Here is a 57671-nt window from a genome sequence, read left to right as displayed (position 1 = left end):
TTTTCGGGGCATTTTTGTAAGTTGACTTATCAATAAACTTCATCTATTGAAAAAAGCCATCACTTACTTGCAAAAAAAAGACGCCAAATTTAGTACCATCATTAAAACGTATGGTGTGCCTACTATGCCACTGCGGCCACCGGGCTTTAAAACGCTTGTGCTACTTATTTTAGAACAACAAGTTTCTATTGATAGTGCTAAAGCGACTTTTCAAAAATTACAACTTTCTATTAAAAATATAACACCATCAAATATAATAGCTACAAGTGATGATGAACTGAGGAGCGTTGGTATTAGTAGGCAAAAACGAACTTATTTAAAAGCACTGGCCACCGCAATTATTAAAAAAGAGGTTGTGCTTGATGAACTACATCAATACGACCCCGTTGAAATTAGGAAACAATTAATAAAAATAAAAGGTATTGGTAACTGGACGATCGACATCTACCTTATATTTTGTTTACAACATCCTGATATTATGCCGTTAGGCGATATTGCGGTGGTGAATACTATTAAAGAGCTATGGGATATTCATGATACTGATGGTATGCAACAGCTTACACAACAATGGCAACCCTATAGAAGTGTGGCTACAGTGTTATTATGGCACCATTATTTAAGCAAACGAAACAGAAAAGTAGTGTATTAATTTACAAACCACCAACGTATTCCAAAACGAATAATTAAGCCTTGTGTTGCATAATGGGGTGCTGCAAAATTGTTGTTAATGAAACCAAACCCGTTTTCAAAACTAGCTGTGTTCAAGTTTTCAGCTCTTAAAAAACCTGTAAAACCTTTTATTCTAAAATGTAAAAAAGCTGCAATATCTGGTCTATTCTTAATGGTAAGGGTATCTTGAGGGGTAAACTGTCCAATAACGGGTGAATAATTATTGGCTTTATAGGGTGTGTAATACCTTACTTCAAGACCAGTACTCAACTTTAAATTTTTAAACAAGCTACCTTCATAAGCTATTCTACTTCTGGTAAAAACAAAAGGTACTTTTATAGGTGCTGCATTATCGGTTTGTTGCAAGGTTACATCAGCATAATAATAAAAGTTCTTTTTTAACTTTATTTTTTTGGATGCATTTATTTGTAAAATATTGATGGGCTTATTGTACTGTTCACTCTGATAATAATTTTTAAAATAGGCATAGTTCGCAATCAGATAGTTATTAAACCCAACCGTAAAATAAGGATTGGTGGCTGTGGCGCCGAACGATGTAATATTTTCTTTTTTATAATTATTGTTATTACCTAAATTGAAAGATGAACGGTTATCAAAAATAAAAGATGGTGTACGGTTTACATTATTAAAATACAATTTAACATCACCCAATTTTTTATTAAGGTACCTGCCCAAATAGGCTTGTACATTATAATCGCCGCTATTTAACCCATTTACATAATAGGCACCTTTCAACAACACATCCCACAATTTATTACGGGTACGGTTGCGGTATTCGCCGTGCAACATAATATTGTAAAAAGAATAATTACCGGTACGCAATGTTGCTTTTAAGTTTTGTAAACTTACCCCTGCTAAAAAAAACTGAGCAGCATTTTTGGTATCAGGAAATTGTAATAATGAAAAATCGTTGGTGATAGATTGCCATTTTTCTATCAACTCAAACGTATCAACCGGTGTAGGAAAAGTAATATTGTACCAATTTTTATACAAAGTTGAATCACCCAAGGCATCAACAAACTGATACGATTGGCTGTTGATGGTAAGGCTATGCTGTAACCTTAATTTTGGATAAAAAAGATACTCCGTAGTGGAATCATTTACGGCAATAGAATCTCGTTTACCAATGTCATAACTCTGTCGTAGAAAAAAAGTTTTGTCTTTATATATGTTACCCGTTTTTACCGAAGCCTGAAACGGATTTGGTTGATAAGGCAACGCCCCACCTAAATTTACAGGAATACTAAACCGTTCTTTTTTATTGGGGTCTTTTAACGATGCGTCATCTACAATACCACCATTTTCAGCCCCTTTTAAAACGTTAGAAATTACAACGATAGCACCATTATAACGTTTACGTTTACCTTGATAATTACCAAATAAACGAACGTTATTATGATTGGTATTTTGGGTTACAAAAAAACCCGGTGCACTTATTAAGCGATACTCAAAACCAAAATTCATATTTGGCCTTGGGCTTTGTGTATGCAACGCTTGTATCATTTGCTCTTTACCGCTAGCCAATTGATAGCCTAGCATGGAAAACGGACCCGTAGTTTTATAAAACTTGGTTTCTTTTAATTTAAATTTATAAATATCATATGCATGAAAACCAGCATCCCAACCTTCTTTTGCAAAAGGCTTAAATACCAACGGAAAAGCCGCTGCACCGTTATTACCTAAGTATTGATAATGGGTAGGTATAGGAAAATATGTATCAAAATTATTTACGCTTGAGTCAATACGCACATTACGAACAGAATCTAAAAAACGATAAGTAATATTGATGGAGTCTTTTAAATCATCTCTCCGCTCAAAACCTAATGTATCGAGTTTGTTGTTGTTTTTCCGTTTCGTAGTATCTGAACCTCTACTGTTATTTTGACTACGAGTAGCGCCACTGCTGCGTAAAATATCGCCAACACGGCTACCAGGCAATTGCCCAAAAGCCATTACGGTGCAAACAATCAACAAGTATGATAGCAGTATTTTTTTCATGTAGGGCTATAACTGCTCAATCAATGTTTTAAAAATATGCGTCAATTTTGGTTCAGCATCTTTAGCAGCTTGTAACACTTCTTCGTGGGTAATGGTATTTTCTTCTTCACGTATGCCAATATCTGTTATCACACTCATAGCAAATACCGGTAAGCCCATGTGTACCGCTGCAATAACTTCTTGCACCGTACTCATACCTACTGCATCGCCTCCTAAAATATGCAACATTTTATATTCGGCTCGGGTTTCAAAAGTTGGTCCGGTTACACCCACATAAACCCCCACTTTTACATCGTATGCAGCCGCTTTTGCAATAGCCAAAGCTTTATCAATTAAATCTTTTCTGTACGGCTCACTCATATCAGGAAAACGAGTACCAAACGCTGGCTCATTTTTGCCTAACAAAGGGTTAATGGTAAGCATACTAATATGATCGTTAATAATCATTAAATCGCCTACTTTAAAACCGAGGTTCATACCACCAGCAGCATTGCTAATTAATAAAGTACTGATGCCTAAATATTTCATCACCCTTATTGGGAAAACCACTTCTTCTGTTGAATAGCCTTCGTAATAATGAAACCTACCGGCCATTGCCACTACTTTTTTGCCACCCAACGTGCCAAAAATTAGCTTACCACTATGCCCTTCTACTGTACTTACCGGAAAATGAGGTATGTCGCTGTAGGCAATTTCTTTTTCCACTGATATTTCACCAGTAAAACTTCCTAAACCGCTCCCCAACACAATACCAACTGCAGGCGTTTGGCTATAAATATTTTGAATAAAAGCAACTGCTTCGTTTATTTTTTGTAGTACTTCAGCCATTTGTATGTATAGTTTTGTAAACACTCAACAATGAGTGTAATTTTTAATGGGCAAAAATACGGTCTTTACATGGCTTTATAAAATGTGACATCATCTTTTTAACATTCATTTCTACGGTTTAAGCAACAGATAAATTTCAAGATGAAGGAGGGTATTTTAGTTATAATTGATTGTTAGATATGTACTTACTTTTTAACGAATCTTCTATATCTTCGCAGCAAATTTTACAAACCATGAATCTTCACGAATACCAAGCGAAAGAATTACTAAAAAAGTACAACGTTCCAGTACAAGAAGGCATTGCATGTAACACACCTGCAGAAGCTGAAGAAGCGTATCGTTTTATTAACACACAATATGGTAGCAAGTTTGCGGTGGTAAAAGCCCAAATTCATGCTGGTGGCCGTGGTAAAGGCAGTATTGTTGGTAAAGACCAACGTGGTGTAGCCGTTGCAAAAAGTGCTGAAGATGTGTTGAAAATTGCAACGAATTTAATTGGGGGTACTTTGGTAACCATTCAAACGGGTGAAGCTGGTAAAGTAGTAAACAAAGTATTAGTAGCGCAAGATGTGTATTATGAAGGACCAAACCCTGTTAAAGAATTTTATTTATCAATTTTGTTAGATAGAACCAAAGGGCAAAATGTAATTATGTACAGTACCGAAGGTGGTATGAACATTGAAGATGTAGCACATGATACACCTGAAAAAATATTTAAAGAGTGGGTACACCCAGGTGGTGGCTTACAAGGTTTTCAAGCTCGTAAAATTGCATTCAACTTAGGTTTAAGTGGTGAGGCTTTTAAAAACTGTACCAAGTTTGTAACCAATTTGTACAATGCATATGTTGGGTTAGATTGTGGTATGTTAGAAATTAACCCATTGTTTAAAACAAGCGACGATAAAATTATTGCGGTTGATTGTAAAATGAATATTGATGATAACGCCTTAATGCGCCATGCGGATGTTGCTGCATTACGTGATTTATCAGAAGAAGACCCAACAGAAGTTGAAGCAGGTAAGTTTAACCTCAACTTTGTGAAGTTAGATGGTAATGTGGGTTGTATGGTAAATGGTGCTGGTTTAGCAATGGCTACCATGGATATGATTAAATTAAGTGGTGGTGAGCCTGCAAACTTTTTAGATGTAGGTGGTACAGCAAATGCTCAAACAGTTGAAGCTGGTTTCCGCATTATTATGAAAGACCCTAAAGTAAAAGCTATTTTAATTAATATTTTTGGTGGTATTGTGCGTTGCGACCGTGTTGCACAAGGTGTAATTGATGCTTACCAAAGTATTGGTAATATCAACATCCCTATTATTGTACGTTTACAAGGTACCAATGCTGATGTAGCTAAAAAATTAATTGATGAAAGCGGCTTAAAAGTACAAAGTGCTATTTTATTAAGCGAAGCAGCTGATTTGGTTGGTAAAGCAGTAGCTTAAAATATATTTTTATTAAGATTACATTAAAATCCCTCAAACCTATCGTTTGAGGGATTTTAATGTAATCTATTTAATGAATGATAGCATTGTACTTTACTGCTTTATCAATACAAAATCCATAGGCATGGCATTAGCGCCTGTTGGGCGGTTCCAAGGTATACTTAGGTCATTATGATCAGTTTGCTGAAACTCTTGGTGCCATTGCATAACCGTACCATTGTTACTCAACGTAACTTTAACATTGTATAATTGAATGCCGGCAAATTGATATCTCAATCTACCAAATAAATTGGACTCATTTATATTACAATTTCGAAAACGCAACCAAATAGTTTGATACATAACTGGCCATCCTTTCATAATATAAGGTATGGTAATAAAACGATTAGCATAGTCACTTACTACAATAGTATTACCATGTTTATACTCTATAAAACCCCACAAAGCATCAAAAATATAAGTAGGTTGCGTATACTTTCCTCTGTGGGCTTTTAAATAAATTTTTATAGTATCAGCGCCATTGGTGTACAACCAATCGCCTGCGTATTGTTGCAGTAAGTTGCATGTATCGTATTCAGTATAATCAATTGCAGTTTGTGCAGTAACACTATAATTTATAGTTATAAAGCTTGTTATTAGTAAGATTTTTTTCATTCATATATATTACTGCTTTATCAATATAAAATCCATAGGCATGGCATTAGCACCTGTTGGGCGGTTCCATGGTATAGTAAGATCTTGGTTATCAGTTTGCTGAAACTCTTGGTGCCATTGCATAACCGTACCATTATTACTCAATGTTACTTTCACATTGTATAATTGATCCCCCGCCAATCGATACCTTAATCTACCAAATAAATTAGTTTCGGCTGTATTACAATTTCTAAATCTAATAGATAATGTCCTATAAACCAAAGGCCAATCTTTTAAAAGAAAAGGGATGGTTATAAATCGATTAGCATAGTCACTTACTACAATAGTATTACCATGTTTATACTCTATAAAACCCCACAAAGCATCAAAAATATAAGTAGGTTGCATATACTTACCTCTGTGGGCTTTTAAATAAATTTTTATAGTATCAGCGCCATTGGTGTACAACCAATCGCCTGCGTATTGCTGCAGTAAGTTGCATGTATCATATTCAGTATAATCAATTGCAGTTTGTGCAGTAACACTATAATTTATAGTTATAAAGCTTGTTATTAGTAAGATTTTTTTCATTCATATTATATTAGAAATCTAAACTAACTTCTGTAACATCATCAAACTTCGCTAATACTTTTAATAGTTTTTTTAGTAAAGGTAAACCTGCTGAGCCAAGATCTATATTATAGTTTACTGTTGTACCGTTAATACTAGCATTGGCATTATGTGGATAACCAATTTCACCATTTAAAGCATCTGATTTTAAATTAAACTTTTCAATTGCTGTTGATAAAGCATTTGTTATTCTTTCATGGTAATTGGTAGTGTTGCAACAAATTTTAATACACATTTGTATGTATAAATTATACACTTTTAAAACATAAGGTAGTTTCATTTTTGTGAATGGATGGCTATTTTTTTCACCTCCAATATATGCCCAATATTCACTAGCGTTTAAACCTTCTATCCAACACTCCAAATCAGCTTCATCAAAATCTTCATCGGTTGTTTTTATTATTCGTCCAGATTTTGATTTCCAACAAAAGGTAATATTACCAATATACTCAGGTAATATTGAAATTGCTGTATGTATTTTTGAAACTTCACCTATTTCGTACATCTTTTCAATTTCGTATGGTTTAAAAACTGATAAACCAATTTTATTACTCGGTTTTATATTAGCTTGTAAAAGAAAAATTCTTTCAACATTATCACTGAAGTAATTACAAAATTGTTCACTAAAATAAACATCATATTTATTCCATATTTTACGGAATTCATCATTACAATACCAAAATTTAATTTGCATAATTTTTAATTTATGGTATCAAAATAGCAAATCTTATAATTCTATAAGGAGCAATAAAACCAGCGCTGTAATCAATTAAACAAAAAATTTAAATTCCAAATTTTAATCTATTTATAAAAACATTATAATTTGACTTATTTATTGATTTTTATGAAATATATTTTATCAGTTTAATTAGAAATGAATGTAATCAGATTTTTTATAAACGAAGTATAGATTGGTTGAATTAAAATAGCATCATTAAGTTTTTGTAAAATTGAATCTTTAGAAATATTTGATTTTGAAATTGAATAACAGTTATTAATGTGCTGCTTTTTATTTAAATTATCAATAAGTAAAAGTTGCTTAAAGTTTATATAATTTGTAGGGTATTGAATGATATTATCATTATTACAAATAATTTTTATTTTATGATAATTATTATTCTTTATGAAATCGAAATCAATATCAATTTTATTACCAACTAATTCATTATTATATAAATTATAGAAATTTATTGATTGTATTTTTTGGGGTTGATATTTGATATTATTAGAAAGTTTCAAATTATTTTTTTCAAATAACATATTTTTATTGTTGAAATATAAAACACCACTATTTTGATATTTTACAGTGCCACTATCAATATTTTTATAAATCAATTCAACATCTATTTGAAAGGAATCTTGATTTTTTGTATTATAAGATTCATAGAATATTATATTATGATTTGGTAAGAAGTTGCTGTCAATTGTAATATTAATTTGATTATTGTTTTTTTGTTTCCATAAACCAGTAAAAGCTTTTGAAATAATTGCTGTGTTTTCTTTAAATGATAAAAATACAAAATGACCATTACCATTAAAATACCAATACCCTGTAATGGGAGTTTCTATAACAGCAGAACCATCACTCACAATTGGGCAAACTTCACCTCCATAATAAAATGTGTTTTTGATTTCAACTTTTTGACTTTTTGCAAAAAGATGTATTGAGCACATAATTAAGATAAATATGGTTGATTTCATATTAATTACATTTTTTGCCTTTTGGAGAATTATTTTTACCTAATGGCGGATTATTTCCACCACCGTTAGGGTCTTCAATTATTGAATTTGGATCAAGTTCAACATTTATTCTATCGATTATCCTATTTTTTTCAGTAGATGATTTTGACGTGAATGATGCAGTCTGCAAGCAACCACTCCAAGCCAAATCACTACAATATTGTAATAAGTTACTTCTATTTAATCCACGTTCTATTGCAAACTCATATAAAGCTTGAGTTAAAAAAGAGTGGTAAGTATTCATCATTTCTTCGTGTTGTGTAGGATTTAATCCAACTACAATATTAAATAAAGTTGGGTTAGACTCGAAAGTCTTAGGGAAAATATAACCATATTCTTGCGCTAAGTTATTTTGAGTTGTTGTATCGTTATTTAATATTGCCAATTCATACCATTTTAATAATTGGCAATGTAATGCTTCATGCATAATAATTATTGCCCTTGCTAAATCTGTTGCGTTTGGATAGAAGTTATTAATCCAAATTGAAAAAGTATCTCTTGTAGGTATTGGAGTTGGTGTATATACATATCCAGAACCAGGCGGTACATTTAATGCTGGCCAAGCATTATTATAATATTGTTTAATTGTAATACTAAAATTGGGTTGTTCGTTAAAAAAACCTCGTATTAATTTTGGGATTTTATCATTTACAACTTTAAATGTATTTAAAACGCTTGCTGTACAAGAGTTATTAGTACTATCTTTAATATTGTTATTTACCCATATTATATCTAACAATTCTTCTTCGAAAACTTCTGATACGACATACTCCCAACTTGTATTAGCATAGCCACTACCATCATTAGGTGTACCTTCTCCAGGAAATGGAGGTGGTGGTATAAAATTGGGGTCTAAATTTCCATCCTCATCTACATATGCATAGTGATAGGTACATTGTTGTTGTTCTGTATATTGTGGACAAGGTACATCAGGTGGGCAGCCACCACTTACTTGACCTTGGTTCGCAGGTATAAAAATTGTTCTACATGTAGTCCAGTAAAATTCTTGTAATTGATTACTTGCAGCACCCAATTTTAAATACCGTACACTCCTATTATTATGTCGTAATAAATTACTATGGTTAAATATATCTTTTTCCATACCCATTATTTTAATGGCAATATTGGTTGCATTTAATAGTTGGGTACTATCGTAACCATAGTATTTATAGTTTTGTTTGTCGTAAAATTTTACACTCATTAAAGTATCATGTATTTGACAGGCTAAAAACCCATTAACATAATTACTATTAGCCAATACTGTTGGTATAAAAACAATACTATCAACACTTGTATTGCTGTTAGTAAAACTATTTGTATTTGTTTTACCTATACCAAAGCTTGCATAGTTCCATTGTGGTATGCCATGTAAATTGCTAAACTTTGTACTAAAATGAGTTTTATCATCTAAACGTAATAATTCATTGTATGTTTTTGCTAATAAAACATTGTTGTTTGTAATAGGCGAAAAAAATGATGCACTTTTAATTTTTGAGGGTTTATCATCAATTTTTTAACATGAAATAAAGGCACGTACTACAATAAATACAGTTACATATTTGCTCATAGGGTTAAAATTTAAAATGAAAATAATAAAAAAATATTGAAATAATCATATTTTATTTAAACGCAGTATGCTTGTACTTTTGGTTTAATAAAAATGAAGCATTAAAATTTAGTAGCTATAACACATGAAAAAACTGCAAGCACTTATTCATCAACTCAATAACCTTATTGCTCAACAAGCTACTATTAATAACAGTATTTCAATGACTAATGTAGGCTGGCATATTGAGCATAGTTTACTTACTATTAATGTTATTACCAATGCCATAAAAAATGCTGAACCAACTAACTTTAAAAAGCGTTTTAATTTTGCTAAATTAATGGTGTTTACCCTCAACAAAATACCCAGAGGCAGGGCTAAAGTACCCGATGTTGTAAAGCCATTACACTTTGATGCTGCTAGTTTACAACAACATGTTCAACTTACTACACAAAACATACAAACGCTTCAAACTATCGGTTCTGACCAATATTTTAAACATCCTTTTTTTGGGTATTTGAACATAAAAGAAACCATTAAATTTTTAAACATCCATACCAACCACCATCTTAAAATTATTAAGGATATTATAAAAAACTAATTTTGTAATACATTTTAAATTATCTAAAACTTTGATGACCGAGGTACGCACCAACTTGCAAACAACAACATCATCTTTACAATTTAAAGATGCTACTATGGATGATTTACCCACCATTGTAGCTATTTATAACAGTACCATTGCTAGCCGGTTGGTTACGGCAGATACGGAGCCAATATCCATTGAAGATAGAAAAGTATGGTTTGATGAACATCATGAAAAACGTCCGCTTTGGATGATTTATGATGGTGCAACTTGTGTTGGCTGGGCCAGTTTTCAAGATTTTTATGGTCGTAAAGCTTATGAAGGCACTGCTGAAATCAGTATTTATTTGGCAGAAAACTGTAGGGGTAAAGGGTATGGCAAACACATTTTAGGTTATTGTATACAGCAAGCACCTACCCTACAAATACACACTTTACTCGGCTACATTTTTGCTCATAATGAACCTAGTTTACAATTGTTTAAAAAAGCCGGTTTTGAACAATGGGCATTATTACCCAATATTGCACTAATGGATGACCAGTTTTATAGTTTATCAATATTGGGCAAAAAAATAATTTAAATCCTAAAAATATGAAGTCAGCTTTTATTAAATCGTTGGGTTGTTTATTGCTCAGCATCGCCTACATGCAATATGGTAAAAGCCAGCAACTATTGCAACCAGGCTTTAGTGTTAGTGAATACAAAGCAGCCGTTGCATGCGATGAACACCTGTATGCAGCTGATAGTGTAAAACAAAACTATCCGTTACCAAACGGTACTTATAAATTTTATGAGTCGCCAGAAGTAGGTTTGTATAATAAAATAACTTTTTGGGTATTGCCTAATAATGTGGCTTTAATTAGTATAAGAGGCACTACTGCATCAGCAGGCTCATGGATTGAGAATTTTTACAGTGCTATGATACCTGCAACGGGTAATTTACAAATTAACGATAGCACCAATTTTAATTACAAGTTAGCAAAAGATTCGTTGGCTTATGTACATGCAGGGTGGACGATTGGTTTGGCGCATTTAGCACCTATAGCCGTTAATAAAATAAATGAATTGTATCGTACCAAAGGCATTAAAAATTTTATTTTGTTTGGTCATAGCCAAGGTGGTGCTTTAAGCTTTTTAATGCGTTCCTATTTGCAGTATTGCAACCAACTACCTAAAGATATATTTATAAAAACTTATTGCAGTGCTGCACCAAAACCAGGTAATTTAAATTATGCATATGACTTTGATCACATCAACCTCAATGGTTGGGCCTTCAGGGTGGTAAACCCATTAGATTGGGTACCTGAAAGTCCGTTTACGGTACAAAAGGTTACTGATATGTACCCAATTAATCCTTTAGCCAATAGAAGTGCTTTAACAGGAAAGCAGTCATTTTTTCAACGCTTAGCAGTAAACTATGCTTTTAAAAAGATGACGAATGCTTCTAAAAAAACAGATAAACGCTATCAAAAATATTTAGGTAAATATGTATTTAAACAAGTGAAACAATATTTACCACAAATGAAAGAGCCTACTTACGCACCATCAACCAATTATATGACGGCAGGTATACCAATTGTATTACAGCCAGATGTTGACTACACCCATAAATTTAAACAAACGCCTACTGGTTTTTTTGTGAACCATACCTACAAAGCTTATTTGTATTTGATTGATAAAAATTTCAATACACAGTAAAATAGCAAGCAAAATAAAACTGCCTTCAATTGAAGGCAGTTTTATTTTGTATTAAGGGAATGTTGTAATGATTATGATTTAGGAACCAATACCGCATCTACCACATGAATTACACCATTGCTTTGGTTTACATCAGCAATAGTTACTACTGATTTACCACCTGAAGTGTCAGTAATTTCAATCGTTTTACCTTTCTTTCTTAAAGTAATATCAGCACCTGCAACTGTTTTTAATGTAGCAGTACCATTACCTTCTTTAATTTTAGCTAACAAATCTGTAGCACTTAATTTACCAGCAACTACATGGTAAGTTAATACCGTTTGTAACAACTTAATATTTTCTGGTTTTAATAAAGTTTCAACGGTACCTGCAGGTAATTTTTCAAACGCACTGTTAACTGGAGCAAACACTGTAAACGGACCTGCACTTTGTAATGTTTCAACCAAACCTGCCGCTTTTACTGCAGCAACCAAAGTGGTGTGATCTTTACTATTCACCGCATTTTCAACTATGTTTTTTGAAGGGTACATTGCAGCACCACCCACCATTACTGTTTTCTCTTTCTTATCCATCATAGCACCATCTTGCGCTGTTGCAGTTGTAGTTGCTAATACAGCAATTGTTGCCATCATGAACAAACCTTTCATTCTTTTCATAAAATTTATTTGAGTTTTAAAAATTTGATTTTCTTTATGTACGGCAAGTAGATAATATTGGTTTGCTGTTCACAAAAATTTCACATTCAATAAAAATGAAAATAAAAATAAGGTCATAAAAAAATGCAGTTTTTCAACTGCATTTTTTTATTTAATAATCTGTATTAGAGGGTGTTTTAGGCACTGGTTTTTTTATTTTCGATTTATCATCAATAATGGCAGCTGGTGCTTTATCATCTTTTTTAGGTACTTTATTTTTGTTGGTATCAACAGGTTTTGTGGGCTCTGGAGGTGCATCCATATCTAAAAAATCGCTGGCATCACCATTACCAATTTCTTCCGTTAAACTATCACCACTATTTAAAATATTTTCAAAGTTCGCATCTGCAAAAATGGGATCATTTTTTAATTCGGCTGGCGCATTAAATTCTTTTTGAGCAGTGTAATTTTCAAACTTTCTATCGCCATACACTTTTTGCATAAAAATACCCCACTCTGGCGCTGCCACTTCACCACCACCGGCACTGCTATAAATTGGAATAAAAGGATCATCACAACCAACCCAAGTACCTGCAATTAATGTAGGTGTATAACCAATAAACCAACCATCAGTATTATCATTGGTAGTACCTGTTTTACCGGCTTTTTGAGTAGGAATGTTATAGCTATTTAAACGCCTTGCTGTACCTGCTTTAATAACACCTTCCATCATTTTTACCATGGTATAATTATCAGCTTCGCCAATAACCTGCTTACTTTGTGCAATAGGAAATTCATGTAAAAGGTTGCCGTTTTTATCTTCTATTCTACTTACAAAAACAGGCTCAGTATTGAAGCCTCTGTTAGGAAACATGGTGTATGATTGTAACATTTGTAACATGGGTATTTCTGCCGAACCCAATGCTATAGAGTAGTAAGGAGGTATTGTTGCTTTAATACCACATAATTGAGCAAACTCAATTAATTTTTTTACACCTATAACTGATATTAAGCGCCATGCGCAAGCATTTTTTGATTGTGCCAAACAATATGCACAAGTACCGCCGCCGCCAGTAATGGTTTTGCCCCCTAATGTTAAGGAGCCACCTGGTATTTGTGTTTCGGGTGTGTAACCAGCTTCGGTAATTGCCAATGTGTACAACAATGGTTTAAAGGTTGACCCAACTTGACGTTTTGCAGTAACGTGGTCAAACTTAAACCACTTAAAATCAATACCGCCTACCCAAGCTTTTACTTCGCCGCTTCGTGGATCCATTGCTACAAACGAGTTTTGAATTAATTGTTTATGGTATTTAATGGAATCAATAGGCGTCATCACTGTATCTTTCTCATGCTTATCATTACCAGTCCATGAAAATATTTTCATACGTACAGGTATGTCAAATGATTTTCTGATGGTTTCAGGATCAATATCATCTTCCTTCATATTTTTCCAACGCTCTGTATATTTGATGGCGTTTTCAATAATATTTTCATGCCCCTTCCATAATTTGCTACCACGTTGCTTTAAAGTCCAATCTAGTTTACGTTGTTGTGTTGGTACGTGTGTTTGCATGGCTTCCTCAGCATACTTTTGCATACGGGAATCTATTGTAGTGTAAATTTTTAAACCATCAGTATTTAAATCATAGGGCTCACCGGTTTTAGGGTTGATGTTGTTTTTACACCAATCTTTCAACACTTCAATTAATGCCCTGCGGTAATAAGGGGCAATACCAATATTTTCATCAATTTGTTTGTAGTTTGTAATGATGGGTTTCGCTTTTAACTTAGCGGCTTCTGCTTCTGTAAGATAATGCCCTTTTGCAACTACCATTTGCCCAATAACTGTGTTGCGCCTATCAATGGCTGCTTTAGGGTGACGGATAGGTTCGTAAATAAAGCCTTTCAACATACCCACTAATACAGCGGCTTCTTCAATTTTTAAATCTTTAGGCTCTTTTTGAAAATACGTTCTACTGGCATTTCGTATACCATATACATTACCCCAAGGTGCTCTGTTGAGGTATAACGTAATAATTTCTTCCTTAGTAAAATTGCGTTCTAACTTTACGGCAATAATCCACTCTTTAAGTTTTTGAGTACCCCTTACTAAAATATTGCCCCTGCCTTGTTTTAAAATCATTTTGGCCAACTGCTGCGTAATGGTACTTCCACCGCCTTGCGTACCTAAAGTAAATACTACCCTAGCCAACGCTTGTGCATCAATACCTGAGTGGTCATAAAAACGTTCATCTTCTGTAGCTACTAAAGCATTGATAACGTTCGGCGATATTTCGTTAAACTTTACTTCACTCCTATTTTCAGAATAATATTTACCCATCAATTGCCCATCAGCACTAATGACTTCACTAGCCAAATCAGCCTCAGGATTTTCTAACTCTTGCAACGATGGCATTTTACCAAATACACCAAAATTGGCTAATAACAACATTAATATAAGTGCCCCAAAGCCAAAGAGAAAAATTTGCCAAACTATTTTTACTGAACGTTTCATGTGTATGTATTTTAACGACTACGAGTTTACGAACTTATTTACACAAGTTGAAAAAACTACAAAGCGTTATTATTTTTAGTTAGATATTGCTATTAAAATTTATTACCGTAATTGTTATTCAACAATTGCTTGTACCCAACAAAATCTTTATTTTCTTTTAATAATTTGAGGTTACTCTCAGTAATAATAATGAATGAATATTTAGATGGTTGCAACCATGACACCTCGGTACTTGCCGCTTTTTTAATACGATCGAAATACTTTAAAGCTTCAGTAGCATTTTCAAAAGGTGTAAACAACAAAAGTGCTGTTTGAGCATCAACAGCATCTTTACTTATTGCTATGTTGATGGTGGCCATGCTTTCTTTATTAAACCTTGTAAATGCATTTTTGGCTTCATTTACATATACACCGTCTATTTTATCTAAAATCATTACTACGTAATGCGCTTTTTCTGGCTGTAGCGTAAATGATTTATTTTTATAAATTTCAGGTACTTTAATAGTATCGCTTACAGCCCTTGTTACAATTGATGGCGCAATTGTTTTTGGTTCTACAGCTTTAGGTGCTACAGTTTTCACTTGTGTAGCTGGTATCACTTTATCGTCGCCTACAATTACTTTCTCCTCTTCTTCTCTTGTTACTTGAAGGTTGGTGAGGTATTGTTCAATTTCGGCCCTACGTTGCAATACACTTATTAATGTAGTAGCTTTTTCTTTTAAGGGTGATACGGCATATAATTTTTCAATATTTTGCAAAACAGCAATAGCATTACTATCTTTTTTTTCTTTGATGTAATACACTGCTTCAATGTACAGTAATTGGGGAGTCCAGTAATTTTTACCATATAAGCTATCGGCTGTTTTTTTAGCCGCAATTGCTTTTTCAAAATTACCTTCTAAAAATAAATCGTAAATAGCTGCATATTTTGCTGATATAGTAGGATTTTTTTCAGCTGATTTTAAAGAAGCAGGGTTATTAATAATAGCTGATGCCATAGTACCAGGATAATTGTTTTTTACCAAGCTGGCATAATAATCTGCCTTTACCTTATCACCAATTTTTGAATAGCAGTACGATAAGCCTACATATACATCTGCAATTTTTTCGTTTTTTTCAAACTGTGTTGCAAACCTTTCGTAGCTATTAATTGCTTCAGTGTAATCTTTAATTTCGTTTTGAAAAATTTGAGCAGCATCATATAAATTATTAGCAATTACTTTGTTACTAGCCGCTAATTTTTCAGTGGTAAGTGGTAACTCATCTAACAAACTTTCAAAAGAAAAAGCATTCTCTTTTTTCTCTGCATCTGGCTTGGTAGCACCATCAACAACCTTTGCATCAGGATCGAGGTTATTGCTAATATTCCCATTGTTTCGGCTATTTACTATACTAGCTTCTGCCGCAACTTTTCTACGCCAATTATCAACATTTGGTCGTTTGCCCCATTTACTTTTAAAACTAGTAAACCCTTTTGAACGCAGGCTTGCATTGTAAAAATACCATTCACCGCTGCTACTGCCATTGGTTTTAAATAAATCTTCAGGTGCTTTATTATTGGCAAATGTAATAGGGTTATCACCACCAAAATCTTCTTCTTTTAATCCATTTTCTTTACGGTACTTTTTTACCATCTTTTTCAAAATGGCGTTTCTTTCTGCTTCTGGTAAAGATGCTAATTTTTGTAAGCTATCTTCTTTTTGTATGGCTTTTAAAAATGGGACCAACCTGCTCAAAATATCTTTACGATCTTCAACAGGTTTTGTATCAAAATCTTTTTCGAGTGTGGCTACCGTTAAGCTATCGTAAAAGTTACCAGCATCAATGTAGCGACGTTGTACAAAAGCTATATCACCCAATTGCAAATAAGAACGATCTTTATAGTTTGATGTATTGCTGTTGTAAGCAATACTTTTAAGATAATAACCAATACCATTGGTAGTATCGGGTTTTTGCAAACTCAGTTGCCCAATGGAGTAATAAATAATATCTCTATATTCTTCAAAACGATCTTTACGGGCCATTTTTAAAAGGTTAGCAATGCTATTATCTAACTCTTTATTATTGCCGCTGTTACGCATCATTTTTGCTTCACTCAACCTAGCATAAATATCCATTACAGGGTCGGTGGTATGTTGTGCTGCTTTAAAATAGTAAGTTGAAGCCTCATTAAATTGACCAGTATTTTCATATAATTGAGCTAATAAATATTCCCACCTGCTTTTATCTTGTTTGGTATCGGCATTGGTCAAAGCTTTTTTGAGATGCACGGCTGCACTATCATAAATATTTTGATTGTAAAACCAATAGGCTGTTACTTCTGCCAAATCGTTTTGTAAACGAGCTGGTAAATTTTTATCGTTTTGTAAAATGCTAATGAGGCCGGCTGCATCGCCTAATTGGTTTTGCTCAATAAAAGTGCGTATTTGCCAAATCAACGCTTCGTTTCTACTCGGTGCAAGGGTAAGTACTTTTTTTATTACAGAGCGTTTTTCTTTGTTAGCAATGGATACTGAACCCACACCACTACCCTCTTCATTGGTGCCTACAATTTTATTATCATCATCGTTTTTACGTTTACGTGGAAATAAATTGTAGTTTATAAACTGAAACGTTAATGCAGCTGAATCAAAATCTTTTTTGTAGAAATAAGATTTACCGATGAGTAAATAAAAATTATCAACCCAATCGCTTCTTAAATCGTGTAATAAAATACCTGCTGTTGATTTGTATATAATAGAATCTAACTCCGTTTTTTGTGAGGCTGTATTATCTAAATTGTATGGATAAAAAGGTAACAACTTTGCATAGTCATCTTTATTGGCAATTTTAGCTCTTTCAATTACAGCATTCAATTTATTATTTGCGTTGAAATAAAAATTAAATCGTGATGTACCATTTTGAATAATACGCCTAACAGTACCAAAGTTTTTTTCGCCAGTTTTTTCTGATGCCAATTTTTTTTCTTCGTATTTCTCTGGCTTTTTTTCTTTCCCAAATGGGTCAAAAGTCCATGTTGGTTGTGCCACAGCAATGGTAGTACAACCAAGTAATAAACAGATTGAAAAAATAAAGCGGTGCTGTAGTTTTAACATCAAAAAAATTATTATAGAATACTTTTAAAGTTCGTGCAATTTCATGAATATCTATCAAAAATAACGGGTACAATGCTATTATTATAATAAAAAATGTATTTATTTCTGTTAAAAATATGCCCAACCATGTATAATAGTTAATTTAGCAATTCGCATTCGGTTAAAATAAATGCACACTTATATGTTAATGCCAGATGTTAATAGTACGCTTAAGCGGTTAAGGAGCCATTATAAGCTTGTTATTATGAATGAAGATACTTTTGAAGAAGTTGTAAAGTTTAAACTTACTCGTATGAGTGTGTACGTATTTTTCAGCAGCATATTTATTTTAATGATTGGCTTAACATCTGCCTTAATTGTATTTACGCCACTAAAATATTATTTGCCAGGCACAGGTGGCAGTAATGTTAAACAAGTAAGGGAGTATAGGGCCTTAAAAATTAGGACTGATTCAATGGAGCAAGCACTAAAGTTTCAAGATAACTACCTAAAAAACATACAAAAAGTTTTAGCCGGAAAAATTACAAAATTAGATACGAATACTATTGATATACCTAAACTTGAAAAGCTACCAGAATAAGGTTATACCAACGCCAATTCGCTTACTTATTTTACAAAATGCCAATTAAAAACAACAACCAGCTACTGTGGCAATATGCAGGCTTTGCTACACAACTAATATTAACATTGGGTTTGGCTATTTATGGTGGAATGAAATTAGACAAATGGCTTCAACTTACAACACCTATTGCAACTTGGGTATTACCTTTGTTGGTTATTATAATATTCATTTACAAAGCAATAAAAGATACTGCTACTAAAAATAAAAAGTAATTATGAAACTGTTTTTTAAAATGTTGTTGCCCGTAATCATCATATTCGTATTAGTAAGTATTGTTGTATTTACAGCAGGCAGCGTTTGGACAAAATACAATGTTGACGGTACTGTTTTAATGGGCGCTAACATACTTTTTTTAGCCATTAGTATTGTCGTTTTTATAATACAATATGCTGCCTTAAACAACCCTAACCCCAACGTATTTATAAGAAGTGTGATGAGTGGCATGATGATAAAAATGTTCACGACCGTATTAGCGGTATTAGCTTATGTAGTATTGGTAGGACCAACGTATAACAAAAAAGCTGTTTTCATTTCATTGTTTATTTATTTACTTTATTTAGCAGCAGAAGTTGGTGCCATTTTAAAAGAGAATCGCAGTAAAAATGTCGAAAACAAAAGTTGACTTTAGTGCATTGGCTGCCTATTTACCCAATGGTAGTTTTGAGCCAGTATTACAATATATTTACGATTACCGTATTCAACTTACCATCACCAAAACCAGGAGCAGTGTATTGGGCGATTATAGGCATGCACACAATGGCAAAGGCCACAGAATTAGTGTAAATGGCGATTTAAATAAATATGCTTTTTTAATTACCCTGTTACATGAAATTGCCCACCTTATAACTTTTATACAACATAACAATAAAGTACCCCCACACGGTAAAGAGTGGAAAGCACATTTTAGCCAACTGTTGGCAAAGTTTATTACACTTCAAATTTTTCCTACTGATGTTCAAAAAGCCTTAGCAACATCTATCAAAAACCCAGCAGCCAGTAGTTGTAGCGATGATAAACTCTTAAGGGTTTTAAAAAATTATGACCCCGTAAAAGAGGGCTATATGTTGGTAGACGATTTGCCAGTGGGAGCTCATTTTTTAATTAAAGACCATCGCATTTTTGAGAAAGGTGAAAAAATAAGAAAGCGCATCAAGTGCAAAGAAATTGCTACCAATAAATGGTACCTATTTAGCCCATTATACGAGGTTAAATATTTAAAATAATTATTATATTTTATTGATTTTTATAGATATATACTTACATTTAAACGATTGAATGGTAAATGTACTAACTTGCAATATCTACAAAAAATACACTTAACAAAATTTCTGGTTTGCAAACAACTTTAAAATATAGCGAAGAAGAATTGATATCGTTGCTCAAGCAACAAAATCAATCTGCTTTTTCCTATCTGTATGACAATTATGCTGCCGCACTCAATGGTATCATTGTGCGAATGGTTGACGATGTGCAACTAGCTGAAGATATATTGCAAGAAGCATTCGTGAAAATTTGGAACAATTTCAGCCAATACGATACCAGCAAAGGAAGGCTATTCACTTGGATGATAAATATTACTCGTAATTTAACCATCGATACATTGAGAAGCAAAGGCTATAAAAAAGCCCAAAAAATCTCACAAGATGAAAATTCCGTAACTATATATCAAGACAAGAATTATAGCACTGACAAGTACGATACTATTGGCTTGCGAAAACACCTACAAAACCTAAAACCTGATCAAAAAGTAATCATTGACCTAGCTTATTTTAATGGCTACACTCAAGAGGAAATATCCAAGGAAATGGGTATTCCCCTGGGAACCGTAAAAACTAGAATGAGAACAGGCATCATTGAATTAAGAAAATTATTGCAATTTTAACAAAGTGGAAAAACAAGAAATCATAACATCAGGTCTTTTGGAATTGTATGCTGCAGGTGCTACAACTCCCGAAGAAACAGCTCAGGTTCAACGTTGGTGTGTTGAATACCCTGAGGTGCAAGCAGAATTACATCAAATTGAACAATCGTTAGAAGCATATGCTTTTGCAAATGCAGTAACACCTTCAGTTTCGGTGAAAGATTCAATATTTGCATCAATAAACAACATAGCTGCAAACACTAATAATACAGATGCTACTTACGCAAACGAAACTGCTAAAGTGGTGAGCATAAATAATAGTCCGTTTAAAAAATATGCTGCTGCAGCAGCCGTAATATTATTGATAGGTAGTTCTATACTCAATTATAATTATTACAACAAATTAAATGATGCTAATAAAAAATTAGCTGAAGGTGAACAACAATTAGCATCACTCAACGAACAACTTACTGCTGCATCAAAAGACATGAGCATTGTTCACAGTAAATACAGTGAACCAGTAGCTTTAAATGGTTTAGAAGTTGCACCCGATGCCGCCGCAAAAGTTTTCTGGATGAAAAATACCGGAGAAGTTTATGTTGATGTAACCAATTTACCTGCTGTACCTGCTGGTAAACAATACCAGTTTTGGGGAATTGTTGATGGTAAGCCTGTAAGTGGTGGTTTAATTACTTTAGATAACGGTAAGAAGTTATCTATTATAAAAATGAAATCATTCGGTAAAGTAGAAGCATTCGCTATATCATTAGAAACAGAAGGTGGTCACGAACAGCCTGAAGGTTCAATTTATGTGATGGGTAAATTATAAACCTACAAAATACTTAAAAGCCTCCAACAAAATTGGAGGCTTTTTTTATTTCTTTAAAATGATTCTGAAAGTAGTTCCTTTACCTAATTCGCTTTGCTTAACAGTTAGTGAACCCTTGTGGTACATATCAATAATGCGCTTACTGAGCGATAAACCAAGCCCCCAACCTCTCTGCTTGGTAGTAAACCCAGGTTTAAATACATTCACCATATTTTTTTTACTGATGCCCTTGCCTGTATCTTTTACATCAATAACAATTTGAGCAATTTCGTTTTTAATAAAAATATCGATTGCACCTTTCCCATCCATAGCATCCAGTGCATTCTTCAATAAATTCTCAATAACCCAATCAAATAAAGGTGGGTTTATCATGGCAATAATAGGTTCAGTTTCGTGATGCGTAATGGTAAATTGTACTTTTTCAGTTGCCCTACGTTTTATGTATTGCACCATACTTTCAACCTGCAAAATCAAATCAGTTTCTTCAAGTTTGGGTGTACTACCAATTTTTCCGAAACGATCACTCACCAATTTTAAACGATCCACATCCTTACTCATTTCAAGGGCAATTTTTTGAGTAGCTTCATTATCCTTCAATATTTCCATCCATCCGTCTAACGAAGTTATTGGCGTGCCTAATTGATGGGCTGTTTCTTTTGCCATACCTGCCCACACTTGGTTTTGGGTACTTTTGCTTTTATTCAAAATAGCAATTACTATAATAATCAAAAATAAAATTGCTACTACTAATTGTACAATAGGAAAATATTTTATTTGTACAAGCAAATCAGATTCTCCGTAATAAGTATAATTTTTTTCAGCAGTATTTAAAGGATTATTCCAAATAATGGGTTGGTTAATTTTTTTAATTTTATTGAGTTGCGCTCTTAAATAGGTTGGGTTGTTATTAACCACAGCCGTATCATAATTTGAACTTACGATGCTATCTTTTTCATTGGTTTGAATAAGGGGAATATCCATACCATTTTCAACAATTATTTTCGTGGCAAGCCTAGTATCTTGATTATTGGTGTTGTTCAAATCATTAACAGCTTCAATGTATTGCTCTACTTTTCTTTTTTCATCAGCCGCAATTTTTGTAGCCAAATGGTTACTAAAAAAAATACTAGCCAATACAAATGCAATAGCAATTACACCTAAAATGTTTCTTAAATTAAACAAACGTTGCAGCATACTTAAAATTACTAATTATAAAATGTAACGTTGTAAAATTTTAAATAAATTAGTTTTGTAGCATGAGTGCATTACCAAACGAAGCCATAGCTTTTACTACACAAACATCACCACTTGTTGCTGTTGTAATTTTAAATTGGAATGGTCAACATTTTCTTGAAAAGATGTTGCCTTCTGTTGTAAATAGCACATACGCAAATAAAAAAGTTATAGTGGCTGATAATGCTTCGACTGATGATTCTATATCGTTTTTAAAAACGCATTATCCGCAAATTGAAATCATCATCAACCCTACCAATGAAGGTTTTGCAAAAGGGTACAACACAGCGTTACAACAAGTAACTGCAGATTATTATGTGCTTTTAAATAGCGATGTTGAAGTTACACCTAGTTGGATGGAACCTGTAATTTCATTAATGGAAAATGATAAGAGCATTGCTGCTTGTCAACCCAAAATACTCGACTACAACAACAAACAATTATTTGAATATGCAGGTGCAGCAGGTGGTTTTATAGATAAATTCGGCTATCCCTTTGCAAGAGGCAGGATAATGGAACACATTGAAAAAGATGTACAGCAATACGATGACGCCACTGCTTGTTTTTGGGCCACTGGCGCTGCTTTGTTTGTAAAAGCAAGCCTTTATCATCAACTAGGTGGGTTAGATGAATATTTTTTTGCACACCAAGAAGAAATAGATTTTTGTTGGCGTTTGCAAAACGCAGGCTATCAAATTTATGTACAACCACAATCAATAGTATACCATGTAGGTGGTGGTACATTGCCAAAAGGTAATAGCAAAAAAACTTTTTTAAACTTTCGCAATAACTTAATAATGCTGTATAAAAATTACAGCTTCAAAAAATTATGTTTTGTGTTACCTATTAGGTTTGGGTTAGATGCTGTTGCAGCTTACAAAGCACTTTTTAGTGGCGATACTGGGTTTTATTTTGCGGTAGCAAAAGCACATTTTCAGTTTTTTAAATGGGTATTATTTGTAAAAAAACAACCATCGTACAAAAAAAATACTGCTATAAAACTAGTGGGAATGTACAATGGTAGCATGTTGTGGCAGTATTATATAAAAAAGCAACAAACCTTTTCTAAAATATTTAAAAGCAAATAATTTTTTTAATAATTAACCCTTATTTTTGCAATCGAAAATTAATTGAAATGCAACAAGAAATCATCGACAACAAAGAAAAAGATTTTAGCTACAGCTGGGTATCTTCATCTCGTTTTCTTTTTTATTGCCAAGTAGCTTTGCTTGTTTCAGTAATTTTATCTGCATGCGTAGCATTGTACACACACCGTTACAAAGGCAAACCAAAAGTAGAGGTTCCAGAAAATACCCTCTACAATCCAAAATATAAATAAAAATATTTTGTAGTTAAATTTTGATTCTTTATTTTTGCAATCCGAAAAACAAAAAACGAAATTAATATTTCGAAAAAAGTTCAAGGATTTTAGTTCTTATAATAAATGCGGAAGTAGCTCATTTGGTAGAGCACGACCTTGCCAAGGTCGGGGTGGCCGGTTCGAGCCCGGTCTTCCGCTCACAGAAACTCCCGAAAATAACGGGAGTTTTTTTTTCAAAGCTTCATGCAGTTGAAAACAAACCTTTTGGGCCCCGGTGGTGAAATTGGTAGACACGCAGGACTTAAAATCCTGTTTGCAGCAATGCAAGTAACGGTTCAACTCCGTTCCGGGGCACACTAAACGTTCTTTTTTAAGAACGTTTTTTTTGTTTTATACAGAAAATGTTTTTTGCGGCGTTGGCGAAATTGGTAGACGCACTACCTTGAGGTGGTAGCGCCCATACAACGGGTGTGTCAGTTCGAATCTGATACGCCGCACTTTACCAACCTTTCCTTTACTGGAAAGGTTTTTTTATACCTTTTTATTGACACCAATTTTTAAAAACATAGTTTTTAAGCAATACTTATTTTTAATAACTTGTAAAAAAATTACCCATGACCAACGAATTGAAATGCCCTAACTGTGGGCACCTGATAGATGTAGAAAACGTATTGGCAGCGGATATTGAAAAAAAATACCAATTACAATATCAACATGAGTTACAACAATCACTCACTCAAATTGATGAAAGCAAAAAGAAATTAGAAGCTGAAAAATTATTGTTTGAAGAAAAAAAGAAAAACGAAAACGAAATCTTTATTCAAAAATTACAGCAAGAAAAAATAAAAATGGAAACGACGCTGCAAGAGCAACTTACCAAAACCATTGCAGCCGATTTTGAAAACCGTTTGATTTTATTGCAAAAAGAAAAAAATGATAACGAAGAAAAACTTAAAGAAGCTCGTAAAAAAGAATTGGCCTTTTTAGAACTACAAAACGAACTCAAAAATAAAGAGGCTGAATTTGAATTAACCATTCAAAAAAAATTGCAAGAAGAACGTTTACAAATTACCGAACTCATTCGCAAACAAGAAAACGAAAAAAATGCGCTGAAAGAAAATGAACAAAATATGCGCATGAGAGAATTGGAAAAACAATTAGAAGATCAAAAAAAATTAGCCGATGAAATGAAGCGTAAAGCAGAGCAAGGTTCTATGCAATTACAAGGCGAAGTGCAAGAACAAGCTTTGGAAGATTTATTACGAACCACTTTTCCTTTCGATATTATCAGTGAAGTAGGAAAAGGTATAAAAGGCGCTGATTGTATACAAACCGTACGAAACAATGTGGGGCAAGAGTGTGGTAAAATAATTTATGAAAGCAAACGAACAGAGGCTTTTACTGCCGAGTGGATTGACAAACTAAAAAAAGATATGTTAGCAACAAGTGCTGATATTGCAGTAATTGTAACCAAAACAATGCCTAAAGACTTACAACAGTTTGGCGAAAAAAATGGAGTTTACATATGTACTTTTGCCGAAGCTAAAAGTTTGGCTCAAGTATTACGCAATGCTATTTTAAAAATTAGTGAAACCCGTAAAAGCCAAGAAAATAAAGGCGAAAAAATGGTGGCCATGTATAACTACCTCACTAGCCACGAGTTTATTGGTAATATGAATGCCATGAGAGAAGGTTTTAGAACCTTAAGAGCTATGATGCAAAAAGAAAAAGAAGATTTTGAAAAAAATTGGAAAAAGAAAGAAAAACAAATTGAACTGATTATTCAAAACTCTTTACATATTTCAGGCTCTGTGGAAGGTATAGCCGGACAAGACATGATCAACATGCAATTAATGGATGATACAGACGTTAACGAAATTGAATAATGCCACTACAAGATACCCTTTGGTTAAACGATGAAGATTATTTTTATAACAGCAGCTATCGCATAGAAAGTGATAGTGAGTTGGTAAGCAAAGTGGTGAATTTTGCCACATCTAACCCTAGTAAAGCTATTAAATATTGCATAAAAAATACAACGCATAATGATAGTATTATTACACAAGCAAGATCATTAGTGGCATTACAGCAACAACAACAATATAATAAAGAGAAAAGTTATTATGATGGCTTGTATGAAGATTTTGTAGTGATACTTTTAATTGGCTTTGTTGCTTTGGTTTGTTATGCTTTTTATCGAAAAAATAAAAAAGCCCGTAACCCATTTGATGAAAATGATAATGATTGGATAGAACTTGGTTCACATAGTAATAATAATTATAGTAACGATGATGAAGACCCTATTTTCTTCAGAAAAAAGCCGCCACCGCCGCCACCAACAAAACCGAGTTTTTATGTATATGATGGGCTTGATTTTAAATTTACAAGTACTCAATTGCATGAAATTTTACAAAAAAGATTTCCTTATTATAGACAATTAAATACGCCTGAAAGAAAAAGATTCATTCAACGACTTCAAAAGTTTATAAAGTCAAAGTATTTTGAAATACATCAAGAAAGGGGCTTTATAGAAATGCCGGTGCTCACATCTGCAGCAGCCATACAGTTAAGTTTTGGTTTAAACGATTACTTGTTGCCGCATTACAAAGTCATTGCTATTTTTCCTAAAGAATTTTTAAAAATAGAACCACATATCCGCTTTTTAGAAGGCAACGTATCAGGCCATACGATACATGTTTCATGGAAGCATTTCATAGAAGGATATGATCATCCACATAACGGACAAAACGTAGGATTGCATGAAATGGCCCATGCCTATTATTGTCAAAATATTACAGTTGATTATAAAACTGATGATGATTTTGTATTTGGCTTTAAACAATTTGTTGATGATGGAACGGCAGCTTTTGATGCTGAAAAAAACAATGAACAAAAACTTTATTCAAATTACGCACTTCAAAACTTACATGAATTTTGGGCAGAAAGTGTAGAGCTTTTTTTTGAACGACCAGATGATTTAAAAAATTACTACCCACAATTATACGCTACTATGTGTTTAGTGCTCAACCAATATCCATTAAGTGATTACCCAACTTAGGTTATTGCCATTTATTTCCATATTATGTACATCAACTATTATAGGTGCATGTTTGGTAAAACTACAATGCGCTTTATGCAACACTCCATCTGTTGTAATTGCATTTATATGCATGTGGCGAATAAAATCAACCTGTCCGGCTCCATACCACTTAAACAAGGCTTCTTTAATACTCCAAGCCATAGTTAAAGGGTGAGGGTGTGCAATAGTGGTATTTAAAAACAAAGCTTGTTCTGCTTCACTTAAAAATTTATGTACTATACGTTCTACTTTAGCATGTGGTACTTCAATATCAACACCTACCCTATTTTGGCGGCTTACTATTGCCGCAGCATAATCACCACAATGCGATATAGAAAAATGAAATTGTTCATCAACCAAAAAAGGTTTTCGGGTATCAGCAATTTGAATAAGGCTTGTTGGAAAATCAGCAAACAAATGTTGTAACAAGTACCTACCAGCCAAATGCTGTAAGCGTTTGTGTGGGTGCGTAATGGCTCTTTGTAAAGTAACTTTGGCTAAAAAAAAATTATCAGGCTCTTGAATATGCCAAACGCCTATTTTTGTGACTAAATTTAACTGCTGCGCTGAAATTAAAGGCATTTTTACCATTGTTTGTATCAAATATACAACCATCGTATTATTGCAACATAATTTACCAATGTAGCCACAACAGCATCCTTAAAGCGCTGTAAAAACAACGCTCAAAAAAGATTATATGATTTTAAGTGATTTACGCATTTTAGAAGAAATGGAAAAAGGTACCATAAAGATTGTACCGTATAATAGAAATTGTTTGGGTAGCAATAGCTATGATGTACACTTGGGCAAAAACTTAGCAACATATGAACATGCAGAGTTAGATGCCAAAAAGCACAACACCATCAAACATTTTGAAATACCTGATGAAGGTATTTTACTATTACCTCATATGTTTTATTTGGGTGTAACAGAAGAGTATACCGAAACGCATGCACATGTTCCTTTTTTAGAAGGCAAATCATCTACAGGCCGCTTAGGCATTGATATACATGCAACCGCAGGTAAAGGTGATGTGGGCTTTTGTGGCAACTGGACCCTCGAAATTTCAGTAAAACAACCCGTAAGAGTATATAAAGGCATGCCTATTGGTCAATTGATTTATTTCCCTGTAGAAGGTGAAATTGAAGTAAAATACAACCAAAAGAAAAATGCTAAATACAGCGGACAACCAAATGTGCCGGTTGAAAGTATGATGTGGAAAAACCAATTTTAATACCAAGTTTATGAAAAAAGTATGTGTATGGTTATTCATTTGTGTAGCATGTTGTACAAGCATTAATGCACAAGTAAATAAAGCTGATTCATTGTTGTTGTTTATGAAGGCCAATCCCAAAAAAGCATCTTTATATGTAACAGTGAATGATACAGTAATGGGCCGTTTTAATGAAAACACCATGATGCCTTTAGCCAGTACAGTAAAAATTTTAGTGGCCATTGAGTTTGCCAAACAAGCTGGTAATAATGTTTTTAACAAGGATAGTCTTATTGCTTTATCAGAAACAGATAAATATTTTTTACCCCTAACAGATGGTGGTGCTCATACCGACTGGATAGTGGCTTACCAAAAAAATGGCCGCATAAAAAACGATAGTGTTTCTTTGTTAGATGTAGCTCGTGGTATGATTATTTACAGTAGTAACGCCAACACAGAGTATTTAATGGAATTGCTAGGGTTAGATAATATCAAAAATAACTTACAATTATTTGGTATAAAAAACCACACGGCTATTTACCCAATTTCAAGCGCTTTGCTAATTTATCAAAATCCTAAAAGAAAAAAAGAGCGTTATATTATTGATGGTATCAATGCATTGAATGAAGAACAATATTGCAGGTTCAGTTATGATATACACAAAGCACTTACCTACGATACGGTTTTAAAAAGCAAATTCAATGCTAATGATTTAAGTATGAAGTTTCAAAAAATGTGGAGTGATCGTTTACCAGCATCTACAACTAAAGAATATGTAAATATTTGTCGCATTTTAAACAACCGTAAATTTCTCGATACAGCATCATATGCAGTTTTAGCTAAAGTACTTGAAACCATTATGGAAAACCCTCGTAACCAATCATGGTTGCAGCATGCGGGGGCAAAAGGTGGCAGTACCACATGGGTATTAACCAAAGCATTTTATGCCACTACAAAAAAAGGAGTTAAAATTGAGCTAGCTTATTTTTTTAATAACCTTACACTCGAAGAAAACGAAAAAATAGAAGGTTGGATCAATAGTTTCGAATTAGCGGTACTATCTTCTGATAATTTTAGAAAGAAAATGAAAGCCCTATTTCCTTAACCATTTTTATATTATGTTGATAGATTCAATATTAGCTGAATGGTTTATATTTGCCGCAATTATTTAAATAGATTAAACACATTTTTATGGGATATGACGTTATAGTATTAGGTAGTGGACCAGGTGGATACCCTGCAGCTATTCGTGCTAGCCAATTAGGTAAAAAAGTAGCTATAGTTGAAAGAGAAAGTTTAGGAGGTATTTGTCTAAACTGGGGATGTATACCTACCAAAGCACTTTTAAAAAGTGCACAAGTGTATGAATATGCAAAGCATGCCGCTGATTATGGTATAAAGATAGATAACCCAATGGCGGAGTTTGAAGCCGTTATTAAACGCAGTAGAGGTGTTGCTGATAAAATGAGCAAGGGTATTGCCTTTTTAATGAAGAAAAATAAGATTGATGTTATAATGGGTACTGGTAAACTAGTAGCTGCAAATAAGTTAGAAGTAACGGCTGCAGATGGTAGTAAACAAGTTCACGAAGCTACCAACATCATAATTGCCACTGGTGGTAGGGCTCGTCAATTACCTACTTTACCTATTGATGGTGAAAAAATTGTTGAATACCGTAAAGCAATGGTATTACCAAAGCAACCAAAAAGTATGATTGTTTGCGGTAGCGGTGCTATTGGTAGTGAGTTCGCTTATTTTTACAACAGCATGGGTACTAAAGTAACCATTGTTGAATTTATGCCAAGAATTGTACCGGTTGAAGATGAAGATATTTCTAAAGAATTAGAAAAGCAATTCAAAAAACAAGGTATCGACATCATGACCAATAGTGAAGTGTTGAAAGTTGATACTTCAGGTGCTGGTGTAAAAGCAACTGTAAAAACCGCTACCGGTGAAGTAACCTTAGAAGCAGATATTTTATTGAGCGCCGTAGGTGTGGTTGCAAATATTGAAAATATTGGTTTAGAAGCATTAGGCGTTAAAACTGATAAGGGTAAAATTATTGTTGATGCATACGGACAAACCAATGTACCTGGTTTATACGCTATTGGTGATTGTACACCGGGCCAAGCCCTTGCACACGTTGCAGGTAAAGAAGGTATTAATGCAGCAGAACATATTGCTGGCCATAAAGTAACGCCGTTAGATTACAATAACATTCCGGGTTGTACGTATTGTACGCCAGAAATTGCATCAGTAGGTTATACTGAAAAAGCAGCGAAAGAAGCAGGTTACGAAATTAAAGTAGGTAAATTTCCATTTGTTGCCAGCGGTAAAGCTACTGCAGGTGGCGCAACTGAAGGTTTTGTAAAAGTTATTTTTGATGCTAAATATGGCGAATTTTTAGGTTGCCATATGATTGGTGCTAACGTAACTGAAATGGTGGCCGAAGCTGTTGTAGCTCGTAAATTAGAAACCACTGCCCACGAATTATTAAATGCGGTTCACCCTCACCCAACCATGAGTGAAGCGTTGAAAGAGGCTGTAGCAGTGGCTTACGGCGAAGCAACTGATATTTAATGAATAAGTAAATTAAAATATAAAAAAGCCTTCAACAATGTTGAAGGCTTTTTTATTAAAACATATTTTTTATTATTTACCGCCAAATACTTTCTTTAAAATATCAGTTACTTGAGCGGCTGGGTCTTTACGTATTTTAGTTTCTTCTAAACTAATTTTGTAAAACATACCTTCCAAGGCTTTACCTGTAACATAAGCGGTTAAATCAGTATTTACTTTTTGTTGTGCAAACAAATTATATTTCGAAAAAGCATCATTCCAATATTTATCAGCATTTACTTTTTTTAAAGAGCTTTCAATTACTGGTCGCATTTTTTCAGTTAATGTTGCGGTTGTAGTTCTTTTTAAAAAATCAGTAGCGGCATGGTCGCCTCCTCTTAAAATATTAATACCATCAGTTACTGTCATTTGTTTAATGGCAGTTAAAAAAATACCACCTACATCGCCAGCAGCGTTTTCAGCAGCGGTATTCATAGAGAGAATGGCCTTATCAACCAAGGCACCTGCACCAATACCACGTAATGTTTTTTCAACCTTAACAGCTTCGGCAGGCATCACAATTTTGATCGCTTCATTTTTTAAATACCCTCCTACTGCTGATAATGATTTAGTGGTACTATCAGTTGCCACCCTCAAAGCATCTTTTAAACCACTCACAATATCAGCATTACTTAAACCTGCTCCTGATGTACCTGACGACCCACCATTTTTGATGGCGCCTAACAATCCACCACCTGAAGTTGTAGTAGAATCTTTTTTGATGGCCTTATTAATTTTATTAAAAATACCTTGTGCAGTTGCGGTATAACTTACAAATGCCACCAATGCACATACAATTATTTTTTTCATAAAGATGAAATATTGAGTAATAAATAAAACACTTTTCAATTTGATTAGACTCCAAATTAGTTAAAAAACATGCAAACATCACGTTAAATAAAAAAACAAAATCAGTATAAATATTTTATTGTGAACCCAAACCACGTTAATTTACTGCACAAAAATTACACCAATGAAAATAGCTGTTTTAGGTGCTGGTATGGTGGGCAGAACAATTGCTACAGATTTATCGACCCATTTTGAAGTAACCTCATTTGATATCAATACAACCAACCTTGCTACTTTACAACAACAAGCCAATGTAAACACCATTGTTGCTGATTTGAAAGATTATGCAGCTTACCCAACCATGCTTGCTCCTTTCAACTTAGTGGTAAATGCTGTACCTGGTTTTATGGGATTTAAAACGCTGGAAACCTTGATTGAATGCGGTAAAAATGTAGCCGATATTTCATTTTTTCCGGAAGATGCTTTGCTGTTAGATGCGTTGGCAAAGCAAAAAAATGTAACCGTAATTATGGATTGTGGCGTAGCACCCGGCATGAGTAATTTAATTTTAGGCTACCATAATAGTTTAATGCAAATACAACAATTTGATTGTGTGGTAGGTGGTTTACCTAAAAAACGTACCAAACCATTTGAATACAAAGCACCCTTTTCACCCATTGATGTTATTGAAGAATATACCCGACCTGCTCGTTATGTGGAGAACCATCATATTGTTACCAAACCTGCTTTAAGCGATGCTGAATTACTGCATTTTGAGCAAGTAGGTACACTTGAATCATTTAATACAGATGGTTTAAGAAGTATTTTATATACCATGAGCCACATTCCCAATATGAAAGAAAAAACATTGCGGTACCCAGGCCATATTGCATTGATACAAGCTTTACAACAAGCTGGTTTTTTTAGTGAAAAATGCATCAACGTAAAAGGACAAACCATTACCCCTTTAGATGTTACGGCTGCTATTTTATTTGAACAATGGCAACCACAACCTGGTGATGCTGAATTTACCATTATGCAAATTGATGTAAAGGGTATTGAAAATAATGAACCAACGCACCTTTCCTATTTGTTGTATGATGAGTATGATGCAACCACCCAAACACCTTCTATGAGCAGAACAACAGGTTATGCTTGTAATGCTATGGTGCATTTAATAACCAAACAAATATTTACAGAGAAAGGTGTTTTTCCACCAGAGCTTATAGGTCACCATAAACATTGCTTTGATTTTGTGATGGAATACCTTGCTGAACGCAAAGTATATTACAAAAAAACAGTGCAGCATCTTAACAGTAATTAAGATTTTATTACAACTTATATATAACAGCATTTAAAATCAATACCTATTTTTGTTACGCTATTGAATTGATATAGCAACATCAAAATTTAAAACATACATGAAACAAATTTTATTTGCCGTAGCCTCCGTTTGTTTATTTACTGCTTGTGGTGATACTGATAATAATACTGCTCAAACAGCCGCTACTGAAACCCCTAAAGAAAGCACCACTAAAACCATTTCGTATAGTATTATTGCACAATACCCTCATGATACAAGTAGTTATACCGAAGGTTTTGAATTTTACAAAGGCAAATTATATGAAAGTGGAGGCGATTATACCAACTCACTTATACAATACGGCGATGTAAAAACCGGCAAAATTGATAAACGCCATAAAATGGGTACAGATAAAATTTTTGCAGAAGGCTTAACCATTTTAAACGGAAAAATTTACCAACTTACCTACCAAACAAATAACGTTTTTGTATATGATGTAAATGATATTACCAAAGTAATACAAACGTTTACTTGGCCATACGAAGGTTGGGGTTTAACGAACAATGGCACTGATTTATTAATAACCACAGGTGGTACAGATTTATATTTTGTTGACCCTGCTACTTTTAAAGTAAAAAATACCGTTCATATACATGATGATAACGGACCCGTTGATAGTGTAAATGAATTAGAATATGTAGATGGGTTTGTATGGGCAAATGTGTATACTACCAACGACATCGTAAAAATTGACCCTGCAACAGGTGCTATTGTAGGCAAAATGACGCTCAACAATTTATTAAACCCAAGTGAAATTATTCCACAACGAACAGATGTACTAAATGGAATTGCTTACGATAGTACCTCAAAAACATTTTTTATTACAGGTAAGCGTTGGCCAAAAACCTTTGAACTACGAATTAACTAAGCCTTTGTAATAATGTAAATAAGCGAACTACAACGCTTTGGATTAAATAACGTTTTGATATTAGAAAGTAAGCCTACAAAAAATGCTTTCATCAAATTAGATTTTCCTGTTTGATATTGCTCACTGAGCATACTCACATAAAAGCTATCGAACCACATGGGTTGGGTAGCTTTTATTTTTAAACCATGTTGGGCCATTAAATATTGCATACTATTTGGCGTAAAATGGTATAAATGTCGAGGCACATCATAAGCAGCCCAATGTTTACCATAATGTGCAGCATCATAACTTGTGCTATTAGGTACGGCAACAAACAACACCCCATCATCTTTCAACAACAATTTTAATTGCTCAATATATTCATGCAATTGGTGAACATGTTCTAACACATGCCACATAGAAATAGCATCATATTGTTGCGCTGGTAAATTAAATATTTCATGTGATGGCAAAGGTTCAATACCATATAAAGATGCTGCTTTTGCTCTTGCTGTGGCATCTGGCTCTAAACCAGTCACATGCCATTGAGCCATTTTCATGGTGTTAATAAAAGCACCTGTACCACAACCAACATCTAACAAAATACCTTGCTTTTTATTCGTTGTTTTTTGAACGAGCCTTTTTTTATTAGCTAGAGTGATGTTGCGAATGCGATGGTATAATTTGTTAATCAACCCTTCTTGTGTATCGCTATGCGACACGTATGATGCGGCGGCGTAATAAGGACCAATAGCATCTTGATCAGGAACACGTTGGGTAAATGTATGAGCACATTGTTTACACTGTACAATATCAAATGGCTGTTGCGATACGGTATAATCTGTTGCAGTTAAAAGCGTTTGCAATTGGTTGCTTTTGCAAACCAAACATTCCGAATAAACAATCATGCTATAAAATTAGGCCACAAAAATAATGATAAATTAAGGTTGAACATACGTTTGGGTAGTGGGTGTAACCTCAATGGTATTTCTATTGCCACCTAAGTTATGTTGTAAGGTATTGGTGTAATACCAAATCACCACTGCTGCACTTAACACAGTTATGATGATAGCTGCAACCCACCATTTATAGGCTTTTACAGGGGCATCCTCTAAATAAGCAGTCATGGCAGCTGTATCAGTGTTGGTATCGCCTACTAGCATTTCATGCGTATCATTTGGGTGTATTACCCTTTCTGCAAATACCGCCTTATTAAAAAAAGCTGGTGTTGTTGCTGGCGCAAAATTAATTTCTTTATAAATAGCCGTGAAAGTTCCTACCATATCAATCGTAAATGATTCGTTATTTGCCAAGCCAATGATATTACCGCAAAATTGATGTAAAGCCGCTTCAGCACAGTCAACAGCCATATTTTTATGATAAGCTATAAAGTTGACAACATCTGTATATGGATGATTGATATTGCTCGTAAAGTTAATTTGGGCAATAGGGGCGGCTATTGACTGTTCGCCAATAATAGTTGTGGCCGAATCATTGATGATTGATAAAATACCTACGTTTGGTAAAACACATTGTTTATTATTGAATAAATATTGAGCTATGAGGTGTTGCATGTTGCAATAATAAACATCCTTTTTTAAAAATTCAATAAAATTCCGCCTAGGAAGTTAGCCCCCAAAACTTGGTATTGGTTCCAACGTTGATATTTACTATTTAATACGTTATTAGCATCTGCCCAAACTGAAAATTTAGGCGTTATCTTTACTTCAACCCCCACACTCAAATCAGTACCGCCAGATAATGGTTTCGCTACATTTCCCTTGGCTAAATAATTACTACCATCAAAAATGTATAAATCTGATTTTAATAAAACTGATTTAAATGCATACCAACGTAACGAACTTCTTAACTCAACCGGTAAAGTGTGCCAAGCCCTAGCATTGGTTTTTAAAGATGTATAACCGTTAAAAGTAATACCTGCAGTTAACGAAAATTTATCTTGATTAATATAACTAAAATCGCCATGTACCCTAAAATTATTGATAGATGCTTCATTTACTACTACAAACGATTTGGCATCGGCCGTGGTAGTATCGTTTATAAACAATGGCAAGTTTTTATATTTCACTAAACCTGCTTTGGCACTAAAATTAAAATGTTTGGCAATGCTGGTTTTTATGCCTCCATAGTACTCTGTTTCTTTGGTATTAATTTGCGAAAACAGCGGTGATAAATATGGGTTGATGGTAGATAGGTTACGGTAATTATTTTTCACCATTCTTCCAATCCATCCGGCTTGTACAGAAAAGGTGCGGTCTTTCACTTGTGCCTCAGCATATATATCTGGCAATAACGCATATTTATTATTATCCCAAACAGGTGTGGCACCAATGTTTAATTTCAATTGCTCATCATGGTACAAAACTGATGGCGTAATTTGGATGATATTGTTAGAAAATTTGATATTGTTCGGTATAATATTTTGTGTGGTATACCTCGTTAAATCAGCCTTCAACGCCACTTTTGCAACAAACGATTCGTTAATAATTTTTTCAACTGGTAAATTAATAATGGCATTGGTTTCATTTAACTTATCCTTACTGGTAAATAAATTTACATCAATATTAGGGTCGTAACTAATACCCGTTTCAGTATTCACTGTGTTCTTAAAACCAAGTTTAATGTTTAGGTTTTGAAATTGCTGTTGTACATCATTCTTTTTAAAATTATACAAAGCATGGTCGTACCCATATAAATAATAGGTATTGCTGCTCACTCCTACCGCACCATATACTTCACTCCTAGGCGTAAAATAACTACCAGCTGCTTTTACATTTAATTGTGCGTAACGTTGGTTTTCAATATTACCGTTCGATTCAATGTAATTACCCGTAAAATTGAGCAACGATTTTTTACCATCACCCAAACTAATACCAGCATTTACATAAGGGGTTGAAAAATTACCATAGCCCAATTTTATATATTTTCTATTACCTAAATACAGGTTACTATCTTGCTCCAAAGCCAACGGACGCAACGATATAGGTGCATACGCATAAAATAAATTTTGACTTGGTATATTATAATTTAAATTAGGCTTTGAAGTATCAGCCGGCAGTTGCGTACCTGCAAAATTTATTTTTACGGCATTACGTAAAACAGGCTTATAGCTTGAGTTGATATCGATAGATTGACTTTTAGTAGGCTCTTGTGCCAACAAGGTTTTTGCTGAAAAAAATGCAACAAAAAACAAAATTATTTTATACATACTTTTTTATTAAAAGTGTAAATGATGTAGTGAATTAGTTACTAATTTTTGATTGGGCTTTTTCTGCTGCAATGGCAGCTTCAAGCTTTTGTGCCGCCTGTGCTTTTAAAGCAGGAATAGCTGCATTTTTAGCTACACTTTCATACGTAGCTTTTGCATTGAAATAATCTTTTTGTTGCATAAAAATATCGCCCAATAAAATGTATGATGAGGTAACCCATTCATCGTACGAACCAGTTTCTTTAATAGTTGCCAACGCTGCTTTTTCAGCAGCCGCCAAGTTATTTTGTTTAAAGTAAACACTAGCTAACTCGTAACGAGCCTCTGCACCCCATGCTGAACGATTAATAGCAATCACCGCTTTAAATGCTGTTATAGCACCAGCTGCATCATTATTAATTTGCAACGATTTACCCAACACTAAATTAGCAATAGATTTATCATCAGTACTAATGCCTTTACGAGTTAACAACTCTTTTGATGCGGTATTTGCTTGTGCATAATCTTTTAACTGATAATAGCTACGTACCAAGCCACGTAAGGCTTCTAACTGATTATCTTGATTTACGGAATTGGTTCTTAATACCTCAAAATACTTTTTAGCATCAGCATAATTTTTTATTTCAAAGTATGCCAAACGAGCAGCTTCTAAAGTTGCTTTTTCAAAATATTTGCTATTACCTTTATCACTTACTGCTGCATAGCCAGCAAATGCATTGGTAATATCTTTATTACGTTGGTAACAATCAGCCCTCAAATACAAAGCATCTAACACAAAAGCACCAGCAGGATATTTATTTAAATAGTTAGTGAATGAGGTAGTAGCAACATTGCAATCACCCAATTCATATTTATTAAAAGCCGCAGCATAACTTAATGAATCAGCTTCACTCATGGCTACCGATTTACCATTAGCCTTCATAATAGCAATGTACTCTTCAGGTTTACCCTCGTCAACATAAATGCTTTTTACTATATCCAATGCTTCATCAGCCTCGGCAGATGCTGGGTATAGTTTAATCAATTGTGTATAAGCCTTTAAAGCTTCACTGTTGTTTTTATTATTGTAATTAGCTAAACCAAGTTTTAAATAGGCTTTGGGTTTTAAACCACCATCAGCACTATTAATGATAGTATTCAAATAAGGAATTGCATCTGCAAATTTTTCATCAGCAATGTAAGTCAATGCAATTTCCATATTAATATCTTGCTTCAAAGTACTCTTCGGATACTGTTTGTTCACAGTATTTAAAAGTGCAATTTTATCGTTGCTATTTTTTATGCCAGCAATCATAGCTCGTTGGTAAAGGGCATAATCACTTTGGGTTGATGATGCCTTAATAGCCGCCTCATACATAGCGTTGGCTTTACTATATTCTTTCTGCATATAATAAGCATCCGCACAACGCAAATAGGCATCTTGCTCCAATGCAGTTGAATTGATTGTGATGTTTTGCGCCACTTGTTCAAAAGCAGTAGCAGCTTGTTTATAATTTTCTTTTTGAAAATAACTATACGCTACATTGTACCTTGCAGTGGTAGTATTTGCTTCGCCTTGGGCCGGTACGTTACCTTGTATAAAAATGGTTAAAAAGCGAATAGCAGCATCGTATTGTTGTTGCCTGTATGCAATTTCACCCCTCCAAAAATTGGCATATAAAGCAGTTTTGCCAGCATTTGCATCAGCAATAACTTTTGCAAATAATTCATCGGCCCTTATAATTTGTTGATCGTTTACCAACTCAATGGCTTTACCATACAAAAGTGTAGGATAATTTTTTTGCATAGCCAATGTTGGCTTACCCAATGATTGATACACCGCTAAAGCATCGGTAAAATTATTAGTACGAGCCAGTAACGCAACTAAAATTTCTTTCGCTTCAATATCGTAATTAGAGTTAGGATAATTTTTGAGATAATTTTTTATTTCATTCAGCGCCACATCTTGATACCCCAATTCGTACGATAATTTTGCATAATTAAATGCTGAAACCCTCTGTTGCAAATCATTACTGCTATTAAAAGCACTGTACTGAAAAGCCGTTCTAGCATTGGCTTTTTCACCTGTTTTTAAATATAAATCGCCCAACAAATACATACTATTTTGGCCCATTGAATCTCTTTCGTTGCTCAACTGTTTAAAACCGTCAATAGCTTTTCGGGTATTACCAGCAACATAGTAACAAAAACTCAGCTCATACAGTACTTCTTTTGATACTTTGCTATTGTTGTTTACGTAATTTTCTAACAACGGCAAAGCTTTATCATACTCCTTTTTTTCAAAATAAATTTGCCCAATCAACAAACGCAATTGTGCATCATAATACAATGGCGCTTTGCGTTGTAGTACACTTTCACCGTAGCGCAGGGCATCATCTTTTTTACCTTGAAAATAATAAATCTCAGCAATGTAATAAGGTACTACACCCTTGTATTCATCAAAGGTTTCAACCAATTTAAACGACTTTAAAGCTTCGTTATATTGTCGATCGTAATAACTTATAAACCCATAATAATAGTTTGCCGGTATATAATATTTGTTAGCAGGTAATTGATGTATTTCATCAAACAAAGGTTTAGCAGCTGCAAATTGTTTTAAATTAAAATAAGCGTATGCTTTTTCAAATTTAGCATCTGCAATTTGCTCATTACTCAAATTATTATAGCCAGCTGCATCAAAATTATCAATAGCTTTTTGGTATTCATTTTTCAAAAAATAATAATGAGCCAAATTAAAACTCATCAGTTGCCTACGAGGTTCATTGTTTACGGCATTGATGTATTCTTCGGCATCAACCCTACCAATATCTTGTAATAGTTTTAATTCACACAAAGCATAATAGTAATCAATATCATCATTTATGTAAGCATGGTCACTTTTTCTATTAGCAGGATAGTCAGCTTTTAATTGTTTTATTAAAGGGTAAGCAAAAGCATATTGTTCCTTTGCAATAAATTCCTTCGCTGTTTTATAATCTTTTTCTTCATCGGTAATTACATGTGTACCTTGTGCAAACGTTGTACTAACAAGTATTACAGCGAAAAAAGATGATACTATTTTTTTAACCATAGTAGTTTATATGTAAATGATGTGGTTATTTAAGTTGTTTTTAACTTGCAAATATTGTACCGCTAAAATTGTATAATAAAAACGATATTGCAGTTGCAATGTAAACAAATTAAAAGATTGCTATGTTGCTGTTAAAGAGATGATAAAACGTAATCATAAACATCATCTTTTTAAACCATTTAAAAACCAAAAATACAACAATGAAAAAGTTTTTATCTACACATTACTCAGCAGGTGCATTCAATACAGCTACCTTATTATTAAGGGTTTGTATAGGCGGTATGATGATGATGCATGGCTACGACAAAATGGTGCATTTTAATGCTACGGCACAACACATGATGAACTTTATGGGTATTGGCTCCACCGCTACCACGGCGCTTGTAATATTTGCCGAATTTTTCTGTAGCCTCTTATTAATTTTAGGTTTATTTACCCGTTTGGCTTGTATTCCTTTAATTATTTGCATGGGCGTAGCACTTATAAAAGCACACCACAACGATTTTTTAGGCGAAGGACAACCAGCCGCCATGTACTTAGTTTGCTTTATTGCATTGTTATTAACAGGTGCAGGTAAAGTAAGTGTTGATAGTATGATCAGCAAGTAAACTCAACAATACCTACAATTTCTTTTAAGATAATACAAAGTCTATAACTTTTTAAGTTTATAGACTTTTTTTATGTACAAACACGAACTTCAGCATAATATATTGGGGGGGGCTTTCAGCAGTAGTACAGTAGCAGCAGTTGTTCCGGCTATTCGCTGTACTGCATCCGCTAAGGCGGTTGCAGTGCCGCTGCTATCCGGCAGCCTTTCAGCATTTCAATAAAAATGTAGCCTTAGTCAATAAAAATGTTTTTGTTACAAAAAAGTTGATACTAAACTAAATCAATAAAATTTCGGGTTTCAACAAAAAGTAATATCAGTTCAATAAAAACTTACACATAAATTAATAAAAATTATTGTGTATAAAAGTACAAGCAATAAAAATAATATGTATTTTCAAACTACGGAATTGCCCCCGTACAAAACATAGTTTAATCTGTCATTGCCTTCAATGAAAACTTGCCATTATGTGAGTGAGGAAGACGAAGTCATAAAAAAACCACACTTACATGGTTTGCTTAAACTTTAAAAAAACAAAAGGCAATTAATAGATTTACCAAAAAAGCATTGCTTAAATACATACTCAAAATAGGATAACATAGCAATGCTCTTCGCAAAATCAACAATTTTTTTTAACAAAAAGTAACAATCACCAAAAATGTATTGCCGCAACTACAATGTAAAATTGCGAATACCAAAACATTGGTTTTCAACGCAACTATTTTACAAACAAATTGAGATAGTGGCGTATATTTAAGTGTTGTGCAACATTAATCAAAACTCTATTTAAATGAAAAAGACAATTTACATGTTAGTTTTTGCGACTATCGCATTTTCTAATTTTTCAAAAGCACAGACAAATAAAAACTCCGAATTTAATCTTATTGCTTCTGGAGGTATTGGATTTGCAAATATCATTAACGAAAAAGAACCAAATTATAATCTTAATTGTAATTCAGGAGAAATTTTAATTAATTATTATTCAAGAAAAAAGAATATTGGAATTGCCACTGGATTTGGATTAACCACATTTACTGGAACAGGATTTAATCAAATCGGGAATTTTTATCAAGAAAGATCAGTTATAAAGATACCTTTATTAGTCACGTGTAATTATGGAATTAATGAAAAATTTAAACTGTATTCTTCTTTTGGTGTTTATACACAAACTATAATAAAAGACAAGTTTCAGTATATTAATCTAATAAAAAATAAATTATACGATGGCTGGAATTTCGGAACGCAGATTCAAATTGCTCCATATTATTTGTTAGGCAAAAATATAAGTTTAGGTATTATTTTCAATCAGCAATCAGATTTCAGTAAATTTAAATCTAATTCCAATCAATTAATTAATGACAAACAAAGAATTAAAAATTTAAACTCATTCGGAGTCTCAATTGCAATGTTACTTTAAAACGCCGCACAACAAAGCTATTGCTGGCATTGGGGCTGGATGGAATAACAATCATCAATCGTACAAATCCTAGCAGCAGTTCGGGCGGACGGATTTCTACTGAGCTACTCTCCTAATCTTAAACTTTATTTTATAAATTTAAATTTAGCACCGGGCTGGACGTCGGCAAACCCAACGACCAGCAATACCCGGCCGTTAGCGGTAATTTTAGAACGACATCGTACAATTAACAAAAAAATTCACAATGCAAGTAGACCATATTTTCATATTCACAAACGACAATGGTAAAGTTGCTGACGAACTTGTACAATTCGGTTTGACAGAAGGAAGTAGCAGAGTTCACATTGGACAAGGTACGACTAACAGAAAATTCTACTTTGAGAATTTTTTTTTGGAAATTCTTTGGGTTCACAATGAAGAAGAATTGAAAAGTGACAAAACAAAACCGACAGGATTGTGGCAACGAGCAGACTTTAATTCAAATAATTCGCCATTTGGGCTTTGTATCGTGAACACAGACGAAATAGAAAATCTTTTTAAAAATTCTTTTAAATATCAACCTGAATATTTTCCCATTGGACTGAACATAGACATTATAAAAAACGAGCAAAATCTTAATTTACCCTGGACTTTCAGACTTCCATTTAAAGGACAAAAGAAAAATGAAACTGAACCAATAGAACACAAATATGGGTTAAAAAAATTGACAAGCATAGAGTTCGGAGTTTCAAATTTTGACAAAGCAGACGAATTTATTCAACAATTTTCAGGACAGAAAAATATTACATTCTCTTTGTCCTCAACAAACAATCTAACATTAACATTTGACGAAAATAAAAATGGGCAGACTAAAGAGTTTGAAAAAATAAATTTAAAAATCAAATATTGACAAAGAAAAACTACCGCTAACATGGTATTGCTGGCATTGGGGCTGGACGGAATATCAATCATCGGCTGTGCAATACCAAGCAGCAGTTCGGGCGGACGGATTTCTGTTGAGCTTCATCTCTAATCATCAACTTTATTTTATAAATTTAACTTCATCACCGGGCTGGACGTCGGCAAACCCAACGACCAGCAATACCCGTCCGTTGTGCGTCACTTTAGACAACCCTCGTTAAACGACAAACTTTGAAATGAGTAGAAAGAATTGGACTGATGAAAAACTATTTTTTCGGCTTGTAAATAATAAGTCGGACAAGACTTATTGGGATAATATCCGAACACTACGTTCAAGAGCAAATGCCAACAATTTCAATACTTGTGTTAAACAAATAAAATCATCAAAACCCAAAGAACGAATTATTGGTATTGACATATTAGCCCAATTGGGTTTGACGCCTCGACCTTTCTTCAAAGAATCTCGAAAACTATTTTTTGACATCTTAAAAAAAGAGAAAGACCCAAAAGTATTGCTTTCTGTTTTGTATGCAATCGGACACAATAATGAAAAACTAAAATCTGATGAGATAGCACTTTTGGTTTCATTTAAAGACAATGCTAACGAAGGTGTTAGAGATGGCTTGGTTTCTGCTTTGCTTTCGGTTGACAACAAATTAGCAATAGATACTTTAATACATTTGACAAACGACAAAGCTTCACATATTAGAGATTGGGCTACTTTTGGAATTGGCACTCAAATAGAAAGAGACAATAAAATTATTAGGGAAGCCTTATGGTCGAGAGTCGACGACAAACATCAAGACACAAAGCTTGAAGCCATAGTTGGACTTGCAAAAAGAAAAGACCTTCGTATTAAAGAAGTAATCAAAAGAGAACTTTTAGATGGCGAGTTTGGTAAATTAATATTTGAATCAATAGAAGAATTGAATGACAAAGACTTTTTACCTCTATTAAAAGACAATTTAAAAAAAGCTAAAAAAGATAAAGGAATTAAACCTGATTGGATTAAAGATTTAATAGATTGTATAACTCAGCTTGAAAAGAATTAATAGAAAAGCGAACGCACAACATGGGGTTTTGCGCAAGTGTGGCTGGACGGAAGTACAATCGACAGCAGTAAAAAGCCAATCTTCAGTTCGGGCTGGACAAACAACTTTAAGCTTAAGTTCTTAACTTCAACTAATTAATTTTTATCAGCAGCGGTACCGGCGGACGGAATACTAATACCACACCTGCCCAAAGCCCTGTTCGTTAGGCGTTATACTTTTAGAAAAACTAGCAGTATTATAATTTAAACAGCAAGAAGACCTACGCTCTGCAATTACAAAAGAGGTGCATCTCTTTTAATTTAACAATTATCATTGCACCACATTTGTAATCGCCCCACCCTTCTGCCAACTTTTGTTTCCTAATTAGACTTTTTTAAATATTATCAACAGTTCTATTTCAATTAAGCAAGACGAATGAATATTTAATCAGCTTTTGAAATAGATTTTCTAATTTATTCGCTGATAAAAAATACACAATTCAGAATAAAACTTACTCAAAGCAGAATAGAAAGTACGCAATTCAGAAATGAAAGTACACAATTGAGAAATAAACTTACTCACAGCAGAAAAAAAGTACGCAATTTAGAATTGAACTTACACACAGCAGAAAAAAAAGTACACAATTCAGAAACAAACTTACACACTGCAGAATAAAAAGTACGCAATTCAGAAAAAAACTTACACACAGCAGAAAAAAAAGTATACAATCTAGAATTGAACAAGTTAAGTAGCTTTTTAAATCTCTGAATGATAGTTTATTATTAGCCAACGCACAGAATAAACCACATTTGCATTGCTTAAAGGCTGATAATTTAGTTCGCCATGCAAAAGAGGTTTATTTTTAGCCACCGCACTTATTGCAACTTTTGAATTTATAAAGTGCGAAGTATTATGCAACAGCGTAGTACAACGCCTAACAAAGCTATTGCTGCCATTGGGGCGGGACGGAATAACAATCATCGGCTGTACAAATCCCAGCAGCAGTTCGGGCGGACGGATTTCTAATGATCTGCATTTCTAATCATCAACTTTATTCTATAAATTTAACTTCAGCACCGGGCTGGACGTCGGCAAACCCAACGACCAGCAATACCCGGTCGTTGGGTGGCAAGTGTAAAGCAGCAGCAAATATTAAACACAACCTTTGAGATGAACTTAACAATTTCAGGATATTCAACAGCATTATTTTCAACTTGGTATTTTATTGAAGAATTAGGACTTTTATTTGATTGTGGAGATGGGTTAATTTCTGCCTTGTTACAAAAAAGCAGAAAAATAGAAAATGTTTTTATTTCACATGCTGACAGAGATCATCTCACTGGACTCTTACAATTTAATCAGTTAAACGCAAGGGAAGGATTTCCCGTAATTTACTATCCCAAAGATTGTGGCTCTTTCCCAGCTATTAAAGATTTCTCAGTAAAATTTGACCCTCACGTTAAAGGAACAACATGGAAACCAATTATCAATAAAGCAAAAATTTGGATAAGAAAAGATATTTATGTAGAAGCATTAAGAAATAATCATGTTTCGTGCAATGAAGATACTAACAAAAGTCTAGGATATAAGGTCGTTAGTGTAAAATCAAAATTAAAAAATGAATATCTCAACTTACCTGCAAATGACATAAAAATTCAAATTGAAAAATTGGGTAGAGAAGCAACTCACACAACAATTGAAACAATATTATTATCGTATAGTGGTGATACTCCTTGTGAAAACTTTCAGCATTGGAATAACTCAAAAATATTAATTCATGAAGCTACCTTCTTAGGTAATGAAGAAGACAAAAACATACAAACACACGGCAATAAACACAGTATGCTCGAAGATGTAATTAAATCTGTATCAGAAATTAATATTGAGCGTTTAATTCTTGGGCATTTTTCTTCCAGATACTCTAATGAACAAATTGATACTAGCATTACAGAATTATGTAAGAAATATAAAATTCAAATTCCTGTTTATAGAATTTTACCTGGCATCGTAATAAAAAATATATTTGCAGGAGAACCCATATTTTAGAACACCTGCCACCAACATGGTATTGCTGCCATTGGGGTTGGACGGAATAACAATCAGCAACTCTACAAATCCCAGCAGCAGTTCAGGCGGACGGATTTCTCTTGAGCATCAGTTCTAATCATCAACTTAATTTTATAAATTTAACTTCGGTACCGGGCAGGACGTCGGCAAACCCAACGACCAGCAATACCCGGTCGTTAGCAGCAATTTGAAATAGCATTCATAATGACACTTGTAATAGCACAAAAACATAATAATACTGTTACTTTATCCTCAGACTCAAGGATTAGTTTTGGTACATCTGGACACATTGATTATGGAATAAAAGTGTTTTCAGTACCCGTCAAAATTTTCTCACCAACAAATTCGGAGACAAACACTAATAATCTTGATTATGACCACATACTTGGGGTTGCAGTCGTTGGGAGCGCAATAAATGCCTACACTGTAAAAGAATCTGTTTATGAAATTTTACAAAACTTGCAATATATCCCTGGTTATACAGATTTATCAATGTATGGAATTTCCAAATTAGTTTTTAAAATATTTGAAAAGACAACTTTAGACTTAGGAAAAATTATTCAAGAAAATGGGCTCTGTGGTCTAATACTTACTGGGTATTGTGCAGTTCAAAAAAAAATTAGAACCTTTTATTTTTCATGCGATACCACAGATTATCCAATTAGACCATTTTATGAAGAAATTCTAAAAGAAAATGGAATAAGATTTTTTGGTAGTGGTGAGAAAGAGGCTGAACAAATTCATACTCAAAATACCACACTAACTCCTTCGCATATTATAAGACAAGTCATAAGAGAAGGCAAAGTTAACTCTGTGGGAGGAGGAATACAATATGGAGAAATAGTAGAGAAAAATTTTAAAGTATATGGAATCGCTGACTATTCGCTAACAGAAGATGGTAGATTCAAAGAGCATATTTATACTTTAAGGGGCATAAATTTATATAAGGATGATTTTGAAAAAGAAAGTGATGGATTTCATATTTCATACCCTTTCAAAATGCCATTTGAGTCAGAAATTCAAATTATATTAAATAAATTACTTAAAAACTTTGACAATCCAACCGCAGAATAAAAAACTGCTGCTAACAAAGCTATTTGCAAAATCTGGGCTGGACGAATAGGTTATCGGCTGGAACAGTTCTAATCAGCTGCGGTTCGGGCAGGACGTTACTAATCAACATTATTTCTTAATTTCAACATCAACAACAAATCAACATCGGTCGGGCGGACGGAACTCAAAATTCCCAGTCTTCGCAAATACTTGGTCGTTAGCTGTAATTGTACCGAGACAGTCACTAAATATTTAATTAACAAAAACAAAAAAATGGGATACAAGAAGAAAATATTCGTTAGCTACGACTATACGAATGACAAACATTACAAGAATTTACTTTTAGCTTGGGATGCTAATAGATTATTTGATTTTTCAATTCACGATCATTCTGCTGACGTTGGAATTAATAGTAGTAATGCAGGAGCAATTAAATCAGTGTTGTCAAGATATATAAATGAAGCAACATATTTTTTAGTTATAATTGGTCCAAAAACACATAAAAGTCAATGGGTAAAATGGGAAATAGAAAAAGCTGTTGAACTTGGAAAAAGAATTGTTGCAGTCAAAACAGACAGAGAAAATACTTCACCTTCAGAACTTTATGGAGTTGGCGCAAGTTGGGCAATGTCATTTACATATCAATCCATTGTTGACGCAATAGCAAACGCATAATATGAGTAAGAAAAAAACTTGCTTTGTAATCATTGGTTTTGGACCAAAGACAGATTTTGAAACAGGAAATATTTTTGATTTAGACAAGACATTTGATAACCTAATCAAACCTGCTTTTGACGAATTAGACATTGAATGTTTCAGAGCTAAAGACATTCGACATTCAGGAAATATAGATGTACCTATGTACGAATGGATACTAAATGCTGATATTGTAATTGCAGATATTTCTACTCTCAACCCTAATGCTCTATATGAACTAGGTGTAAGACATGCTTTAAGACCTAATGCAACAATTGTAATTTCTGAAGACAAAACAAAATATCCATTTGACCTCAATCATACTTTAATTTCAAAATATGAACATTTAGGAAAAGATATTGGTGTAAGTGAAGCTAAACGATTTAAAAACGAGCTAAAAGCTACTGTTTTAGAAGTTCTAAACACTAAAAAAAACGACAGTCCTGTCTATACATATTTACCAAAACTACAACCACCAAAGTTTGAAAATGTTGATGTTAAAAGTATTAAAGAATATAGTGATATACAACCAACTTTATCAGAACTAATTTATGATGCTGAAAAAGCAAAAGATAACAAAGAGTTTTGGGTTGCGGGTCAACTTTATAGAGTTTGCTTAAAATTTGAACCTCAAAATATATTTTTAAGACAGAGACTAGCATTAGTAACATATAAGTTAGAAAAGCCTAGCCCCAAAAAAGCACTGTTAGATGCGGAAGAAATATTAAGTAAACTTAATCCCGAAGAAACTACAGACCCAGAAACTTTAGGTTTATCAGGTTCAATTAATAAACGACTTTTTGAAATAACAAAATCATTAAAATATCTTGATAAAGCAATTAGATTTTATTCAAAAGGTTATCATATTGCACAAGATTACTACAATGGAATTAACTATGCTTTTCTTTTAACTACAAAAGCAACAATTGAAAAAAATAAGTTTGAAGCGATATCTTATTTTTTACAAAGCCAACGAATAAGGGAAGAAATAATTGAGCTATGCAAAGAACTTATTGCAGATAAAGCTTTTAAAGAAAGAGGAGACCAACATTGGATATATCAAACTATTGCACAAGCCTATTTAGGATTAGATAACATTCAAGAACTAAATAAAATAATTCCAAAGATTAAAAAATATTCAAAAGGCGAATTTGACATTGATACTTTTAAAGAACATAATGAAATACTTCTTGAAAACATAAAAAACATAAAAAAGAAAAACAACTACAGCTAACAAAGCTATTGCTGCCATTGGGGCTGGACGGAATAACAATCATCGGCGGTACAACTCCAAGCAGCGGTTCAGGCGGACGGATTTCTCTTGAGCTTCTCTCCTAATCATCAACTTTATTTTATAAATTTAACTTCAGTACCGGGCAGGACGTCGGCAAACCCAACGACCAGCAATACCCGGCCGTTAGCTCCAATGCCGCTGCGGCGCAAAGCCAAACATCGGTAGTTAGAAAGAAAGCAGTAAGCAATTTACTTGGGAATATTTTTTTGCTTTTGTACATAGCCGAGCAAGGACGGTATACAATTCTTTCAAGTTTATTATTGTGGGACGCAGCATGTTAATGATACTTTGTTGGCACATAAGCTAACATCGGTATTTGCAAAATCTGGGCTGGAAGAATAGGTCATCGGCTAGAAAAGTTCTAATCAGCTGCGGTTCGGGCTAGACGTTACTAATCAACATTATTTCTTAATTTCATCATCAACAATAAATCAACATCGGTCGGGCGGACGGAACTCGAAATTCCCAGTCTTCGCAAATACCCGGTCGTTAGCTGATATTAATTTTCGGTCAAACCCTAATAATGAAACAAAGACCTTTTATATTACTGTTAATGACAGGACTTATTTTAGTCATAGTAAAATCTTTTTTATTGACTGAGGAAAAAATAATAGATATACATCTTTACGACACATTTTATGTATTTACGCTTTCCCAAATAATTTGGTCGCTTTCGATCTTTGTTTTGATTAAATATGTTTTGTACTTTTTAACTGAGAAATTTTTACACTCAATAAAACTGACTTGGATTGATATAATTCTTACGACTCTAACAATCTTATTTTTCTTAATTGCATTTTCATTAGCTGACAGTATAATTAAACCAAACGTAAATGAGAATAGTTTCGTAAAAAATTCGAACGCAATTGTTTATACGAAGACAATTACTAAATATGTTGTATACACTTTATTTGCATTAATGCTTGGACAGATTATTTATTTTATAAACTTAGCTAAAGGACTTTATAAAAAAAGAACTACTTAGATATTTTAACACCAGCTAACATCGGTATTTGCAAAATCTGGGCTGGACGAATAGGTCATCGGCAGGAAAAGTTCTAATCAGCTGTGGTTCAGGCTGGACGTTAATAATCAACATTATTTCCTAATTTCAACATCAACAATAAATCAGCATCGGTCGGGCAGACGGAACTCGAAATTCCCAGTCTTCGCAAATACCCGGCCGTTGGTGGCAAGCTTACCGACACACTCTGCTAACTCAACGGTTTGGACAAAAAAGTAGACTTTTCCACATTTTATTTAACGCCTGTTGAAAAAAATATCAAACTTTTTATTAACTCACAGTAATATTCCCTATATTTGCATCAGATTAGTTCTTTGAAAAGTGATTTGAAGTTTATTTCCTAAGCGGAGTTCCTTTGACTGTCTGAAAAGACAACCTTAACGGGTAAATTAACAGCACACATTCATTCTCTGTATATGACCATCATACTATTGATTAGATTGAGTTGAATTGTTATTATGCTATTAGATTTTAATAAGCAGGAATTTTAAGCGAGTGTACGAGAACATTGTTTACACGTTTAGGACTTAGACACCTAACTACAAGTTTTACTTAGACATTGTTGAAAAAAGCAGGGCAACAATGTCGTTGTCTTCAAAAACAAGTAAAATGAGTAGATTAAAACAAATTCAAATCATTGATACTGCAATACAAAGTGTTGCATCTATCACACAGAGCCAGTGTTCTCTTTCGGAAACAGACTTAATTGTCTTAAATGAAGCATTAGAAAGACTTCAATTCTTGAAAAGAAAAAAGGGTAAGACGAATGAGCAAATTCGTAATGAAATTGTTCAAGTAGTTGCACTTCTTGTAAAATTCTTTAAAGACTAAAATTGAAGCCCAAAGATGTAGAATTGAAAATCCGAACACTCACTTAATTTTTTCAACAACAACAAAATGGATTTAGGTAACATAATTAAAAATATCAGAAAGCAAAAAGGACAAACTCAAGGAGAGTTTGCACTTTCTTGTGGAATTACACAAACTTATCTTTCGCAAATTGAGGGTAATCTCAAAGAACCTAATCTTTCAACGCTAAAATCAATTAGCGATAATTTGAATGTTCCATTACCCATACTTTTCTTTTTATCAATGACAGAAGATGATGTGCAGCCAAACAAAAGGAAAGCATTCCAGATTGTAAGCCCTTCTGTAAAATCTTTGGTAAATGAATTCTTCGCAGTTTAAAATAAATGAGTTCAAAAAGATTTGTTCCATCGTTTGCTTTAAACCAAGCGAAGTAGAAAACATTGCTAGTAATTTGGACAAATACTATAAAGAATGGATTGAGAAAAAACTTGATAAAAAAACAGGCTTACCAAAAAAATATTTAGACGGCACAGAAAAACAAAGGACTATCAGACCTTCGCAGAAGGAACTAAAATTAATTCAGTCACGAATTAAAAACAAAATATTAGTTCCCATTAAACTACCTGCTGAAATTCACGGTGGAGTAAAAGGATGCAGTAACATTACAAATGCCAAACCTCACCAAGGAAACAAATATATTTTTACAACTGACTTACAAGAATTTTATCCAAACATAACCTCACAAAGAGTTTATGATACTTTTTGCAAGCTAAAGTTTTCGCCACACTTTTCACATTGGCTAACAAACTTGACAACGTGGAAGTATGAATTGCCACAAGGAACACCAACAAGTACACATATCGCAAACCTTGTTTTTTTGGACACAGATATTAAGTTAATAGAACTTTGCAACGCTAACAACATTACATATACAAGGTATGTTGACGACTTGACATTTTCTTCGCAACAGGACTTTAAACATTTACTTAATCCCATTCTTGACATAGTTACATCGGGCAATTTTAAACTTAGCTACAGAAAGACACAATACAAAGGAAAGCAGACAATTACAGGCGTGGATGTATTTCTAAATAAAATTGACGCACCAGAAAAAATTATTCAAAAATCGAAAATAGAAGTTGACACCAAAGCAGACTTGAAACCTTACACGATTTACTTAAACAACATCCGTAAAACGAACAGTCCGAGAAAAAGCCTGCCACCAACAAGGGGTTTGGCAAAAGTGGGGCGGACGGAATAACAATGAACTTTTTGTAATTCTATGTGGCTTTTGTTCCAGCTTGACGGAATTCTTTTTGACTTTTTGTTGTTATCTTCATCATCAGTTTTTCAATCAGCAGCGGTTCCAGGCGGACGGAATTCTATTTCCCCACCTTCGCCAAGCCCTGTTCGTTAGCGGTCAGGCTACAGCAACACCCTAAGCATGGACACATTATGACTCCAACATCATTAATAAAAATATCAGACAGCTTATCCGACAACCGACATAAAGAAATTGCTGAAAAAATATTTGCTCGTAAGATAGACGGCATTGAAGTTTCACATTTTGGCGGACGTTGGGGCGACACTTGGGAGACAAGCAAAAATTACAGCTTAGACTTTTTGAAATTCTATAAGGGAATAAAGGCTCTGAGGTTTTATCTTACAGGCGTTACAGACCTTACTCCAATTTTAGTTCTTGCAGACGGCTTAGAAAATCTACAACTTGGAGAATTTGATTTAAAGAAAATTTCCTTGGAGCCACTAGGTCAGTTAAAAAACTTGACATACCTATCTGTAGTAAGAAATCAAAACGGTCTTGAAAGTATTACTCAACTACCAAAATTATCAGAGTTAGCCTTGACAGGTCATTCAATTGAAAAGCTACCATTTCTAAATGAGCTAACAGAATTAAAAAAACTTTACATTGGCTTTGGAACTTCAAAAAATTTTGACAACATCCAAAACTTATCAAAATTAGAAGAGCTTGATGTGCTTTGGGTCAAACAACTATCCGACATACAAGCAGTTTCAAAGCTAACAAATCTTGTAAAGCTTAGAATGGAAGATGAAAAGCAAATAACGAGCTTGCCAGACTTATCAAAAATGACTAAACTGAAAAACATACGACTAATGAATTTCGGTTCATTACAAGATGTTTCAGCTTTGGTAAACTCTAATGTTGAGGAATTTATTCTAACTGGTCCAAATAAAAACGTAGACTTTTTGACGTCTTTATCCAATGCAGAGAAATTACAAAAAGTCTACACCTGTTTCTATACCAAAAGAGAACAGGACAAAGCTGAAAAAATATTAGGCGACAAGTTTTGCGATAAAGACAAAATGAATTTTGATATGCCTAATAGGACACCTATTTTATACTATGACATTGAAACTGGAGAAAGAATAGTATAGCAAAAGTACTACAGACAAAAGCCCGAACCGCTAACAAAAGTATTGCTGCAATTGGGGCTGGACGGAAGTACAATCAACAGCAGTGCAAATCCAAGCTTTGGTTTCGGCGGACGGAATTCTGCTGGGCATTAGTTCTTAACATCAACTTTTATTTATAAATTTAGCTTCAGTTCCGGGCAGACAGTTGGTCAATTCCCTAACTGCAGCAATACTCGAACGTTGGGTGTTATAGTTTTTTGGTGATTTTTTATGGTCGGCTTCGGACGGACATCAAAATTGTAAATGCATCTTTTTTTAAATCTATCAGCAAACTAATTTTAGAAGGACGTAAGACGCAACTATTTCACTTTTTTTGAAATAGTATTTTTAACAACGGCAGGAAAATTGGAGCGAAGATATTTTCATAATTTTCTGCTTGTTAATCTCTGCACGACACTCACCAACAGGCTTTCATTTCAAATCGCTACAATTAAATTGCGAAGAGTTATGCGAAACGTTATGCTTGTTAATCTCTGCACGACACTTAACAGCAGTTTTTAAATTCATAATCCTAAGGTTAGAATGAGAAGAACGAAGCGAAGATTGGTATTGGAAAAAATATTTGAACAATTAATTTGTGAAGTAACAAAATTGGACTTCGAATAATTAAACATCACCGTTTTTTAATTTTATTGTAGCGGTTGGACAGACATTTCAAACTCTAGTTCTAAAATATACAACACCCAACAAAAGTATTTGCAAAATCTGGGCTGGACGAATAGGTCATCGGCAGGAAAAGTTCTAATCAGCTGAGGTTCGGGCAGTACATTACTAATCAACATTATTTCTTAATTTCAACATCAAGAACAATTCATCATCGGTCGGGCAGACGGAAATCGAAATTCCCAGTCTTCGCAAATACCCGTCCGTTGTAGGCAACCAATAAAAACAGTACGTTCTGTATTTAGCATTTGGCCAAGACATAGTTTTTTTTTACTTTTTGTACACAGGTATTTAATTTGACATAATATTTTAATTTCAATGCTTAAAACCTTTAAAGCAAAAATTCATGGAACGGTAAGTATTAGACAGGGAGAGCAATCTCCTATTGACCAGACAATAACATTCACCAAATACAAAATAAAATTAAAGGACGAACAGATTAATAGAATTTATTTTGATCCACTGTTAGTTCAAGTTGTAGCTGATAAAATGGAATACAGTTTCGATAAAAAGTTGAATAAAGACGATAAGAAGATGTTTTCAATTATATTAAAACAAAAACTAAACGCATTAGACAATTGTCTATATCACTTAGACATTTCATTATGGAACAAAATAAAAGCAAATATTATTCACAACAGGTATTGGTTAGACAGAGAAAAAGAATGGTTTTTTAAAACTCTTGTTGCGGCAACAATAGGCTTTTTGTTTGCAGTAATAGGTGGAAAGATAGGATACCAACAAGGATATGAAAATGGTTTAAAAGAAGGGAAAGCCCAAAAGCAAGACACAATTCGAAAACAATAGAAATTAACTTTAATGAAATTAAGAGTAAAAAAAATAATTGCAAGAGAGTTCTTAATACTATTTGTGGTTGTGGCTATAAGCCTTATTACATTTTTATCGGTTTATGCTTACAACCATTATTATCAAAATAAAATTGACAACTTAACAAATAAAATATCTGCAAAAAAGATCTTACAAGATACTTTAGCAAACTTAACCAATGCAAAAAAGGAAAAGCAATTATGGTTTGCGAATGAATATTATACAAACTACGATTTTAGTACATCCACAAGGAAACTTGATTTCTATACCGAAAGCGGTTTGCCAATCTTTGGGAAAAATCAAAACCTTAAAATGTTTGATAGATTGATTGAGCTTAATAAAAAAGATAGTTTATTACTAATTTTCACACGCAATAATATTTTCGAAGAATTTGGGAAACACTTTAATTTTAAAACTCCTTTAGATCTCAAAAACTTCGTAACTGAAAACACAATTACTTCTAGCGATTTAGTAAAACTCAAACAATCAAATACTGTTTCAAATGAAATTAAAGCATTAGAATTAGAAAAAGAGAATGCTCAAGTGAAAGTTGTTTCGCTAGGAACTCATAAGCATTTAGTCATCATGTCATTTCTTTATTCTTTTATTCTTTTATTCTTATTTCGTTACAGTTTTTATGGAATAAAGTGGAGCATAAATACTCTAAAAAAGAATGGAGAATAGATAATATTTACACTTTGGCTGCCTACAACATGGTATTGCTGTCATTGGGGCTGGACGGAATAACAATCAGCAGCTGTGCAAATCTCAGCAGTGGTTCGGTCGGACGGATTTCTCTTGAGCATCACTTCTAATCATCAACTTTATTTTATAAATTTAATTTCAGCACCGGGCAGGACGTCGGCAAACCCCAACGCCCAGCAATACCCGGTCGTTAGCTGTTATTTTTGTAAGCTCCCAAATTCTAATTAGGAATTGTATGAGGAATTTAATTTTCTTAATTACATTTTTGAAACTTGACATGTTCTCTTTTGGACAAAATCCAAAACTGATTTCATTTAACGCTAATATTGATTCAATAGTAAATTATGGACCAATAAAAGCTTATGATACTATGAATGATACTGTTGGAGCGTTTTTTTATAGAAGAATGGTATCATTTACTTTTCATTTAGAAAATAAATCAAAAAGAAAATTACTAGTTCCAGTAGAATTTTTAATTGGAACTGACTTTTGGAATGATATCCTTTTTGCAGCGGAAAGATGGAATGATAGTTTAAAACAATTTCAACCAATTAAAAAAGACCTTGTTCTTCCTGCGTATAGAGAAATGAAATATAGAGTACTTTACTGGGGTGATAATATTATTGAGAAAGGAGAATTCAATTATTTTACACAAATGAATGAAATAAATAGAGTTCGGTTTACTTTATTACTTTCAAAAAATAATAACGGTTTTAAAGACATTACAACAGAATGGTTAATTATCAAGCCACAAGAACCTATGTATCCATTTTTTTACTCGAATAATAAATAAAACAACAGCTAACAAAGCTATTGCTGCCATTGGGGCGGGACGGAATAACAATCAACAGCTGTACAATTCCAAGCAGCAGTTCAGGCGGACGGAATTCTCTTGAGCATCAGTTCTAATCATCAACTTTATTCTATAAATTTAACTTCAGCACTGGGCTGGACGTCGGCAAACCCCAACGACCAGCAATACCCGGTCGTTGGTAGCAATGCAGAATGATAACACTCGAAGACTATAAACTTGACAACATTGACCCAGAAGATTTTGGGGACACTTTACTTAAACTTGAAAAATCGTTTGGGATAAAGTTTGAGTATAATACATTTAAGGATGCAAAAACATTTGGTGACATTTGCGATTGCATAGAAAGTCAAATAAATTTTACGAACAAAGAAGATTGCACGACACAACAAGCATTTTATAAAGTTCGTAATGCAATTAGTTTGACACAGAACATTGACAAAAAAAATATTGAGACTCAAACACAATTAGAAACAGTTTTTCCAAGACAAAATCGAAGACAAAAAGTAAAAGAATTTAAACAAGAATTAGGAATTTCAATAGACTTACTTTCGATGAAAACTTGGCTAGTATTGACAATTGTCATTGGATTTACTTCATCAATAATTGCTTTTTTCTTTAGTTGGAAAGTTGCTGTTTGCGGACTACTTTTTTTCTATATTCTAAATTCTATTTTGAGCAAATTCTCAAAAGAAATCAAGGTGGAGACAGTCGGTCATTTAGCAGAAAAAATTACACAAGAATATTATTCACAAGCAAGACGACATAGTAAGACAGTTAACAGAAGTGAAATTGTAAAAACTATTCAAGACGTTTTCATTGCTGAACATTTTTTAGAAAGAGAGCACTTAACTAGAGAAGCACAACTTGGTTGGAAATAGGTGCACTGCTACCAACATGCTATTGCTGCCATTGGGGCTGGACGGAATAACAATCAGCAACTCTACAAATCCCAGCAGCAGTTCAGGCGGACGGATTTCTCTTGAACATCAGTTCTATTCATCATCATTATTTTATAAATTTAACATCAGCACCGGGCAGGACGTCGGCAAACCCCAACGACCAGCAATACCCGGCCGTTGCCTGCAACCCCATCTGACAGCTGCTAATATTCAAGCAGGATAAACAAATTAGACAATGAATACGATAATAATAAGTTTGATATTGATTTCAGTTGCAATCGCATTTGTAGCA

At 33.6% G+C, this 57671-nt stretch carries 53 protein-coding genes and 3 tRNA genes; 39 read left to right on the top strand and 17 right to left on the bottom strand.

Annotation, left to right across the window (positions count from 1 at the left end; translation table 11 throughout):
* Positions 1-46 precede the first annotated feature (46 nt).
* Positions 47-649 carry a DNA-3-methyladenine glycosylase family protein gene (locus ACFOWM_RS13445; RefSeq protein WP_379711020.1) on the top strand — a complete coding sequence of 201 codons (603 nt, stop codon included), beginning with the start codon at positions 47-49 and terminating at the stop codon, positions 647-649.
* Here the strand turns inward: ACFOWM_RS13445 and ACFOWM_RS13440 are convergent.
* Both ACFOWM_RS13440 and ACFOWM_RS13435 read right to left on the bottom strand, forming a co-directional pair.
* On the bottom strand, positions 646-2688 hold the full coding sequence (locus ACFOWM_RS13440; RefSeq protein WP_379711018.1) for a putative porin: 2043 nt from the start codon (positions 2686-2688) through the stop codon (positions 646-648). The genes ACFOWM_RS13445 and ACFOWM_RS13440 overlap by 4 nt on opposite strands.
* A 6-nt stretch (positions 2689-2694) precedes the next feature.
* Entirely contained in the window at positions 2695-3516 is an 822-nt protein-coding gene (locus ACFOWM_RS13435) for a purine-nucleoside phosphorylase (protein ID WP_379711016.1), read from the bottom strand.
* Between the two features lie 233 nt (positions 3517-3749).
* On the opposite strand from ACFOWM_RS13435, the gene sucC reads away from it, so the two are divergent.
* Positions 3750-4961 carry an ADP-forming succinate--CoA ligase subunit beta gene (gene sucC / locus ACFOWM_RS13430; RefSeq protein ID WP_379711014.1) on the top strand — a complete coding sequence of 404 codons (1212 nt, stop codon included), beginning with the start codon at positions 3750-3752 and terminating at the stop codon, positions 4959-4961.
* A 93-nt stretch (positions 4962-5054) separates the two neighbouring features.
* Here sucC and ACFOWM_RS13425 read toward each other — a convergent pair whose 3' ends face one another.
* From ACFOWM_RS13425 to ACFOWM_RS13405, 5 genes are all read right to left on the bottom strand, one after another.
* Entirely contained in the window at positions 5055-5615 is a 561-nt protein-coding gene (locus ACFOWM_RS13425; RefSeq protein ID WP_379711012.1) for a DUF6705 family protein, read from the bottom strand.
* 9 nt (positions 5616-5624) lie between these two features.
* Positions 5625-6185: a DUF6705 family protein gene (locus ACFOWM_RS13420; protein WP_379711010.1), complete on the bottom strand. Its 561-nt coding sequence runs from the start codon at positions 6183-6185 to the stop codon at positions 5625-5627.
* A gap of 10 nt (positions 6186-6195) precedes the next feature.
* The gene (locus ACFOWM_RS13415) at positions 6196-6918 is read right to left on the bottom strand and encodes a hypothetical protein (RefSeq protein ID WP_379711008.1); all 723 of its coding nucleotides are present in this window, start codon (positions 6916-6918) and stop codon (positions 6196-6198) included.
* 170 nt (positions 6919-7088) lie between these two features.
* Complete coding sequence (locus tag ACFOWM_RS13410) at positions 7089-7925, bottom strand: hypothetical protein (protein WP_379711006.1); 837 nt, start codon at positions 7923-7925, stop codon at positions 7089-7091.
* Position 7926: 1 nt separating this feature from the next.
* Positions 7927-9165 carry a hypothetical protein gene (locus tag ACFOWM_RS13405; RefSeq protein ID WP_379711004.1) on the bottom strand — a complete coding sequence of 413 codons (1239 nt, stop codon included), beginning with the start codon at positions 9163-9165 and terminating at the stop codon, positions 7927-7929.
* Between the two features lie 490 nt (positions 9166-9655).
* Between ACFOWM_RS13405 and ACFOWM_RS13400 the strand changes: the two genes are divergently transcribed.
* The 3 genes from ACFOWM_RS13400 to ACFOWM_RS13390 are packed head-to-tail and all read left to right on the top strand — an operon-like array spanning position 9656 to position 11794.
* On the top strand, positions 9656-10111 hold the full coding sequence (locus ACFOWM_RS13400; RefSeq protein WP_379711002.1) for a DinB family protein: 456 nt from the start codon (positions 9656-9658) through the stop codon (positions 10109-10111).
* Between the two features lie 34 nt (positions 10112-10145).
* Positions 10146-10676 carry a GNAT family N-acetyltransferase gene (locus tag ACFOWM_RS13395; RefSeq protein ID WP_379711000.1) on the top strand — a complete coding sequence of 177 codons (531 nt, stop codon included), beginning with the start codon at positions 10146-10148 and terminating at the stop codon, positions 10674-10676.
* Between the two features lie 11 nt (positions 10677-10687).
* Complete coding sequence (locus ACFOWM_RS13390) at positions 10688-11794, top strand: lipase family protein (protein ID WP_379710998.1); 1107 nt, start codon at positions 10688-10690, stop codon at positions 11792-11794.
* A 71-nt stretch (positions 11795-11865) separates the two neighbouring features.
* Here ACFOWM_RS13390 and ACFOWM_RS13385 read toward each other — a convergent pair whose 3' ends face one another.
* The 3 genes from ACFOWM_RS13385 to porW all read right to left on the bottom strand — a co-directional run bounded on the left by ACFOWM_RS13385 (position 11866) and on the right by porW (position 18042).
* Positions 11866-12450 carry a fasciclin domain-containing protein gene (locus tag ACFOWM_RS13385; protein ID WP_379710996.1) on the bottom strand — a complete coding sequence of 195 codons (585 nt, stop codon included), beginning with the start codon at positions 12448-12450 and terminating at the stop codon, positions 11866-11868.
* Positions 12451-12601: 151 nt separating this feature from the next.
* On the bottom strand, positions 12602-14947 hold the full coding sequence (locus ACFOWM_RS13380; RefSeq protein WP_379710994.1) for a transglycosylase domain-containing protein: 2346 nt from the start codon (positions 14945-14947) through the stop codon (positions 12602-12604).
* Positions 14948-15039: 92 nt separating this feature from the next.
* Positions 15040-18042, bottom strand: a complete 3003-nt coding sequence (gene porW / locus ACFOWM_RS13375; RefSeq protein ID WP_379710992.1) for a type IX secretion system periplasmic lipoprotein PorW/SprE — start codon at positions 18040-18042, stop codon at positions 15040-15042.
* 169 nt (positions 18043-18211) lie between these two features.
* Between porW and ACFOWM_RS13370 the strand changes: the two genes are divergently transcribed.
* The 6 genes from ACFOWM_RS13370 (at position 18212) to ACFOWM_RS13345 (ending at position 21354) form a co-directional block, all read left to right on the top strand.
* Positions 18212-18622, top strand: coding sequence for a hypothetical protein (locus ACFOWM_RS13370; protein ID WP_379710990.1), 411 nt, complete (start codon positions 18212-18214; stop codon positions 18620-18622).
* Positions 18623-18660: 38 nt separating this feature from the next.
* Positions 18661-18876, top strand: coding sequence for an AtpZ/AtpI family protein (locus ACFOWM_RS13365; protein WP_379710988.1), 216 nt, complete (start codon positions 18661-18663; stop codon positions 18874-18876).
* 2 nt (positions 18877-18878) lie between these two features.
* Positions 18879-19286 carry a hypothetical protein gene (locus ACFOWM_RS13360; protein ID WP_379710986.1) on the top strand — a complete coding sequence of 136 codons (408 nt, stop codon included), beginning with the start codon at positions 18879-18881 and terminating at the stop codon, positions 19284-19286.
* Positions 19267-19887, top strand: coding sequence for a SprT-like domain-containing protein (locus tag ACFOWM_RS13355; RefSeq protein ID WP_379710984.1), 621 nt, complete (start codon positions 19267-19269; stop codon positions 19885-19887). Before ACFOWM_RS13360 ends, ACFOWM_RS13355 begins: the two co-directional genes overlap by 20 nt.
* A gap of 110 nt (positions 19888-19997) precedes the next feature.
* Positions 19998-20546 carry an RNA polymerase sigma factor gene (locus ACFOWM_RS13350; RefSeq protein WP_379710982.1) on the top strand — a complete coding sequence of 183 codons (549 nt, stop codon included), beginning with the start codon at positions 19998-20000 and terminating at the stop codon, positions 20544-20546.
* A 4-nt stretch (positions 20547-20550) separates the two neighbouring features.
* Complete coding sequence (locus ACFOWM_RS13345) at positions 20551-21354, top strand: anti-sigma factor (protein WP_379710980.1); 804 nt, start codon at positions 20551-20553, stop codon at positions 21352-21354.
* Positions 21355-21399: 45 nt separating this feature from the next.
* Here the strand turns inward: ACFOWM_RS13345 and ACFOWM_RS13340 are convergent, their stop codons facing one another.
* Positions 21400-22548, bottom strand: a complete 1149-nt coding sequence (locus tag ACFOWM_RS13340) for a sensor histidine kinase (RefSeq protein ID WP_379710978.1) — start codon at positions 22546-22548, stop codon at positions 21400-21402.
* A 62-nt stretch (positions 22549-22610) separates the two neighbouring features.
* Between ACFOWM_RS13340 and ACFOWM_RS13335 the strand changes: the two genes are divergently transcribed.
* From ACFOWM_RS13335 to ACFOWM_RS13305, 7 genes are all read left to right on the top strand, one after another.
* Positions 22611-23675 (top strand): glycosyltransferase family 2 protein, encoded by a 1065-nt coding sequence (locus tag ACFOWM_RS13335; RefSeq protein ID WP_379710976.1) that lies wholly within the window; start codon positions 22611-22613, stop codon positions 23673-23675.
* Positions 23676-23722: 47 nt separating this feature from the next.
* Positions 23723-23926, top strand: coding sequence for a hypothetical protein (locus tag ACFOWM_RS13330; RefSeq protein WP_379710974.1), 204 nt, complete (start codon positions 23723-23725; stop codon positions 23924-23926).
* 107 nt (positions 23927-24033) lie between these two features.
* A tRNA-Gly gene (locus tag ACFOWM_RS13325) sits at positions 24034-24106 on the top strand.
* Positions 24107-24176: 70 nt separating this feature from the next.
* Positions 24177-24262, top strand: a tRNA-Leu gene (locus tag ACFOWM_RS13320).
* Between the two features lie 56 nt (positions 24263-24318).
* Positions 24319-24405 (top strand) — tRNA-Leu (locus ACFOWM_RS13315).
* 117 nt (positions 24406-24522) lie between these two features.
* A complete protein-coding gene (locus ACFOWM_RS13310; protein ID WP_379710972.1) occupies positions 24523-25794 on the top strand; it encodes a DUF2130 domain-containing protein in 1272 nt (423 codons plus the stop codon).
* The gene (locus ACFOWM_RS13305; protein ID WP_379710970.1) at positions 25794-26966 is read left to right on the top strand and encodes a zinc-dependent peptidase; all 1173 of its coding nucleotides are present in this window, start codon (positions 25794-25796) and stop codon (positions 26964-26966) included. Before ACFOWM_RS13310 ends, ACFOWM_RS13305 begins: the two co-directional genes overlap by 1 nt.
* Here ACFOWM_RS13305 and ACFOWM_RS13300 read toward each other — a convergent pair.
* Positions 26946-27569, bottom strand: a complete 624-nt coding sequence (locus ACFOWM_RS13300) for a 4'-phosphopantetheinyl transferase family protein (protein WP_379710968.1) — start codon at positions 27567-27569, stop codon at positions 26946-26948. The two genes, ACFOWM_RS13305 and ACFOWM_RS13300, sit on opposite strands and share 21 nt — an antisense overlap.
* 115 nt (positions 27570-27684) lie before the next feature.
* On the opposite strand from ACFOWM_RS13300, the gene dcd reads away from it, so the two are divergent.
* From dcd to lpdA, 3 genes are all read left to right on the top strand, one after another.
* On the top strand, positions 27685-28221 hold the full coding sequence (dcd, locus tag ACFOWM_RS13295; protein WP_379710966.1) for a dCTP deaminase: 537 nt from the start codon (positions 27685-27687) through the stop codon (positions 28219-28221).
* 10 nt (positions 28222-28231) lie between these two features.
* On the top strand, positions 28232-29305 hold the full coding sequence (locus ACFOWM_RS13290; protein WP_379710964.1) for a serine hydrolase: 1074 nt from the start codon (positions 28232-28234) through the stop codon (positions 29303-29305).
* An 86-nt stretch (positions 29306-29391) separates the two neighbouring features.
* Complete coding sequence (gene lpdA, locus ACFOWM_RS13285; RefSeq protein ID WP_379710962.1) at positions 29392-30780, top strand: dihydrolipoyl dehydrogenase; 1389 nt, start codon at positions 29392-29394, stop codon at positions 30778-30780.
* Positions 30781-30852: 72 nt separating this feature from the next.
* On the opposite strand, the gene ACFOWM_RS13280 is transcribed toward lpdA, so the two are convergent.
* Positions 30853-31629, bottom strand: coding sequence for a DUF4197 domain-containing protein (locus ACFOWM_RS13280; RefSeq protein WP_379710960.1), 777 nt, complete (start codon positions 31627-31629; stop codon positions 30853-30855).
* A 163-nt stretch (positions 31630-31792) separates the two neighbouring features.
* Here ACFOWM_RS13280 and ACFOWM_RS13275 point away from each other — a divergent pair, with 163 nt between their 5' ends.
* A complete protein-coding gene (locus ACFOWM_RS13275; RefSeq protein WP_379710958.1) occupies positions 31793-32932 on the top strand; it encodes a saccharopine dehydrogenase family protein in 1140 nt (379 codons plus the stop codon).
* Between the two features lie 97 nt (positions 32933-33029).
* Positions 33030-33839, top strand: a complete 810-nt coding sequence (locus ACFOWM_RS13270; protein WP_379710956.1) for a glutaminyl-peptide cyclotransferase — start codon at positions 33030-33032, stop codon at positions 33837-33839.
* Here ACFOWM_RS13270 and ACFOWM_RS13265 read toward each other — a convergent pair.
* From ACFOWM_RS13265 to ACFOWM_RS13250, 4 genes are read right to left on the bottom strand one after another with little or no spacing between them, the layout of a single operon-like run.
* Complete coding sequence (locus tag ACFOWM_RS13265; protein WP_379710954.1) at positions 33836-34726, bottom strand: class I SAM-dependent methyltransferase; 891 nt, start codon at positions 34724-34726, stop codon at positions 33836-33838. The two genes, ACFOWM_RS13270 and ACFOWM_RS13265, sit on opposite strands and share 4 nt — an antisense overlap.
* Positions 34727-34759: 33 nt before the next feature.
* Positions 34760-35392, bottom strand: a complete 633-nt coding sequence (locus ACFOWM_RS13260) for a hypothetical protein (protein WP_379710952.1) — start codon at positions 35390-35392, stop codon at positions 34760-34762.
* A gap of 23 nt (positions 35393-35415) precedes the next feature.
* The gene (locus ACFOWM_RS13255; RefSeq protein ID WP_379710950.1) at positions 35416-37047 is read right to left on the bottom strand and encodes a hypothetical protein; all 1632 of its coding nucleotides are present in this window, start codon (positions 37045-37047) and stop codon (positions 35416-35418) included.
* A 34-nt stretch (positions 37048-37081) separates the two neighbouring features.
* Positions 37082-40117, bottom strand: coding sequence for a tetratricopeptide repeat protein (locus ACFOWM_RS13250; RefSeq protein WP_379710948.1), 3036 nt, complete (start codon positions 40115-40117; stop codon positions 37082-37084).
* A gap of 200 nt (positions 40118-40317) precedes the next feature.
* Here ACFOWM_RS13250 and ACFOWM_RS13245 point away from each other — a divergent pair, with 200 nt between their 5' ends.
* The 16 genes from ACFOWM_RS13245 to ACFOWM_RS13170 all read left to right on the top strand — a co-directional run bounded on the left by ACFOWM_RS13245 (position 40318) and on the right by ACFOWM_RS13170 (position 57358).
* Entirely contained in the window at positions 40318-40725 is a 408-nt protein-coding gene (locus tag ACFOWM_RS13245; RefSeq protein WP_379710946.1) for a DoxX family protein, read from the top strand.
* A gap of 789 nt (positions 40726-41514) precedes the next feature.
* A complete protein-coding gene (locus ACFOWM_RS13240; protein ID WP_379710944.1) occupies positions 41515-42141 on the top strand; it encodes a hypothetical protein in 627 nt (208 codons plus the stop codon).
* A gap of 244 nt (positions 42142-42385) precedes the next feature.
* Entirely contained in the window at positions 42386-43030 is a 645-nt protein-coding gene (locus tag ACFOWM_RS13235; RefSeq protein WP_379710942.1) for a VOC family protein, read from the top strand.
* Positions 43031-43277: 247 nt separating this feature from the next.
* Positions 43278-44093: a hypothetical protein gene (locus ACFOWM_RS13230; RefSeq protein ID WP_379710940.1), complete on the top strand. Its 816-nt coding sequence runs from the start codon at positions 43278-43280 to the stop codon at positions 44091-44093.
* Positions 44094-45242: 1149 nt separating this feature from the next.
* Positions 45243-46118: an MBL fold metallo-hydrolase gene (locus ACFOWM_RS13225; protein ID WP_379710938.1), complete on the top strand. Its 876-nt coding sequence runs from the start codon at positions 45243-45245 to the stop codon at positions 46116-46118.
* Positions 46119-46343: 225 nt separating this feature from the next.
* The gene (locus ACFOWM_RS13220) at positions 46344-47213 is read left to right on the top strand and encodes a hypothetical protein (protein ID WP_379710936.1); all 870 of its coding nucleotides are present in this window, start codon (positions 46344-46346) and stop codon (positions 47211-47213) included.
* Positions 47214-47465: 252 nt separating this feature from the next.
* Complete coding sequence (locus ACFOWM_RS13215; protein WP_379710934.1) at positions 47466-47867, top strand: TIR domain-containing protein; 402 nt, start codon at positions 47466-47468, stop codon at positions 47865-47867.
* A gap of 1 nt (position 47868) precedes the next feature.
* Entirely contained in the window at positions 47869-49122 is a 1254-nt protein-coding gene (locus ACFOWM_RS13210) for a TRAFs-binding domain-containing protein (protein WP_379710932.1), read from the top strand.
* A gap of 1693 nt (positions 49123-50815) precedes the next feature.
* Positions 50816-51037, top strand: a complete 222-nt coding sequence (locus ACFOWM_RS13205) for a hypothetical protein (protein ID WP_379710930.1) — start codon at positions 50816-50818, stop codon at positions 51035-51037.
* Positions 51038-51103: 66 nt separating this feature from the next.
* Entirely contained in the window at positions 51104-51394 is a 291-nt protein-coding gene (locus ACFOWM_RS13200; RefSeq protein ID WP_273078338.1) for a helix-turn-helix domain-containing protein, read from the top strand.
* Positions 51375-52277, top strand: coding sequence for a reverse transcriptase family protein (locus tag ACFOWM_RS13195; protein WP_379710928.1), 903 nt, complete (start codon positions 51375-51377; stop codon positions 52275-52277). The genes ACFOWM_RS13200 and ACFOWM_RS13195 overlap by 20 nt, the downstream gene beginning before the upstream one ends.
* 194 nt (positions 52278-52471) lie before the next feature.
* Positions 52472-53431: a leucine-rich repeat domain-containing protein gene (locus ACFOWM_RS13190; RefSeq protein WP_379710926.1), complete on the top strand. Its 960-nt coding sequence runs from the start codon at positions 52472-52474 to the stop codon at positions 53429-53431.
* 1020 nt (positions 53432-54451) lie between these two features.
* The gene (locus ACFOWM_RS13185) at positions 54452-54940 is read left to right on the top strand and encodes a hypothetical protein (RefSeq protein ID WP_379710924.1); all 489 of its coding nucleotides are present in this window, start codon (positions 54452-54454) and stop codon (positions 54938-54940) included.
* 12 nt (positions 54941-54952) lie between these two features.
* The gene (locus tag ACFOWM_RS13180; RefSeq protein WP_379710922.1) at positions 54953-55645 is read left to right on the top strand and encodes a hypothetical protein; all 693 of its coding nucleotides are present in this window, start codon (positions 54953-54955) and stop codon (positions 55643-55645) included.
* Positions 55646-55901: 256 nt separating this feature from the next.
* A complete protein-coding gene (locus ACFOWM_RS13175; protein WP_379710920.1) occupies positions 55902-56459 on the top strand; it encodes a hypothetical protein in 558 nt (185 codons plus the stop codon).
* A 212-nt stretch (positions 56460-56671) separates the two neighbouring features.
* Positions 56672-57358, top strand: coding sequence for a hypothetical protein (locus ACFOWM_RS13170; protein ID WP_379710918.1), 687 nt, complete (start codon positions 56672-56674; stop codon positions 57356-57358).
* Positions 57359-57671: the final 313 nt, after the last annotated feature.

It is taken from the genome of Ferruginibacter yonginensis, from assembly GCF_042651465.1.
Classification (GTDB): Bacteria; Bacteroidota; Bacteroidia; order Chitinophagales; family Chitinophagaceae; genus Ferruginibacter; species Ferruginibacter yonginensis.
This window is presented reverse-complemented; position numbering and strand designations above follow the sequence as displayed.

Excerpts from the sequence above, each read along its gene's own strand:
- ACFOWM_RS13440 (WP_379711018.1), bottom strand. The coding sequence starts at position 2,688 with ATGAAAAAAATACTGCTATCATACTTGTTGATTGTTTGCACCGTAATG.
- ACFOWM_RS13435 (WP_379711016.1), bottom strand. The coding sequence starts at position 3,516 with ATGGCTGAAGTACTACAAAAAATAAACGAAGCAGTTGCTTTTATTCAA.
- sucC (WP_379711014.1), top strand. The coding sequence starts at position 3,750 with ATGAATCTTCACGAATACCAAGCGAAAGAATTACTAAAAAAGTACAAC.
- ACFOWM_RS13425 (WP_379711012.1), bottom strand. The coding sequence starts at position 5,615 with ATGAAAAAAATCTTACTAATAACAAGCTTTATAACTATAAATTATAGT.
- ACFOWM_RS13420 (WP_379711010.1), bottom strand. The coding sequence starts at position 6,185 with ATGAAAAAAATCTTACTAATAACAAGCTTTATAACTATAAATTATAGT.
- ACFOWM_RS13415 (WP_379711008.1), bottom strand. The coding sequence starts at position 6,918 with ATGCAAATTAAATTTTGGTATTGTAATGATGAATTCCGTAAAATATGG.
- ACFOWM_RS13410 (WP_379711006.1), bottom strand. The coding sequence starts at position 7,925 with ATGAAATCAACCATATTTATCTTAATTATGTGCTCAATACATCTTTTT.
- ACFOWM_RS13405 (WP_379711004.1), bottom strand. The coding sequence starts at position 9,165 with ATGAGTGTAAAATTTTACGACAAACAAAACTATAAATACTATGGTTAC.
- ACFOWM_RS13400 (WP_379711002.1), top strand. The coding sequence starts at position 9,656 with ATGAAAAAACTGCAAGCACTTATTCATCAACTCAATAACCTTATTGCT.
- ACFOWM_RS13395 (WP_379711000.1), top strand. The coding sequence starts at position 10,146 with ATGACCGAGGTACGCACCAACTTGCAAACAACAACATCATCTTTACAA.
- ACFOWM_RS13390 (WP_379710998.1), top strand. The coding sequence starts at position 10,688 with ATGAAGTCAGCTTTTATTAAATCGTTGGGTTGTTTATTGCTCAGCATC.
- ACFOWM_RS13385 (WP_379710996.1), bottom strand. The coding sequence starts at position 12,450 with ATGAAAAGAATGAAAGGTTTGTTCATGATGGCAACAATTGCTGTATTA.
- ACFOWM_RS13380 (WP_379710994.1), bottom strand. The coding sequence starts at position 14,947 with ATGAAACGTTCAGTAAAAATAGTTTGGCAAATTTTTCTCTTTGGCTTT.
- porW (WP_379710992.1), bottom strand. The coding sequence starts at position 18,042 with ATGTTAAAACTACAGCACCGCTTTATTTTTTCAATCTGTTTATTACTT.
- ACFOWM_RS13370 (WP_379710990.1), top strand. The coding sequence starts at position 18,212 with ATGCACACTTATATGTTAATGCCAGATGTTAATAGTACGCTTAAGCGG.
- ACFOWM_RS13365 (WP_379710988.1), top strand. The coding sequence starts at position 18,661 with ATGCCAATTAAAAACAACAACCAGCTACTGTGGCAATATGCAGGCTTT.
- ACFOWM_RS13360 (WP_379710986.1), top strand. The coding sequence starts at position 18,879 with ATGAAACTGTTTTTTAAAATGTTGTTGCCCGTAATCATCATATTCGTA.
- ACFOWM_RS13355 (WP_379710984.1), top strand. The coding sequence starts at position 19,267 with ATGTCGAAAACAAAAGTTGACTTTAGTGCATTGGCTGCCTATTTACCC.
- ACFOWM_RS13340 (WP_379710978.1), bottom strand. The coding sequence starts at position 22,548 with ATGCTGCAACGTTTGTTTAATTTAAGAAACATTTTAGGTGTAATTGCT.
- ACFOWM_RS13335 (WP_379710976.1), top strand. The coding sequence starts at position 22,611 with ATGAGTGCATTACCAAACGAAGCCATAGCTTTTACTACACAAACATCA.
- ACFOWM_RS13330 (WP_379710974.1), top strand. The coding sequence starts at position 23,723 with ATGCAACAAGAAATCATCGACAACAAAGAAAAAGATTTTAGCTACAGC.
- ACFOWM_RS13310 (WP_379710972.1), top strand. The coding sequence starts at position 24,523 with ATGACCAACGAATTGAAATGCCCTAACTGTGGGCACCTGATAGATGTA.
- ACFOWM_RS13305 (WP_379710970.1), top strand. The coding sequence starts at position 25,794 with ATGCCACTACAAGATACCCTTTGGTTAAACGATGAAGATTATTTTTAT.
- ACFOWM_RS13300 (WP_379710968.1), bottom strand. The coding sequence starts at position 27,569 with ATGCCTTTAATTTCAGCGCAGCAGTTAAATTTAGTCACAAAAATAGGC.
- dcd (WP_379710966.1), top strand. The coding sequence starts at position 27,685 with ATGATTTTAAGTGATTTACGCATTTTAGAAGAAATGGAAAAAGGTACC.
- ACFOWM_RS13290 (WP_379710964.1), top strand. The coding sequence starts at position 28,232 with ATGAAAAAAGTATGTGTATGGTTATTCATTTGTGTAGCATGTTGTACA.
- lpdA (WP_379710962.1), top strand. The coding sequence starts at position 29,392 with ATGGGATATGACGTTATAGTATTAGGTAGTGGACCAGGTGGATACCCT.
- ACFOWM_RS13280 (WP_379710960.1), bottom strand. The coding sequence starts at position 31,629 with ATGAAAAAAATAATTGTATGTGCATTGGTGGCATTTGTAAGTTATACC.
- ACFOWM_RS13275 (WP_379710958.1), top strand. The coding sequence starts at position 31,793 with ATGAAAATAGCTGTTTTAGGTGCTGGTATGGTGGGCAGAACAATTGCT.
- ACFOWM_RS13270 (WP_379710956.1), top strand. The coding sequence starts at position 33,030 with ATGAAACAAATTTTATTTGCCGTAGCCTCCGTTTGTTTATTTACTGCT.
- ACFOWM_RS13265 (WP_379710954.1), bottom strand. The coding sequence starts at position 34,726 with ATGATTGTTTATTCGGAATGTTTGGTTTGCAAAAGCAACCAATTGCAA.
- ACFOWM_RS13260 (WP_379710952.1), bottom strand. The coding sequence starts at position 35,392 with ATGCAACACCTCATAGCTCAATATTTATTCAATAATAAACAATGTGTT.
- ACFOWM_RS13255 (WP_379710950.1), bottom strand. The coding sequence starts at position 37,047 with ATGTATAAAATAATTTTGTTTTTTGTTGCATTTTTTTCAGCAAAAACC.
- ACFOWM_RS13250 (WP_379710948.1), bottom strand. The coding sequence starts at position 40,117 with ATGGTTAAAAAAATAGTATCATCTTTTTTCGCTGTAATACTTGTTAGT.
- ACFOWM_RS13245 (WP_379710946.1), top strand. The coding sequence starts at position 40,318 with ATGAAAAAGTTTTTATCTACACATTACTCAGCAGGTGCATTCAATACA.
- ACFOWM_RS13240 (WP_379710944.1), top strand. The coding sequence starts at position 41,515 with ATGAAAAAGACAATTTACATGTTAGTTTTTGCGACTATCGCATTTTCT.
- ACFOWM_RS13235 (WP_379710942.1), top strand. The coding sequence starts at position 42,386 with ATGCAAGTAGACCATATTTTCATATTCACAAACGACAATGGTAAAGTT.
- ACFOWM_RS13230 (WP_379710940.1), top strand. The coding sequence starts at position 43,278 with ATGAGTAGAAAGAATTGGACTGATGAAAAACTATTTTTTCGGCTTGTA.
- ACFOWM_RS13225 (WP_379710938.1), top strand. The coding sequence starts at position 45,243 with ATGAACTTAACAATTTCAGGATATTCAACAGCATTATTTTCAACTTGG.
- ACFOWM_RS13220 (WP_379710936.1), top strand. The coding sequence starts at position 46,344 with ATGACACTTGTAATAGCACAAAAACATAATAATACTGTTACTTTATCC.
- ACFOWM_RS13215 (WP_379710934.1), top strand. The coding sequence starts at position 47,466 with ATGGGATACAAGAAGAAAATATTCGTTAGCTACGACTATACGAATGAC.
- ACFOWM_RS13210 (WP_379710932.1), top strand. The coding sequence starts at position 47,869 with ATGAGTAAGAAAAAAACTTGCTTTGTAATCATTGGTTTTGGACCAAAG.
- ACFOWM_RS13205 (WP_379710930.1), top strand. The coding sequence starts at position 50,816 with ATGAGTAGATTAAAACAAATTCAAATCATTGATACTGCAATACAAAGT.
- ACFOWM_RS13200 (WP_273078338.1), top strand. The coding sequence starts at position 51,104 with ATGGATTTAGGTAACATAATTAAAAATATCAGAAAGCAAAAAGGACAA.
- ACFOWM_RS13195 (WP_379710928.1), top strand. The coding sequence starts at position 51,375 with ATGAATTCTTCGCAGTTTAAAATAAATGAGTTCAAAAAGATTTGTTCC.
- ACFOWM_RS13190 (WP_379710926.1), top strand. The coding sequence starts at position 52,472 with ATGACTCCAACATCATTAATAAAAATATCAGACAGCTTATCCGACAAC.
- ACFOWM_RS13185 (WP_379710924.1), top strand. The coding sequence starts at position 54,452 with ATGCTTAAAACCTTTAAAGCAAAAATTCATGGAACGGTAAGTATTAGA.
- ACFOWM_RS13180 (WP_379710922.1), top strand. The coding sequence starts at position 54,953 with ATGAAATTAAGAGTAAAAAAAATAATTGCAAGAGAGTTCTTAATACTA.
- ACFOWM_RS13175 (WP_379710920.1), top strand. The coding sequence starts at position 55,902 with ATGAGGAATTTAATTTTCTTAATTACATTTTTGAAACTTGACATGTTC.
- ACFOWM_RS13170 (WP_379710918.1), top strand. The coding sequence starts at position 56,672 with ATGATAACACTCGAAGACTATAAACTTGACAACATTGACCCAGAAGAT.